Source organism: Azospirillum sp. NS33, assembly GCF_059703765.1.
The window spans coordinates 55,379-111,866 of the sequence record NZ_BAAKJB010000023.1; the positions used below are offsets into that span (position 1 = coordinate 55,379).

A 56,488-nucleotide genomic window follows, 5' to 3' on the forward strand; every position below is an offset into this window, starting at 1 on the left:
GGCCACCTTGCCCCGGAACACCCGGTAGGAGAAGGCGGTGTAGGCGAGGATGACGGGAAGCAGCACGACCACGCCCACCAGCAGGAAGAGCTGGGAGTCCGCCGGCGACGCGGCGTCCCAGATGGTCAGCGCCCGCGGCACCACGTAGGGCCACAGGCTGATGGCGAGGCCGAGGAACGACAGGGCGAACAGCGCCATCACCAGCAGGAAGGGCGCGGTCTCGCGGCGCCGGGCCAGGGTGACGAACAGGGCGGCGACCACCACCGCCGTCACCACCGGAACCGGGCTGAGGTACAGCAGGTTCGGCCGGCTGAACCAGCGGTCGGCGATGTCGGGGTGGCTCAACGGCGTCCAGACGCTGACCACCACCACGAAGCCGGCCACCGCGGCGGCCAGCGCCCGGGCGGCGGTGAAGGCTCGGTCCTGGAGCGGGCCCTCGGTGCGCATCACCAGCCAGGTGGCGCCGAGCAGGGCGTAGCCGCACACCAGGCCGATCCCGGTCATGGCGCTGAAGGGGGTGAGCCAGTCGAACGTCCCGCCGCCGTAGCGCCAACCGCCGCCGTCGACCCGCTCCAGGGGGATGCCGTCGATGTAGGCGCCCAGCAGCACGCCCTGGGCCAGCGTGGCGACCAGCGAGCCCAGGAAGAAGGAGGCATCCCACCAGGGCTGCCGCCGCCCGGCCTTGAAGCGGAACTCGAACGCGACGCCGCGGAAGATCAGGCCGAACAGCATCACCATGACCGGCAGGTAGAAGGCCGGCAGGATGGTGGCGTAGGCCAGCGGGAAGGCGCCCATCAGCGACGCCCCGCCGAGGATCAGCCAGGTCTCGTTGCCGTCCCAGACCGGCGCGACGCTGTTCATCATGGTGTCCCGTTCCCGCCGGTCGCGCGTGAACGGGAAGAGAATGCCGACGCCCAGGTCGAAGCCGTCCAGCAGCACATACATGAAGACGCCGAAGGCGATGATGGCGCTCCACACCAGGGAGAGGTCGACGGTGGCTTCGCTGGGCATGGCGGCGTTCCCTCTCAACCGGCCTTGTGGACGACGGCACGCGCCTTGTCGTGGAAATGCAGCGACCCGGTGCCGTCGCCGGGGCCCAGGCGCACCAGGCGCAGGAAGAACACCAGGAAGGCGGCGAACAGGACGGTGTAGGCGACGATGAAGAGGGCGAAGGTCCAGGCCACCGACGCGGCCGGCAGCTCCGACACCCCGTCGGCCGTGCGCTGCAGCCCGTAGACCACCCAGGGCTGGCGCCCGACCTCGGTGGTGACCCAGCCCGCCAGCACCGCGACGAAGCCCAGCGGCGACGCCAGCACCGCCAGGCGGTGGAACCAGCGGGTGTCGTGGAGCCGGCCGCGCCAGCGCAGGGCCAGGCCGGCCACGGCCATGGCGATGAACAGCAGGCCGATGCCGACCATCAGCCGGAACGACCAGAACACCACCGTCACCGGCGGACGGTCGGCGGCGGCCACCTCGCTCAGGCCGCGCACCGTGCCGTCCAGGGAATGGGTCAGGATCAGGCTGCCCAGCCCGGGGATGCCGAACTCCACGACGTTGCGCCCCGTCGCCTCGTCGGGCCACGCGAACAGCAGCAGCGGCGCGCCCGACTGGGTTTCCCAGATCGCCTCCATGGCGGCGACCTTCATCGGCTGGTGCTCCAACGTGTTGAGGCCGTGCATGTCGCCGATCACCAGCTGGGCCGGGGCCGCCACCAGCGCCATCCACATGGCCAGCGAGAACGCCCGCCGCGCGGCCGCCGGCTGGATGCCGCGCAGCGTGTGCCAGGCCGAGACGCCGGCCACCAGGAACGCCGAGGCCAGCAACGACGCCACCACCATGTGGGCGAGGCGGTAGGGGAAGGACGGGTTGAACACCGCCGCCCACCAGTCGACGGCGACGATCCGCCCGTCGACGATGGCGTGACCGGCCGGCGTCTGCATCCAGGAGTTCCCGGAGAGGATCCAGAACGCGGAGAACAGGGTGCCCAGCGCGACCAGGCAGGTCGCGAGGTAGTGGACCCGCGGCGTGACGCGCTGCCAGCCGAACAGCATGATGCCGAGGAACCCCGCCTCCAGGAAGAAGGCGGTCAGCACCTCGTAGCTGATGATCGGTCCCAGAAGGTTGCCGGTGAAGGCGGAGAAGCGGCTCCAGTTGGTGCCGAGCTGGTAGCTCAGCACCAATCCCGACACCACGCCGACGCCGAAGGCCAGGGCGAACACCTTGGTCCAGAACCGCAGCAGCCGGTGCGCCTCGGGATCGCCACGGCGCAGCCAGTCCCCCTCCAGCACCACCAGGAACAGGCCGAGGCCGATGGTGAGGGTCGGGAACAGGATGTGGAAGCCGATGGTGAAGGCGAACTGCAGACGGCTCAGGATCAGCACGTCGAGGTCCATGCCGCGCTCCCCGGAAGCGTGCGGTGGTGGTGTCCGGTCGAACGCCGGCCGTAGGAGGGCAAGTTGGGTTCCGGCGGCGCCCCGCCAATCGGGGAGACGGCATAGGCCGCGCGACAAAGCGCCGCGATGCATATTGCGATTAACATTCATTCTCATTAAGATCGCATGGCCGGGTATGCGACGGCCGGACGCGGGGGCTCCCCGGCGGCCGTGGGCGACAGGGAACCGCGACGCAAGAATGGCCGATTCCGATGATCTCTCCCGGGTGTTCGCCCGCTACCGGCCGCAGCTGCTGCGCTATTTCGCGGGCCGGCTGGCCGGCCGCGGGGTGTCGGAGGACCTCGCCCAGGAGGCGTGGATCCGCTTCGCCCGCAACGGCACCGCCGCGCTCGCCGCACCCTGGCCCTACATGCTCAAGATCGCGCGCAGCCTGGTGATCGATCAGGAACGGGTTCACCGCCGCCGGCTCGGCGCGCACGCCGTCGCGGAGATCCTGGATCTGCCCGACGAGCAGCCCAGCCAGGCGAAGGCTCTGGAGGACCGCGACCAGCTCGCCTGCCTGGCCGACATCCTGCGCGAGCTGCCGGACCGCCAGCGCCGGGCCGTGGTGGCGTCGCGGATCGAGCAGCGCCCGCACGCCGAGATCGCCCGCGACCTGGGGGTGTCCGTGCGGACGGTCGAAATGGACATCCGCCGGGCCATTGAATATTGTGGGGTCCGCCTCCGCAAGAAGAACCGGGCCTGACCGGCGTGTCCGCGCCCCCCGCGCGATGGCCGGTCCGGGCCCACCGCACGACGACGCCTCCCGCCGCCCGGTCCACCTCAGGGGAAGGAGAGACGGTGCACCAGGAGCACGATTCTCTGCAAAGAGACGCGGCCGCCTGGATCGCACGCCTGACCTCGGGCGAGGCAACCCTGGAGGATGCCGAGGCGCTGCGGCGGTGGCGGGCGACCAGCCCCGGCCACGACCGCGCCTTCCGGGACGCCGCCCGCCTGTGGTCGCGCCTCGGCCCGGCCCTGGCGCCGGCCGCGCGGCCCGCCCGCTCCCGCCGCGCCGTGCTGACGGGACTGGGCCTGTCCGCCGCCGCCGCCGCCGCCGGCCTGGTCCTGTCCGAGGTCGGCGCGCTGCCGCCGATGGCGGCGATGGCCGCGGACTTCGCGACCGGCGTCGGCGAACAGAAGGACATCGCGCTGGCCGACGGCTCGTCGATCCGCCTCGGCGGCGCCTCGGCCCTGTCGCTGGACGGCGGCGGCGGCCGGCGGCTCACGCTGCTGGCCGGCGCGGCCGTCTTCACCGTCGCCGACGGCGGCGGGCAGCCCTTCGTGGTGTCCGCCGGACGCGGCGACACCGCGGCGGCGGCGGGCACCTTCGCGGTCGCCCTCGGCATCGGCGACGTCCTCGTCGAATGCCTGGACGGGCGGGCGCGCGTCGCCTGCGGCGACGGGCGCTGGCTGGCGCCGGGCGAGGCGCTGCGCTACACGCCGGACGGGCTGGGGCCGGTCGTCGCGGCCGCACCCGACACCGCCGCCCAATGGCGCAACGGCCTGCTGGTGTTCCGCGACCGCCCCCTCGCCGAGGTGGTCGCCGATCTCAACCGCTACCGCAAGGGCAAGGTGATCGTCGCCGGCGGTGCGCTCGACGCCCGGCGGGTGTCCGGCGTCTTCCACCTGAGCCATCCCGACGAGATCCTGGCCCATCTGGAGGACACGCTGCACACCCGCCGCATCGACCTGCCCGGCGGCATCGTCATCCTGCGCTGACCGCGGGGGCCGGCCGGTGCCGCGGCCCAAGAAAATTTTCGTGTTGCCGCGCGCCCGTCGTCTTTTCCCATGAGACTCGCGCCACCGGGCGCGGCACCGACAAGGGGGACGGCGATGGCGGAGACGGTTCGGGGGATGGCGGGCGTGCTGGCGGCGGCGGTGGCGGCGGCCATCGCGGTGGCGCCCGCCGCGGTGGTGGCGCAGCAGACCGTCCGGTTCGCGATCCCCGCGGGCTCCGTCGACGACGCGCTGCTGCGGTTCGGCACCGCCAGCGGGATGCAGGTGTTCTACGACAGCGCCACCACCAGCGGCCTGCGCACCGCCGGGGTTGCGGGGGACCTCGCCCCCGCCACCGCTCTCGACCGGCTGCTGGCGGGCACCGGCCTCGCCCACCGCTTCACCGGCCCCAACAGCGTCACCATCGCCCGCGCCGCGCCAGCCGGGGCGACGGGCGGGGCGGCGGACGGCGCGCTGAGGCTCGGGCCGGTCCGCATCACCGCCGACCGCGGCGACGGACGCGGCGCCGTGGACGGCTACGTCGCGGCCACCAGCGTCGCCGGCACGAAGACCGACACCCCGCTCCTGGAGACGCCGCGCTCGATCGAGGTCGTCGGCGCCGACGAGATCGACCGGCGCGCGCCCGCCACCGTGGCCGAGGCGGTCCGCTACGCCGCCGGCGTCGCCACCGGCGGCTTCGGCTACGACCCCCGGTTCGACCAGATCTCCGTGCGCGGCTTCGGGCTCACCACCTTCGGTGACTTCAAGGACGGGCTGCGCCAGATGAGCAGCAGCTACGGCACCTTCCGCACCGATCCCTACGCCCTGGAACGGATCGACATCGTCAAGGGGCCGGCCTCGGCCCTCTATGGGCAGTCCACCCCGGGCGGGCTGATCGACCGCGTGTCCAAGCGGCCGTCGTCCACGCCGCTGCACGAGGTGATGGGCCGCATCGACGGCACCGGCCGCTACCAGGCCGGCGTCGACCAGGGCGGCGTGCTGGACGCCGACGGGCGCTGGCTCTACCGGGTGGTCGGTCTGGGGCGCCTGGGCGAGGGCAGCTACGACGTCGCGGACGAACGCTTCCTGGTGGCACCGTCCCTCACCTACGCCCCCGACGGCGACACCACGGTGACCGTCCTCGCCTCGGTCCAGCACGACGAGACCGACGGCAACGTCGCCGCCCTGAACCGCAACGGAGAGGTTTACGCGATCCGCGCCAGCGACCCCGACTACGACACCCAGGAGGTCCGCCAGTACCAGCTCGGCGTCGAGATCGCCCACCGCGTCGGCGCGGCCTGGACGCTGCGCAACGCCTCCCGCCTCGGCTACGTCGACACCACCGCCAAATACCTGACCGGCAGCGTCGCCGGCGGCGGCTGGAAGAGCGATGGAGACGGCCGGCCCTACTACGCCCGCGGCCGCTACGCCCTGAGCGACGCGATGCTGACGGCGCAGACCGACCTCAGCGCGCTGGGCGAGGTCGCCACCGGCCCGCTCGCCCACCGGGTGCTGGTCGGCGTCGATTACCAGGCCAGCCTCACGGAGTTCCTCACCGGCAGCGCCGCGGCAACGCGCGAGTACGACCTCTACCTGGACGACCCCGCCTACGGCCGCGGCGGTGACCGCCCCGCCTACAGCTCCGGTCGCGACACCGACATCCGCCAGGCCGGCGTCTACCTCCAGGACCAGATCGAGGTCCTGGAGCGGTGGCACGCCACGCTGGGGGTGCGCCGCGACTGGGTCGCCCGCACCCAGGAGGACCACGCCACCGGCGCCACCACGGCCGACCAGGAGGATCGCAAGACCACCTACAACGCCGGCCTGCTCTACCGCAGCGCGCTCGGCCTGTCCCCCTACGTCAGCTACGCCACATCGTTCCAGCCCACCGCCTACGTCGACATCGCCGGCGCGCCGCTGCGGCCGTCGACCGGCGAACAGGTGGAGGTCGGGCTGAAGTACCAGCCCGCCGGGTTCGACGGCCTGTTCACGCTGGCGGCGTACCACCTCACGGAGCGGAACGTCCCCAAATACGTCGGGTACAACGGCACGGTCGGCAGCTACTACCAGTCCATCGGCGAGGTGACGACCCGCGGCGTCGAGGCGCAGGCCCGGATGACCCTGGCGGAAGGGCTGGACCTGATCGCCTCCTACACCGTCAACGACGCGGAGATCACCGATGACGCGACCGCCGCCAACATCGGCAACACGCCCATGGTGACGCCGCGCCACGCCGCCTCGCTGTGGGTCGACTACCGCTTCACGACGGCCGCCCTGGCGGGCCTGCAGATCGGCGGTGGCGCCCGCCACGTCGGCGAGACCTACACGTCCAACGCCAACACGGCGAAGAACCCCTCGGCCACCCTGTTCGACGCGGCCCTGCGCTACGACCTCGGCGCGCTGGGCCACCGCCTGGACGGTCTCAGCGTCGCCCTCAACGTCAGCAACCTGGAGGACGAGACGGTGACGACCTGCAACAACGGCTACTGCTACCTCGGCGAGGGGCGGGTGGTCTCCGGCACCCTGCGCTACCGGTGGTGAGCGCCGCCGGGCGGCCCGGCCGGCGCGCCGTGCTGGCCGGCGCCGTCGCGCTGGCCTGGGCCGGCCCCGCGCTGGCCGCGGCAGACCACGGCGCCGCCACGCCCTACACCGTGCCCGGCTCCCGGTGGGCCGACCTCCCGCCGGCCGACGGCGGCCCGCCCTGGCGCGTCTTCGTGCTGGCCCCGGATGGCGCGCCGCCGGCCGGCGGCTGGCCGGTGCTCTGGCTCAGCGACGGCAACGCCGCCTTTCCGCTGGCCGCGGGCAGCCTGCGCGTCCAGGCCGCGCACCCGCGGGGCAGCAACGTCGCCGACGGGGTGGTCGTCGCCATCGGCTACCCCGGCGACGCCCCCTACGACCCGTTGCGGCGCTCCTGGGACCTCAGCCCGCCACCCGGCCGCACCTATCCGCCCTTCACCACGGGCGGGCCGCCGGTGGCGACCGGTGGCGCCGACCGGTTCCTGGCCTTCATCGCCGGCACGGCGATGCCCTGGCTCGCCGCGCGCGTTCCCGTCGCCGCCGGCCGCCACACCCTGTTCGGCCACTCCTTCGGCGGGCTGTTCACCCTCTACGCCCTGTTCACCCGGCCCGACCTGTTCCGCACCTGGGTGGCGGCCAGCCCCTCCATCTTCTGGGAGGACGGCGCGATCCTCGCCCACGAGGCGCGGCGGGTCCCCGGCACCGGCGGCGTCCTGCACCTGTCGGCGGGCGAATGGGAGGGCGACCGGCTGGCGCCCTTCCAGGTCGGCCGCGACGACGCCGACGCCCTGCTGGAGCGCAAGCGGACGACGCGGACCGTGGCCAACGCGCGGGCCATGGCGGCCCGCCTGGACGGGGCACCGGACGGACTCCGCGCCCGGTTCGAGGTGTTCGCGGGGGAGACCCACATGTCGGCGCTGCCGGTGGCGGTCAACCGGGCGGTGCGGATCGCCTTCGCGCCGCCGGCGTGACCGCGGCCCCGCCCTAGCTCTTGGCCAGGCGGTCGAAGGCCTGGAGGCGCGCCAGCAGGGCCGGCATCTCGCCGATCGGCACCATGTTGGGGCCGTCGCTGGGGGCGCTGTCGGGGTCCTGGTGGGTTTCCATGAAGACCGCGGCGACGCCCACCGCGATGGCCGCCCGGGCGAGCACCGGCACGAACTCCCGCTGGCCGCCCGAGGACGTCCCCTGGCCGCCCGGCTGCTGGACGGAATGGGTGGCGTCGAACACCACCGGGAAGCCGGTCTCGGCCATGATCGGCAGGGAGCGCAGGTCCGAGACCAGCGTGTTGTAGCCGAAGCTGGCGCCGCGCTCGCACAGCAGCACGTTCTCGTTGCCGGCCTGCACCAGCTTGGCCGCCACGTTCTTCATGTCCCAGGGGGCCAGGAACTGCCCCTTCTTGACGTTGACCACCCGCCCCGTGCGCGCCGCCGCCACCAGGAGGTCGGTCTGACGGCACAGGAAGGCGGGGATCTGCAGCACGTCGACCACCTCGGCCACGGCGGCGCACTGGTCGATCTCGTGGACGTCGGTCAGCACCGGGCAGCCGAACCGCTCCTTGATCTCGGCGAAGACCGGCAGCGCGCCGTCCAGGCCGATGCCGCGGGCGGCGGCGATGGAGGTGCGGTTGGCCTTGTCGAAGGACGACTTGTAGATGAGGCCGATGCCAAGGGCGCCGCACATCTCCGACAGCGCACCGGCCATCTCCAGGGCGTGCTCCCGGCTCTCCATCTGGCACGGGCCGGCGATCAGCACGAACGGCCGGTCGTTGGCGACGGACAGGGGGCCGATCCGGACGGTGCGGGGGGTGGGCATGCGGCGCTCCTGGCGGGATGGCGGACGGGTCCTTCCATCCCAGAAAACGGGGCCGACGGTCAACCGCCGTGACGCGTTGGCCGTCATGCCGCGCGGAGTGGGCGCGGCTTACACCCGCCACGGCCGGTCGAGGAAGCCGCCATGGGCCTCCACATGGGCGGCCAGGCCCAGGGAGTGGCGGCGGACCAGCGCCTCCGCGCGCTCGCCCTCGCCGCGCTCGATCGCCCGCAGGATGGCCCGGTGGTCGGCCATGGAGCTGCGCAGCCGGTCCTCGTGGGCCAGCGCCAGCCGGCGGATGGGCTGGACGTGGAAGGCCAGGCGGTCGGTGATGCGGTCGATCAGGGGGCTGCGGCTCAACCGGATCATCGCCTCGTGAAAGCGGTTGTTGGCGTCCCGGTAGCCCGCCCCCGGGCTCGCGCCGTGGTGCCCCGCCAGGGTGGCGTGCAGCGCCGCGACGTCGTCCACCGTGCCGCACTCGGCGATGCGCCGGGCCGCCAGCCCCTCGATCGCCGCCCACACCGTGATCATCTCGACGATCTCGCGCCGGGTGCGGCGCACGACGAAGACGCCGCGGTAGGGGATGCTGCGGACGATCCCCTCCGTCTCCAGGAAGGCCATGGCCTTGCGGATGGGGGTGCGGCTGATCCCCAGTTCGCGGGCGAGCCCGGTTTCCTCCAGCCGCACCGCGTCGGGCCGGGCGTAGATGTCCATGCGGGCGATCGCCCATTTCAGCGCGTCGTAGACCCGCGTGCTGGCGGACGGCGGTGCGGGCGGCTCGACGGGGCCGGCGGCGCCGGCAAAGGGGGTCGGGGCCATGGCGGCGGCGCCTCCTCGGCTGGCCGGCCGGAACGGGACCGGCCGTCGCGGGCGGCCCCCGGCGCGGGGCCGCCCGGGGGCGGGCTTCATCACGCCGTCGCGGCGCTCTTGCGGCGGCTGCGGGCGATGGCGATGGCGTTGCGGATGAAGGGCAGCGCCACCAGCAGCACGGCGAACAGGATGAACACGGCCGACAGCGGCCGGGTCACGAAGGTGGTGATGTCGCCCTGGGACGTGATCATCGCCTGGCGGAAGGTCTTTTCCGCCAGCGGCCCCAGCACCAGCGCCAGGACCAGCGGCGCCATCGGGTAGTTCAGCTTGCGCAGGAAATACGCGCCGACGCCGAACAGCAGGATCAGCCAGACGTCGTGCATCACCGTCGTCGGGGCGAAGCCGCCGACCACGCACAGCATGAAGATGATCGGGGCCAGGATCGTGAAGGGCATGCGCAGCACCCACACGAACACCGGGATGAAGGCGATGTTGAGCAGCAGGGTGGCGACGTTGGCGGTGTAGAGGCTGGAGATCAGGCCCCACACGAACTCCTTCTCCTGGATGAACAGCATCGGTCCCGGCGTCAGGCCCCAGATGATCATGCCACCCAGCAGGATCGCGGTGGTGGGGGACCCGGGGATGCCCAGCGTCAGCATGGGCAGCAGCGCGCCGGTGCTGGCGGCGTTGTTGGCGCATTCCGGCGCCACCACCCCGTCCACCTCGCCGGTCCCATAGGCCTTGGGGTTGCGCGAGAAGGTGCGGGCGAAGCCGTAGGCCATGAAGGACGCCGGGGTCGCGCCGGCCGCCGGCAGCATGCCGACGAAATAGCCCATCAGCGAGCCCATCGCCATGGTGCCGGTGGACCGCTTCAGCGACTTGACGCTTTGCCAGATCCGCGAGGCGTTGGTCTTGGCCTGCATCATCTCGACCTTGCCCTTGCTGACCTCGAAGGTCCACAGGATCTCGCCGATGCCGTAGATGCCGATGGCCAGGACGATGAACCCGATGCCGGCGTAGAATCCCGGCAGGTCGAAGAAGATCATCCGCGGCATGCCGCTGATGTGGTCGAGCCCCACCGTGCTGAAGACGAGGCCGAGCAGGATGGCGAAGATGGTCTTGGGGATGTCGTCGCCGCCCAGGCCGATGAAGGTGGCGAAGGCGACCAGCATCAGGGCGAAGGATTCCGCCGGGCCGAACTTCAGGGCGAACATGGCCAGCGGCGGCGCGAACAGGGTGAACAGGATCACCGACACGGTGCCGCCCACGAACGACCCCACGGCGGCGGCGACGAGCGCCCGGTCGGCCAGGCCCTTCATGGCCAGCGGCCGGCCGTCGAAGGTCGTCGCGACCGCCGTGGAGGCGCCGGGGATGCCCAGCAGGATGGAACTGATGGCGCCGCCGTACATGGCGCCGTAGTAGATCGCCGCGAGGAAGATCATCGCGGTTTCCGGCGGCACCAGGAAGGTCACCGGCAACAGGATGGCGACGCCGTTCACGGAGCCCAGCCCCGGCAGCGCCCCGATCACCAGGCCGGCCCCGCAGCCGACGATGATCATTGCAAGGTTCAAGGGCTGCAGCGAGACCGCGAAGCCCTCCATGAGTAGACTGACTACGTCCATTGGCCCGGTCCTCTGGGTCACGGATTGCATGCCGCACCGCGCGCACGGGCGGCCGTTCGGTCGGGCACACGGGCCCGCTGCCGACGGACCGCGGCGGCGGCTCGGGTTTCGATGTGGCGGCCGGCCTCAGGCCCCGCCGGGACGGCCGGCCCCGGGGGGCCGGCCGGCGCGCCGTCAGTAGACGAGCGCGAAGAGGGGATAGAACAGCGGCTCCGTGATCCCCTTGGGCAAGGTCACCTTCATGGTGATCTCGAAGAAGAGGAACAGGAAGACCGGCACCGCGGCGGCGATCAGGCCCGTCGTGATCCAGGAATGACGGCCGACGTACCGCATGTAGAAGATGAAGAACAGCGGTATCGCGGCGTACATGCCGATCACATGGATCGACAGGATCATGACGAACAGGGACCCGGCCGTGATCGCGAACAGCTTGAAGGTGTCCGCGTCCATGAACGGTTCCTCCGACCGGGATTCGGGCGTCACCCCCCTCAATCCCCGGACAAAGATGACGGCGCTGACGACCAGCATTCCCGCCGACAGCCAGAAGGGCACCGCCCCGCCGGCCGGACCACCGGTCCGGCCGTTCCAGCCGATGGGAAGTTCCGCCGCCTTGACCATGAGCAGCATCGAGGCGATCCCCAACACCACGGCCGTGATCAGTTCTGCCCGTCGCATGGTTATGGCCTCCTCGTCTTGCCCACGTCGCCGCTGCGTCCGTGGATCGCGGTGATCACAGTTCGCCCAGCGCCTTCAGCAGCGTCTGGTGGACGTCGACCTGCTCCTCCATGAACTGGTTGAGGTCGTCGCCGGCGAGCCAGGCGTGCTCAAGCGCCTGCTTCTTGACGTACTGCTGCCATTCCGGGGACTCGTGCACCTTCTTGAAGACCTGGATGTAGTAGTCCCGGGCCTCCTTGGGCATCTCCGGCGGGCCGACCACGAAGCGGAGCTGGTGGTAGACCAGGTCCGGGGCGCCCAGCTCGCCCATCGTCGCGACATCCGGGTAGGCCGGCAGCCGCTCCTTGGAGAACACACCGAGCGGTCGCGTCATGCCCGCCGCGTAGAAGCCGGTCTGCTCCGCCGGGTTGTTGACCGACGCCTCGATCTGCTTGCCCACCAGGTTCTTGGCGACGTCGCCGCCACCGTCGAAGGGAACGTAGGTGAGGTCGAGCCCGTACTGCTGTTCCAGCATCGCGAAGACCAGGGAATCCTCCTGGCCGGTGCCGGTGCCGCCGACCACGTAGTCGCTGCCCGCCTCCTTGGCCGACGTCACCCACGCGTCCACCGACTTGACCGGGGAATCCGAGTGCACCCAGAGGATGAACGGGTCCTCGACGAGCTTGGCGATGCCGGTGAACTTGGTCGGGTCGACGTTCAGCGTGCTCTGGCGCAGCGGCGTCGTGAAGAAGCTGTTCAGCGTCGTCATGATGACGTGGGGGTCGCCGGACTTGCTCTCGAGGTAGCGCAGCCCCTCGGCGCCCGATCCGCCGCCCTTGTTGACGGGGATGAAGGGGACGCTGGCGAAGTCGTTTTCTTCGACGATGCTTTGGACGAGGCGGGCCAACTGGTCGGCGCCGCCGCCGGGGCCGGCCATGATGACGAATTCGACCGGCTTCTGGGGCTTCCATTCCGCCGCCGCTTGGGTGGCGGTGAGCGCGGTGCACAGACCGAGAGCGGCCCCGATGGACACTCCGAGCAGTCCACGCGTCAAGGCGTGTGTCATGACGTTTCCTCCTCTGCTTGGTTCGCTGGGCGGTTGGACCTCGTGTTTGATGGTTGGGCCGGGGGGCGGGGGAACGCCGGCCGAGCCGCGGCCGATTCACACGGGGAATCGACCCAAGCGGCGCCCGATCACTGGCATGCCAAATTCGGTGTGCGGCATGCCGTGCCCAAAACGAAGCCTAAACATGGTTCGGCCACCAAGCAATACAAAAAGCGTCGTATTGCGGATTATAGACCATCAGAACAATACGGAGGGATGGGCGGCGGCGGCCCCCGCGGCCCCGGCGATGCTTGCGCCGGGAGGAGGTTGTCTGCCGCGGTGGGGTCTTTGTCTTAGCCCTATCGGGATAGTGCTATGGTGGGAGGTCGGCCGGCCGTGTGCGCCACCCGTTCCGCGCCGCCGGCCGGGCACGGAACAGGGGCGCCGACCGTGCCGACGCCCCCTGGTTGTCCCCTGCCCGGCGGTGTCAGACCAGCCGGCTCTGCTCGATCGCCGCCTTGATGAAGGAGGTGAACAAGGGGTGCGGGTCGAACGGTTTGGACTTCAGCTCGGGGTGGAACTGCACGCCGATGAACCAGGGGTGGTCGGCCAGCTCCACGATCTCCGGCAGCTCCCCGTCCGGCGACAGGCCGGAGAACAGGAGGCCGACCTTCTCCAGCCGGTCCTTGTAGTAGACGTTGACCTCGTAGCGGTGGCGGTGCCGCTCCGAGATGTCGGCGGTGCCGTAGACCTCGGCGACCTTGGATCCCGCCACCAGCTTGGCGGGATAGGCGCCCAGCCGCATGGTGCCGCCGAGATCGCCGACCTCGGGGCGCTTTTCCAGGGCGTTGCCGCGCATCCACTCGGTCATCAGGCCGACCACCGGATTGCCCGGCCGGCCGAGCTCGGTGGAGCCGGCGTCGACGATGCCGGCGAGGTTGCGGGCCGCCTCGATCACCGCCATCTGCATGCCGAAGCAGATGCCGAAATAGGGCACGTCGCGCTCGCGCGCGAACTGGGCGGCGCGGATCTTGCCTTCGGTGCCGCGCGACCCGAAGCCGCCCGGCACCAGGATGCCGTGGACCCCTTCCAGGCGCTGCACCGCCCCGTCGGTCTCGAAGATCTCGGAATCGATCCAGTCCAGGCGGACCTTGACGTTGTTGGCAATGCCGCCGTGGGTCAGGGCCTCGCCCAGGGACTTGTAGCTGTCGAGCAGGCTGGTGTACTTGCCGACCACGGCGATGGTGACCTCGCCGTTGGGGCGGCGCACCCGTTCGACGATGTCGGTCCAGCGGCTCAGGTCCGGCTCGCCGGCGGTCGGCAGGCCGAAGTACTCCAGCACCTGGGTGTCGAAGCCTTCCTCGTGATAGCTGACCGGCACCTGGTAGATGGTGTCGACGTCCAGGGCGGCGATCACCCGCTCCGGCCGGATGTTGCAGAACAGCGCGATCTTGCGCCGCTCGCCGTCGGGGATCGGCCGGTCGGCGCGGCACAGCAGGATGTTGGCCTGGATGCCGACCGACAGCAGCTCCTTCACCGAATGCTGGGTCGGCTTGGTCTTGAGCTCGCCCGCCGTGGGGATGTAGGGCAGCAGCGTCAGATGGACGAACAGCGCGCGCTCGGGCCCGACCTCGTTGCCGAACTGGCGGATGCCCTCCAGGAAGGGCAGCGACTCGATGTCGCCGACGGTGCCGCCGATCTCGCACAGGATGAAGTCCTCGTCGCCGACCTCGGCGCCGATGAACTCCTTGATCTGGTCGGTGACGTGGGGAATCACCTGGACCGTGCCACCGAGATAGTCGCCGCGGCGCTCCTTCTCGATCACCGTCTTGTAGATGCGGCCGGTGGTGACGTTGTCGCCGCGCCGCGCCGACACCCCGGTGAAGCGCTCGTAATGGCCGAGGTCGAGGTCGGTTTCCGCGCCGTCGTCGGTCACGAACACCTCGCCGTGCTGGTACGGGCTCATGGTGCCGGGGTCGACGTTGAGATAGGGGTCGAGCTTGCGCAGGCGGACCTTGTAGCCGCGCGCCTGCAAGAGAGCCCCCAGCGCCGCCGAGGCCAGGCCCTTGCCCAGCGAGGAGACGACACCGCCCGTGATGAAGATGTACCGAGTCATGACCGTCCACAGACCTTAAGCGCCGGAATCCGTCCCCGAAGCGGGACTCCTGGTCCCTGCAAACGAAAGAGGCGGCATCGGGGGCGCCGCCTCTTGTCCTGTCGTCCGCCCGGGCCGGGCGGGGCGGCGCCGCTGCGGCGCCGGCCCATCACTGGGCGACCGGCGGGGCCGGCACCGCCGGGGCCACGGGCCGTTCCACCGGGGTGGTCGGCAGATCGTCGATGATCGAGGTCGGCGTCCCCGTGCGGCCGCCCAGGATCGCCAGCAGGATGCTGGTGGCCATGAAGCAGGCGGCGAGGATCGCGGTGGTCCGGGTCAAGAGGTTCGCGGTGCCGCGGGCGGTCATCATGCCGCCCATGGTGCCGCCGCCGATGCCCAGTCCGCCGCCTTCCGACCGCTGGATCAGGATGACGCCGACCATCGCCACGGCGATGAGCAGGTGTATGACGAGAACCACCGACTCCATGAACCCGCTTCCTTCCAGACCTGGTTCCGTGCGAACCGACCAAATGCCCAAACCGAGCGCGCGCCGCGGGCCGTGTCAGGGGCCCGGGGCGCGCGTGCCCCGTCGTTTTAGCGCGCCACGCCCGGAGACGCTAGCGGCAACTCGCGGCGATCGCCCAGAAATCGTCGGCCTGCAGGGACGCGCCGCCGACCAGCGCGCCGTCGACGTCGGGCACCGCCATCAGCTCCGCCGCGTTCGCCGGCTTGACCGAGCCGCCGTACAGGATGCGCACCCCCTCGGCGTCGGCCAGCCGCGAGCGCAGCGCCCCCCGGATGAACCCGTGCATGGCCGCCACGTCGGCCGGCGTCGCGGTCTTGCCCGTGCCGATGGCCCAGACCGGCTCGTAGGCCACCACAGTGTTGACCGCGGTGGCGCCCTCCGGCAGGGACCCGGCGATCTGCCGGCCGACCACCTCCTCGGCCCTCCCGGCCCCGCGCTCCTCCTCCGTCTCGCCGACGCAGACGATGGCCACCAGGCCGGCGGCATGGGCCGCGGCGGCCTTGGCGGCGACCGCGGCGTCGCCCTCGCCGTGGTCCTGGCGGCGCTCGGAGTGGCCGACGATGACGTAGCGGCATCCGGCGTCGACCAGCATGGCCGGGGCGACGTCGCCGGTGTGGGCGCCCTTGCCGTGCGGCGAGCAGTCCTGGCCGCCCAGCGCCAGCGTGCTGTCGGCGATCGCCTCGCCGACCGGGAACAGCAGCGGGAAGGGCGGGCAGACCAGCATGTCAAAGGCCACGCTGCCGGCCCCCTTGAGCCGCCCGGCGAGATCGGAGGCGAGGTCGAGCCCGACGGCCTTCAGGCCGTTCATCTTCCAGTTTCCGGCGATCAGCTTGCGGCGAGCGGCCATGGCTAGGGTGTCCTCCGGCGGCGATTGTCGTTCGATTCGTCGATGTCTAGCAGGAGCCCGGAGGTTTTTCCACTGCCCGACCGGGTGGCCCCGCGCGGCCGCGGGCGATCGCGCGGCGGGCGATTTCCGCACTGCGAACACCGCCACCCCGTGCTAGGGTCGCCGCGCCGCCCCGCTGCGGCGCCGTTCCCCGGAAGGTCGCCGAACCATGCGCCGCCTCATCCTGCGCCCCCGCCCGCTGCTGCTCGGGCTCGCCCTCCTGCTGGCGGCCTGCCAGCCGCGCGAGCGGGTCGCCGCCCTGCCCGCCCCGGCGCCGCCGATGCGGGCCGCGCCGGGGCTGGACCCGGTGGCCGGGGACTGGTCGGCGGACCGGGCGCTGGCGCTGCACGCCCAGCCGTCGACCGCGTCGGCGGTGGTCGCCCGGATCGGCGCGGGCCAGCCGCTGCAGGTGATGGGCCGGGCCCACGGCACCGACTGGGTCGCCGTCTCCACCGCCGCGGGCATGGCCTACGTGCGCCTCCACCTGCTGCGCCTGCGCGGCGAGCCGCGCCCCGCGGGCGCCGGTCCCGTGTTCATGCCGAAGCCCACCGACAACGCCGGCCCCGCCGTCAAGGCCGCACCGCGCGGCCGCATCGACGCGGCGCCCCTGCCGGCGTCCTGACGCCGCGCCCCCTCTGCCTCCCGTCCACTGCCGCCGGTGGCATGACGGCGGGACGGCGGGGGATACTTCATTCGCATAAAATGTTAAGCTGGGGGAAACGATCGGGCGCAATGCGGCCCGCGGGAGCGGCCGCCATGCGCGCCGCCACGCACGCCGCGCTTGAGGGGAGGAATAACAATGCAAATCAAGGTCCTGGCACTGGTGCTGGCCGGCGGCAAAGGGACCCGCCTCCATCCCCTGACGGTGGAGCGGGCGAAGCCGGCGGTGCCGTTCGGGGGCAAGTACCGGATCATCGACTTCGTGCTGTCGAACCTGGTGAACTCCGGCATCTACTCGATCTACGTGATGACGCAGTTCAAGAGCCAGTCGCTGATCCAGCATCTGCGCGACGGCTGGCAGTTCGGCGGCATGCTGAACAGCCAGTTCATCGTCCCCGTTCCGGCGCAGATGCGCACCGCCGGCGAGGAATGGTACCGCGGCACCGCCGACGCGGTGTACCAGAACGCCAACCTGATCGAGCAGTCGGAACCCGACCTGGTCCTGCTGTTCGGCGCCGACCACGTCTACCGGATGAACGTGCGCTCGATGATCGAGCACCATCTGGAGCGCCGGGCCGAGGTGACGATCTCCGCCCTTCCCGTGGACAAGAAGTTCGCCAAGGACTTCGGCGTCCTCCAGGTCGAGCCGGACGGGCGCATCACCGGGTTCATCGAGAAGCAGGCCGACGCCCCGACCATCCCCGGCCGGCCCGATCAGGTCCTGGCCTCGATGGGCAACTACATCTTCTCCCGCGACCATCTTCTGAAGATGGTCTACCAGGACGCCGAACGGGCCGACAGCAGCCACGATTTCGGCAAGGACATCCTGCCCAGCCTGGTCGGCAGCTCGGCCATGTACGCCTACGATTTCGCCACCAACCGCATCCCCGGCCAGTTGCCCAACCAGCCCGCCTATTGGCGCGACGTCGGCACGCTCGACGCGTACTACGAGGCCAACATGGACATGCGGGCGATCGACCCGCCCATCGACATCTACAACCGCGCCTGGCCGCTGCGCACCGCCGGCTATTCCGACCCGCCCGCCAAGTTCGCCTTCGACGACGAAGGGCGGCGGGGCTCCGCCGTCGATTCGATGCTGGCGGGCGGCACCATCATCTCCGGCGCCACCGTGCGACGCTCCGTCCTGGGGCGCTACGTGCGGGTGCATTCCTTCGCCACGGTGGAGGACTGCGTGGTGTTCGACAACGTGGAGATCGGCCGCGATTGCCGGGTCCGCCGCGCCATCATCGAGAAGAACGTCGTGCTGCCGCCGGGCACCGTCGTCGGCTACGACGAGGCCGCGGACCGCACGCGCTTCCATGTGTCGGACAGCGGCATCGTGGTCGTCTCGGGCCGCCGCTCGCCGGTCAACCTCACTGTGATCAATGTGTGATCGCCCCGTGCGAAACGTGGACGTTCACCATCGTTGCGCACGGCGCGCAAGAAGATGACGAACTTGGCCGTTGTCCGGTGCGCCTCGGCACCCCACATCGCCTGAGAAAGGCACGGCGGCGACGCCGGGGGTCGCGGGGCCTGGGTTCCGGCGCGCCCCCGTTGGGTGGCGCATCCCATGGCCTTTCCCCACCCGACGACGCCCCGGGCCGCCCGCCCGGTGGGGTCGTCGCCCTCGTCCGTTCCAGCCCGCGCCGGTTGCGCCGCGTGCGGCTGCCAATTTCCAACAGGGTGATGTTGCCATGACCGCCGAGGAACAACTGTCCGGGCTGCGCCTCCTCCTGGTCGAGGACGAGGCGATGGTCGCGATGATGCTGGAGGACATGCTGGGCGACCTCGGCTGCGAGGTCGTCGGCCCGGCCGCCAGCGTCGCACAGGCCCTCGAACTCGCGGGCGCCAGTGCCCTCGACGCTGCGATTCTCGACGTCAACGTCGGCGGCGAGCCCATCTATCCCGTCGCCGAGCGCCTGGCCGAGCGCGGCGTGCCCTTCGTGTTCACCACCGGCTACGGCGCCGCCGACATCGACCAGCGCTTCGCCGCCGCTCCCGCCCTGCAGAAGCCCTTCAGCCCGCCCAACCTCTATGACGCCCTGGCCGGCGTGATCGGCCGACGCGCCGGCTGACGGCGCCGGCCGGTCAGCGCCGCCGCCGCCGCATCCACAGCCCCACCCCCGCGCCCAGCGCCACGCCGATGGCCAGGGGGTAGTAGCGGGTGGCCGTCTTCTTCAAGGCGTGGGCGATGCGCCGTTCGCGGCGCGCCTGGCTCTCCGGGTTGAAGAGGTGCAGGTCGAGAATCGCCTCCTCGCAGTCGCCCAGCTCCCGGACCTCCACGGGGCGCAGGCTGCGCCCGCGGTCGCGCCGGAACCCCTCGATGGTGGCGATCAGCGACCCCTTGTCCTCGAGCGCGGCCGCCAACGCGTCGGCGTCGACGTCCAGGTGTTCGCCCAGCAGGCGGTTGCGGAAGGCCACGATGGCGCGGCGCACCGCCGCCTCGTCCCGCTGGCCGGCGGCGTCGACGGCCACGTCGCACTCCGTGTCGAAGCCCATGGAGCGGTTGTTGAGGTTGGAGGAGCCGAGCCGCAGGAGCCGGTCGTCGATGGCCATGACCTTGGCGTGCACATAGATGGGCGTGCCGGCGGCGTTCACGGGGTAGTAGATGCGGAAGCGGTCATGCCGGTCGGCGCGGCGCAGCGCCTGCACCACCTGGCTGCGCCCGGCGTCCATGCTCCACCGCTCCAGCCAGCCTTCGGCGTGCTGCGGGTTGATGACCACCACCTCCGGCCCGTCGGTCTCGCCGAGGCGCCGTTCCAGCACCGCGGAGATGGCGCGCGACGAGAGGTACTGGCTCTCCAGGTAGATGGTGCGGCGCGCCGCGGACAGGGCCGCCACGTAGAGCCGCTCGATCTCGTTGACCAGCGGGTGGCCGTCATAGTCCGGCAGGGTCCGGGCGATCGCCACGTCGACGTCGCGCAGGGCCACCGGCACCCCCTCCGGCCAGGGCACGGCGCGCGGCGGAAGCGCTGGAAGCCGGCGCCCGCCGGCCCGCCGCCAGCGCCAGCGGGCCATCTCCCCCAACGCCTGCGCCGCCTCGCCGTCGACCATGGCGGCGACATCGTGGAACGGGCCGTACGGCGTGCCGTCCGGCTCGCAGCGGCAGGGGTCGTCCTCCCGGTGGTCGCGGGTGTCCCAGCGGTCGCGGGTCATGTCGATGCCGCCGCAGAACGCCAGCCCCTCGTCGATCACCATGATCTTCTGATGGTGGCAGGCGTCGATCGGGTGCTCGCTGTCCAGGCGGAAATGGATGCGGCTGAAGGTGAGCAGCTTCATCGCCAGCAGCGGGAGGAACTCCCGGGCGATGGTCTTCAGCATCGCCATGTCCCATTTCAGCATGTAGGCGCGCAGCCCCGGGCGGTTCTGCACCAGGTCCTGGATGAAGCGGCCGAGGGTGTCGGGCTGGCTGGCGGCGGGGTTGTCGGGCTCCAGGCGGATGCGCAGGTCGAAATCCCAGCCGACCATCATCAATCGGTGCCGCGCCGCCCGCATCGCCTGCTTGGCGGCGGCGAAATAATCGGCGGCGTCGACGATCAGGGCGACCCGGTCGGCCCGGGCGATGCGCCAGCAGGTGTCGCCCGGCACCAGGATCGGCGCGTCTGCGGCGCCCGGCGCGGTGTGGCCCCCGGCCGCGGCGGGCGACGCGGTGCGGTCTTCAGACATGCCCATGCTCCTCCAAAGCCGACTCCCGAACGGTGCGAAGACTCAACCGGAAGCGTGGCCGCGTGTTCCATGACGATCCCGTGACGGACCGGCAAAGGGCCGGCCACGGGGCACGCCGCCGTGCTCCAGGGAACCCGGCGCGCCCGCGCGCGTTCCAGTGCGTCCATGGAACATCACATCGTCACCCTCGTCGCGCTGATCGCGGTGTCCGGCGTCGCCGCCCAGTGGCTGGCGTGGAAGACCGGCATGCCCGCCATCGTCGTGCTGCTGGCGGTCGGCGTGCTCGCCGGGCCGGGCCTCGGCCTGCTCGACCCGTCCGACAGCTTCGGCGCGCTGATGCGACCGCTCATCGGCCTGGCCGTGGCCATCGTGGTGTTCGAAGGCGGCCTCAACCTCAATCTCAGCGAGTTGCGGGCCGCCGGCACCGGGGTGCTGCGCCTGATCGCCGTCGCCCTGCCGCTGAGCTGGCTGCTCGGCACGCTGACCGGCCACTACGTCGCCGGCCTGGCCTGGCCGGTGGCGACGCTGTTCGGCGCCATCCTGGTGGTGACCGGGCCGACCGTCATCATCCCGCTGCTGCGCCAGGCCCGGCTGCACCCCCGTCCGGCCGCCTACCTCAAGTGGGAAGGCATCGTCAACGACCCGATCGGCGCGGTCCTGGCGGTGCTGGTGCTGGAGTTCCTGCTGCTGTCGGGCAGCATGAGCGGCGAGCGCGCGGCGGTGGTGTTGGGCTGGGACGTCGCGGAGGGGACGCTGCTGGCGCTGGCGCTCGGCACCGGCGTGCCCTTTGCGATCCGCTGGGCCTTCCACCGCGGCCACGCCCCGGAGATCCTCAAGACGCCGATCCTGCTGGCCTGCGTGCTCGGCATCTACACCGCGGCCAACGCCCTGCAGTCGGAGGCCGGACTGATCGGCACCACGGTGTTCGGCGTGGTCCTCGGCAACATCGGCCTGGTCGGCCTGACGGAGCTGCGGCGCTTCAAGGAATCGCTGACCGTCTTCCTGGTCTCCGGCCTGTTCATCGTGCTGGCCGCCGATCTCGACCCCGCCGTGTTCGGCGAGCTGTCCTGGCCCATCGCCGCCGCCACCGCGGTCATCCTGTTCGCGGTCCGCCCGGCCGCCATCCTGCTGTCCACCGTGGGCGACCGCATGCCGTGGCGCGAGCGCCTGTTGGTCGCCTGGGTGGCGCCGCGCGGCATCGTCGCCGCCGCGATCGCCGGCATCGCCTCGTCCGACCTCGCCGAGCAGGGCTATCCCGACGCGGAGCTGATCCTGCCCATGGTGTTCGCGGTGATCGCGTCGACCGTCGTGCTGCACGGGCTGAGCGTCGGGCCGCTGGCCCGCGGCCTCGGCCTGGCCGCGGGCAAGCACGCGGGGATGATGATCGTCGGCGCCTCGGCCTGGAGCGTCGCCCTGGCCGCCACCCTGCGCGACCAGGGGGTGACGGTGATGGTCGCCGACCGCTCCTGGGCGGCGCTCGGCCCGGCGCGGCGGCAGCGCCTGCGGACCTTCGCCGGCGAGGTTCTGTCGGAGCACGACACCGAGGAGCTGGACCTCCTGGAGGTCGACCAGGTGCTGGCGACGACCCGCGACGACGCCTACAACGCCCTGGTCTGCACCCGCTTCGCGCCGGAGCTGGGGCATGAGCAGGTGCACCAGATCGCGCCGACCTCGGGCGGCATCGAGACGGGCGAGACCGCCAGCCGGGAATGGCGGGGCAAGGTGCTGGGTGCCGCCACCCTCCACCACGACACCTTGGACCGCCGCCTCGGCGAGGGCTGGCGTTTCGAGGTCGTGCCGTTCACCGGCCACGCGCCGCGCTCCGACGCGGAGGGCTGGAACCTGGCGGTGGTGGCCGACGGCTCCGCGACCCTGCTGTCGCCGGAGCAGCACCTGCCGCTGCCCCACAAGGGCGTGCTCGTGCGCTTCGTGCCTCCCGGCGAAGCCGCGGCCGCCGCGGCGGAGAGCGAAGCCGCCTAGCGGATGCCGGCGCGCATGAAGCTCTGCACGAACTGGCGCTGGAACAGCAGGAAGGCGAGCAGCAGCGGGGCCGAGGTCATCAGCGTCGCCGCGGTGATCACGGACCAGTCGATGCCCTGGTCGGTCGAGGCGAAGACCGACAGCCCCACCGTCAGGGGCCGCGTCTCCACCGAGTTGGTGACGATGAGCGGCCACAGGAAGTTGTTCCAGTGGTGGCTCACCGACACCAGGCCATAGGCAACGTACACCGGGCGGGCAAGAGGAACGTACACCCGCCACAGCACGGTGAGGGGGCCGGCCCCTTCCACGCGCGCCGCGTCGTCCAACTCGCGCGGGACGGTCTTGAAGGTCTGCCGCAGCAGGAAGATCCCGAAGGCCGAGGCCATGTAGGGCAGGCCGACGGCGGCGATGGTGTCGACCAGCCCGAGGGCGTGCATGGTGCGGTAGTTCTCCACCACCATGACGTCGGGCATGATCATGAGCTGGACCAGCACCAGGGCGAAGGCCACGTCGCGGCCGGCAAACGCGAAGCGTGCGAAGGCGTAGGCGGCCAGGGTGCACAGCACGAACTGGCCGATCAGGATCGCCGTGACCAGGATGAAGGTGTTGAGGAGGTAGCGGGCGAAGGGCGCCGCCTCCCAGGCCCGGGCGAAGTTCTCCAAGGTCAGCGGCGCCAATGGCTCGAAGCGCACGGAATAGGCACCGGGGTGGAACGCCGTCCACACCGCGTAGAGCAGCGGCAGCACCCACAGCAGCCCCAGCAGCCAGGCCGCCGCCGTCTCCAGCACAGTCCCCGCCACGGTCGCCAGGCGGTCGGTCATCGGTAGTGCACCTTGCGGTCGAGGAAAAGGAACTGGCCGATGGCGAACACGACGAGGATCACCAGCAGCACCGCGGTCAGCGCCGCGGCGTAGGCGCTGTCCCAATAGCGGAACCCCACCTCGTAGACGTAGAAGAGGAGCAGCGCGGTGGCGTTGTCGGGCCCGCCGCGGGTCATGACGATGACGTGGTCGACCAGGCGGAACGCGTTGACCACCGCGTTGACCAGCACGAACAGGGTGGTCGGCATCAGCAGCGGGAAGGTCACGCGGCGGAAGAAGGTCCAGCGCCCCGCGCCCTCCAGCGCGCCGGCCTCGCGCAGCGCCGGTGGGATCGCCTGCAGGGCGGCGAGGTAGAAGATCATGAAGAACCCCGCCTCCTTCCACACCGTCACCGCCATCAGCGCCGGCAGGGCGGTGTCGCGGTTGCCCAGCCAGTTGCGGTCGGGCAGGCCGAACAGGCCGCCGATCTGGTCCAGGAGGCCGTAGCCCGGCGTGTAGAAGAACAGCCAGATGTTGGCCACGGCGATCATGGGCAGCACCGTGGGCGTGAAGTACGCCACCCGCAGCGCCGTGCGTCCGCACAGCCGCCCGTTGACCCACAGCGCCATCACCAGGGCCAGCGCGATGGACAGCGGCACCGTGCCCAGGGCGAACACCGCGTTGTTGGCCAGGCTCTGCCAGAACACCGGATCGTCGGCCATGGTGGCGTACTGGTCCAGGCCGACGAAGCGCGCCGGCCGCCCGCCGCGCGGCGTGGTGTGCAGGGAATGCCACAGGGTGGCCAGCGCCGGATAATGGGTGAAGGCCACCAGAAGCACCGCCGCGGGAAGCAGCAGCAGCCAGCCATAGACCTGGGCGAGAATGCGGTGGGGCATGGGACCGGGAGCGGCGGGGGGAAGGCCGGGCCCCCGCCCCGCCTCCCCCGCGGCCGGCGGGAGACGGGAGCGCGGGCCCACGCCGGAACGGCTCGGTTAGCGGTAGGCCTTGAGGATGCGCTCGGCCTCGGCCTGGGCGTCCTGCAGGGCGGCCTGCGGCGTCTTGGCGCCGGTCAGCGCCGCCTGGAGGCCGTCGTTCAGGGCCTTGGTGACCCGCTGGTTGTCGTGGGTCGACAGCTCGGCCCAGGCGTAGGGGAGCTGGTCGCGGGCCACGGCCGCCGCCGGGAAATCGGCGACGTACGCCGTCATGGCGGGCGTCTCCCAGGCGTCCGGACGGACCGCGACATAGCCGGTGTCGATGCCCCACTGGGCGGCGCGCTCCGGCGTGGTCATCCACTTCACGAAGGCCAGCGCGGCGTCGCGCTGCTCGGGCGTGGCGCTCTTGAAGACGTAGAGGTTGCCGCCGCCGGTCGGGCTGCCACGGCGCTTCATCTCCGGCAGCATGGCGACGCCGAAGGCGAAGGGCGCGTTCTTGCGCACGTTGGTCAGGTTGCCGGTGGTGGTCCACATCATGGCCACCTTGCCCTCGAAGAAGTCCTTGGGCGTGGTGCCCCACTCGACGATGCCCGGCGGGTGCACCTTGTGCTTGGCCGACAGGTCGACCCAGTACTGCAGGGCCTCGATCGCCGCGGGATCGTCATAGTTGGTCTCGGTGCCCGCGTCGTTCATCAGGCGCACGTCGTTCTGCGTGGTCAGCGCCTGGAACAGCCAGTAGGGGAAGCCCGACGACGGGATCTGCACGCCCCAGCGGCTGACGTTGCCCGACGCGTCGCGCTTGGTCAGCTTGGCCGCCATGGCGGTCATCTCGTCCCAGGTCTGCGGCGCCCTGTCCGGGTCGAGGCCGGCCTCCTTGAAGGCGTCCTTGTTCCAGTAGGCGACGATGGTGGAGCGCTGGAAGGGGATGCCCCAGGTCTTGCCGGCGGTGCGGCTGTTCTCCATGAACGCCGGGTAGAAGGCGTCCAGGAAGGCCTTGTCGTCCGCCGACTTCACGAGATCCTCGTAGGCGACGATCGCATCCTCGTCGATCAGCGTGTGCATGTCGGTGGACAGCACAACCGCGACCTGGGGGGCGTCCCCGCCCTTCAGGGCGGTCATCACCTTGGCGATGGTGTCCTGGTAGGAGCCGGTGTAGATCGGCTTCACGTCGATCCCGGGATTCGCCGTCTCGAAATCGGCGACGTAGCCGTCGATGATCTTGGTGATCGGGCCGCCGACCGCCACGGGGTAGTAGAAGCTGAGCGTCGTGTCGGCCGCGGCCGGCAGCGCCGCCGTCACCAGCCCGGCGGTCATCGCCGCCGCCATCCAGGACTTGCGCATCTCTCGTGTCCTCGCTCGTTGATGATCCGGTCAGGGTGTTCCGGTCAGGGTGTGGCCGCACGGCGCAGGGCGTCCTCGTCGGGACGGCGACGGCCGGTGGCGGCGTCGAAGACGTGCACGGATTCGGGCGCCCAGCCCAGGCGCACCGCGGTGCCGGCGGGGGCCGCGGCGCGGCCCGACGCGCGCACGGCCAGGGTCGGGCCGTCGCCCGCCAGCCGGCACATCACCACCGTGTCGGCACCGTGGTAGTCGGTGTCGACGACGGTGGCCGGCAGGCCGGGGCTGGCGTCGAGGCTCACGTCCTCCGGGCGGACGCCCAGGCGCACGCCGGGGCATTGCGGCAGCTCGAACACGTTCATGGGGGGCGTGCCGATGAAGCGGGCGGCGAACACCGACGCGGGGCGCGCGTACAGCTCCTCCGGCGCGCCGGCCTGCTCGACCCGCCCGCCGTTCATCAGCACCACCCGGTCGGCCATGCTCATGGCCTCGGTCTGGTCATGGGTGACGTACACCATGGTGATGCCGAGGCGGAGCTGGAGCGCGCGGATCTCGCGCCGCATCTCGTGGCGAAGCTGGGCGTCGAGGTTCGACAGCGGCTCGTCCATCAGGCACACCGGCGCCTTGGCGACGATGGCGCGACCCAGCGCCACGCGCTGCTGCTGGCCGCCCGAGAGCTGGGAGGGCCGGCGCGCCAGCAGCGCCCCCAGGCCCAGGAGGTCGGCCGCCCAGGCCAGGCGCTCCGCCCGCTCCGCCGCGGGAACCTTGCGCACCTCCAGCCCGAACAGGATGTTGTCGGCGACCGTGAGGTGGGGGAACAGGGCGTAGGACTGGAACACCATCGAAATCCGCCGGCGCGCGGGCGGCAGGCGGGAGACGTCCACCCCACCGATCAGGACGCGCCCCTCGGTCAGGGTTTCCAGACCGGCGACCAGGCGCAGCGTCGTCGACTTGCCGCACCCCGACGGCCCCAGCAGGACCAGCATCTCCCCCGGCTGCGCCGTCAGGCTGACGGCGTCGACGGCGGTGGCGCTTCCCCAGCGCTTCGTCACGGTCTCCAGGTCGATGGCATGGGCGGCGGTCATGGTGGGCGGAGGGCTTCTGCAACGGGTGCGGTCGGCGCGCACAATGGCCGAGTGCGATGACGCTCGAATGGCGCTTGCGTTGCAGTTTCGTGTCCCCCGGGCCGGTGCGTCGCCGGGACGTCACGAAGCCGTCCCCCGTCCGTCATCGGGCTGACACCGACCTGACACGCCCGCCGCCTAGGATGAGTGTCCGCAGCCACACCGTCCGAGGAGGTTCCATGCCCATCCGCCCGACCCTTGCCGCCCTGGCCGGCCTCGTCGCCGTCGCCCTGTCCGCGGTGGCCCTGCCGGCCGCCGCCGCCGACAAGGTGGTCAAGCTCACGTCGCTGGAATGGCCGCCGTTCAGCGGCGAGGCCCTGCCCGAGAAGGGCGCCGCGGTGGCGGTGGTCGAGGCGGCCTTCGCCGCCATGGGATACCGGGTCGAGGTGGACTTCTTCCCGTGGAACCGGGCCGTCGCGATGGTGCGCGAGGGCGGCGCCCACCAGGGCTATTTCCCGGAGTACGACGGCGCCGCGGTGCGCGCCGACTTCACCCTGTCGGAGCCGCTGGGCTCCAGCCCGCTGGGCTTCGCCGACCGCGCCGCCGCCCCGGTGGCCTGGTCGACCCTCGACGACCTCAAGGACAAGCGCATCGGCGTGGTCGACGGCTACCTCAACACCGAATCCTTCGATGCCCGGGTCGCCGCCGGCACCCTGGCCGCCGACCCGGCCAACAGCGACGCCACCAACCTGAAGAAGCTGCTGGCCGGACGCATCGACCTGGCGGTCATCGACCGCGCCGTGATGGACGACCTGCTGCGCACGACGCCGGAACTCAAGGGCAAGGCCGCGGAGCTGCGCTTCAATCCGACCATCCTGGAGGACAAGACGCTGCACATCGCCTTCCGCAAGGACGCCGCCGGGGCGGACATGGCCAAGGTCTTCGCCGAAGGGCTGGCCAAGATCGACGCCCGCTCCATCCTCGCCACCGCGCTGAAGCGCTGACCGCCATGACGGCGGGCGCGGAGGCCGACCGACCGCGGTTCCGTGCCCGCGACATCCGCGTTCCGGTGCCCGGCCTCACCGCGGCCACCACCTGCGGCGCCGTGATGGAGCGCTTCCTGGCCCACCCGGACCTGCCGTGCCTGGCCGTCGTCGACGACGGCGGGCGGCCGGTGGGCGTGGTCGAGCGCGAGCGTCTGTTGTCCACCTTCGCCGACCGCATCAAGTCGGAGCTGTACCGTCGGCGCCCCGTCACCGCGGTGGCCGAGCCGGCGTTCCTCGCCGTCGACGCCGCGACCAGCCTGGACGAGGTCAGCGCGGTCATCGCCGGCGACCACCCGCGGGCGCTGGCCAACGGATTCATCGTCACCGACGGCGGGCGCTACATCGGCATCGGCACGGGCATCGCGCTGCTGTCGGCGGTCGTCGACCTGACCCGGGAGCGGGCCGGCCAGCTGGCCGCGGCCGGCGTGCGGGCGACCGCCGCCAACCGCGCCAAATCCGCGTTCCTGGCGGCGATGAGCCACGAGATCCGCACCCCGCTGCACGGCGTCATCGGCAGCCTGGAGCTGCTGCGCCACGCCGACGACCCGGCCGAGCGCGACGAGCTGGTGGCGTCGGCCACGGCGGCGGCGCAGACGCTGCTGCGCATCATCGGCGACGTGCTGGACTTCTCCAAGATCGAGTCCGACCGCATCACCCTGGAGATCGCCGAACTCGACCCGGCGGCGCTGGTGCGGGAGACCGCCGGGCTGTTCGCCGCGGAGGCCCGGCGCCGCGGCGTCGCCCTGCAGGTCCACGTCGGCACCGGCATCCCCCGCGCCATCCGCGGCGACGCGCTGCGGCTGCGCCAGATCGCCATGAACCTCGTCGGCAACGCCGTGAAATTCACCGGGCGCGGCACCATCGCCGTCTCGCTGACCCGGGTCTGGCGCGACACGCAACGGCCGTGGCTCCGCCTCGCCGTGGCCGACACCGGACCCGGCTTCGCCGCCGACGCGGCCGCCACCCTGTTCGACGCGTTCGTCCAGGAGAACGGCGCCACCGCCCGGCGCTACGGAGGCTCCGGCCTCGGCCTGGCCATCGCCAGCCGGCTGGTGGCCCTCATGGGCGGCACCATCGCCGCCGACGGCGCCCCCGGCAAGGGCGCCACATTCTGGTGCGACATCCCGGCCGACATCCCGGCCGAGATTCCCGCCGCCATTCCCCCCGATGAGGCCCGGCCCGCCGCCGACGACCGGCCCGGGCTGGACGGCCTGGGCGTCCTGCTATTGGATGGCGGGCGCGGCGACGGCAACCGGAACGCCGCCCCGCTGCTCGAGGAGGCCGGCGCGCGGGTCACCCTCGCCGACGGGCTGCTCACCGGAATCGCCGCGCTGCGCCGGGCGACGGCGGCCGGCGCGTCGTTCGACGTGGTGGTGCTGGACGCCCATCTGCCCGACGGCGACCGCTTCGTGGTGGCCGAGCTGCTGGCCGGCACGGCCTCGGTCCTGCTGCTGACCGTGCCCGAGGACGAGCCCGAGCTGGCGCGTGCCGCCTACCGCCGCGGATTCGCCCTGGCGATCGCCACCCCCTGCCCGCCCACCGAGATCGTCGCCGCGGTCGCCGCGGCGGCCGGACGGGCGGGCGGCGCGCCCTCCCCCGCCGCGGTGCCGGCGCCCGCGGCGCCCGCCAGCCTCGCCCACCGCAGCGGCGGCCGGCCGGTGCTGGTCATCGACGACACGCCGATGAACCTGGCGATGGCCCGGCGCCAGCTCCACCGCCTCGGCCTCGCCTGCGAGCTCGCCGCGGACGGCGCCGAAGGGTTCCGCCTCGCCACCGCCGGCGACTACGCCCTGATCCTGGTCGACCGCGCCATGCCCGGCCTGGACGGCCCCGCCTTCGCCCGGCGCCTGCGCGCCTGGGAGGCGGAGCGTGGCCTCCGCACCCCCATCGTCGCCCTGACCGCCCACGCCCAGCCCGAGGACGTCCAGGTGAGCCGCGACGCAGGCATGGACGACCACCTGACCAAGCCGGTCACCCTCGACCGCCTCGCCGCGTCCCTCTCGCGGTGGCTGCCGCCCGGCGACGCGCCGGCGGACGGGAGCGACGCGCCGGCGGACGGGAGCGACGCGCCGGCGGACGGGAGCGACGCGCCGGTCGACCTCGCCGCCCTCGCGGCCGCCCTCGGCGGTGCCGACCGGGCGGAGATGGCCGAGATCCTGCAGGTCTTCGTCGCGACCTTCCCGCCGCTGCTGGAGCGCGTCCGTGCCGCCCTGGACAGCGGCGACCGCGACGCCCTGGAGGCTGCCGCCCACGCCGCCAAGGGCGCCGCCGGCAACGCCGCCGCCGGGGCGCTGGCGGCGACGCTGGCCGACCTGGAGGCCGACGCGCGCGGTGCGCCGGTGCACCGCCTGCGAGGCGTCGCCGCCGGGGCGGCCGCACGATTCGCCGCCGTCGCCGGGGCGGTCGCGGCGCTCCAGGATCAGGGCCGCGCGCCCGCCCCGTCGATCCACAGCTCGGCCACCCCGTCGTAGAGCGGGCGCAGGTCGTTGAGATGGGTCAGCAGGCGCGCCGTGAGCACGGTTCCCGCGGGCACCAGCAGGTGGCCGTCGGGTCCGTCCACGGCACGGGCCAGCCGGGCGTTGGCGGGCACGTCGTCCAGCACCGTCCGCACGCCGCCCGCGCCGCCCGGTGCCTCCGCGGCACCGCGGGCCGGGGGCGGCGGTGCGCCCCGCCGGGCCGGGGTGCGGTCGGCCGACAGGAAGATGGTCGTCGGCAACGGAACGTCGGCGTAGACCTCGGCGGAACGCACGGTTCGGTCGCGGGTCAGCAGGCGGTCCAGCCGATCCGCCACCACGTCCAGCGACGTCGGCTTGCCGAGGAAGGCGTTGACGTCGAGCGCCATGGCCGTGGTCACCAGACGCATGTCGCTGTGTCCGGTCAGCATCGCCACGGGGGTGGCGCGGTCGGCCCCGGCCGACCCGTCGCGGATGCGCTTGAGCGCCTGGAGCCCGTTCAGGCCGGGCATGTGGAAGTCGAGGAACAGGCAGTCGACCCGCCCGACGCAGCGCAGCGCGGTCAGCGCGTCGGCGCCGTCGGCGGCCTGGCGGATGCGGGTGACGCCCAGCTTGCGCAGCATGTGCACGACGATGGACCGGCTGAAGTCCTCGTCGTCCGCCACCAGGATCTCGAGGTCGGAGTGGTTCAGGTGCATGACACACGCCGTACCCCCGGCAACGTTACAGTTTCAATCACAGGCTGCGCGAAGCCGCCGGGCAAGACCTGACCCGCAATCTTCACAGGAGCGCCGCACGAGCGTCACGGACACCCGTATGATGGTGGGCGCTCAAATCATTCGAAACGGCAGGGGACCGCGTGATGCTGACGCTTTACCGGCGGAGTCTGGCCGTCAGGGTCGTGGCGCCGATCGCATTGCTGCTGGCGCTGGCGGTGGCCGCCGCGGTGACCACCATCGACCAGACGGATCGCGCCGCGGCGCGCGCCGCGCTGGGGGAGCGGGCACGCATGACCACCACGGCGCTGGCGGGCGGCGCCGGCGAGGCGCTGTGGAACATGGACACCGCCGCCGCCGAGGCGCTGCTGGCGGCCCTCGACGCCGACCCCGACCACGTCGGCAGCACCCTTCGCGACGCCGCCGGCGCGGTCTTCGCCAGCCACGGCGCCCCGGCAGCCAACACGGGGGGCACCAACACGGGGGCCGGCACCGGAGAGCGCGACGACGGCACGGTCACCCACCGCGTCGACATCACCCGCGCCGGCACCGCCGAGCGCCTCGGCGTGCTCGAGGTGCGGCTGTCCGACACCCGGATGCGGCAGGCCCAGGCGGAGCGCACCGCCAAGGTCGCCGGCTTCGGCGCGCTGTCCCTGCTGCTGGTGGTGGGTGCGCTGATCGCCATCATCCGCACCGTCACCCGGCCCATCGTCACCATGACCGCCACCATGGCCCGCCTGGCGTCGGGCGACCATGCGGTCGAGATTCCGGCCCTGGAACGCGCCGACGAGGTCGGCCGGATGGCCGCGGCGGTCGGCACCTTCAAGGCCCATGCGATCGAGAAGGAACGGCTGGAGGCCGAGCAGGAGCGCCTGCGCGTCGCCGCCGAGGACGAGCGCCGGCAGGCGCTGGCCACGGTGGCCCAGCGCTTCGACGCCGACGTCGGCTCGGTGCTCGGCGCCGTCGACGGCACCACCCAGGACATGTCGCGCTGCGCCGGCGGCGTCGCCGACAGCGCCGGCGACAACGTCAACCTCAGCCACGGCGCCGCGGCCACCGCCGAGCGGGTCAGCGCCAGCGTGCAGACCGTCGCGGCGGCGGTGGAACAGCTCGCCGCGTCGATCCGCGAGATCTCCTCCCAGGCCCAGAGCGCCAACAGCGTCGCCGACGACGCCGCCCGCAAGGCCGGCACCGCGGTCACCCAGATGGCCCGGCTGGTGGATGACGCCAATCGGGTCGGCGACGTGGTGACCCTGATCTCGCAGATCGCCAGCCAGACCAACCTGCTGGCGCTGAACGCGACGATCGAGGCGGCCCGAGCGGGCGAAGCCGGAAAAGGCTTCGCGGTGGTCGCCCAGGAGGTCAAGAACCTGGCCAACCAGACCGGCAAGGCGACCGAGGAGATCGTCAGCCTGGTTTCCGCCATCCAGGCCTCCACCGGCGGCGCGTCGGGCGAGATCGACGGGATCGCGCGGATCGTCAGCACCATCAGCGAGATCAGCGCCTCCATCGCGGCGGCGGTGGAGCAGCAGAACGTCGCCACCAGCGAGATCAGCTCGGCCGTGCAGCAGGCCGCCGCCGGAACCGAGCAGCTCCGCCACGACGTCCAGTCCGTGGCCGGGGCGGCGCAGCGCAACGGCGACGCGGCGGGCCGGCTGCTCGACAGCCTCGGCACGCTGACCGGGCGTTTCGACAGCCTGAAGGTCGAAGTCGACCGCTTCGTCTCCCGGCTCGACGCCGCCTGATCGCCTCCCGCGCTTGACGGCGTGCCGGCCCGCCCTTTCTGGTAATGTGGGCGATGGTCGACGGGGAGGATGCGATGCGGTTCGGGCCGGTTCCGGTCAGCGAAGCGGCGGGGGCCATCCTGGCCCATTCCGTGCGCAAGGGATGCCTGATCCTCAAGAAGGGCCGCCGCCTCAGCGCCGGGGACGCCGGGGATCTGGCGGCGGCGGGCTTCGCCTGGGTGGTCGTCGCCCGGCCCGACGCCGACGACGTGGAGGAGGACGCCGCCGCCGCGCGCGTCGCCGACGCCCTTCTCGGGCCGCACCTGTCGGCCGCCGCCCCCTTCACCGGCCGGGTCAACCTGTTCGCCGAAGCGGCCGGGCTGGTGGTGGCCGACGCCGCACGGATCGACCGGCTGAACCGGGTGGACGAGGCGGTGACGGTCGCCACCCTGGCCGCTTACGCCCCGGTGCGGCCCGGCCAGATGGTGGCGACGGTCAAGATCATCCCCTTCGCCGCCCCGCGCGGTGCGGTGGAGCGGATCGTCGACGACCTCGCCGGGGGCGGGCCGCCGCTGCGCGTCGCCCCCTTCCGCCCGCTGCGCGCCGGGCTGGTGCAGACCCGCTTCTGGGGCGTGAAGGAGTCGATCCTCGACAAGACCGTGGGGGTCACCGCCACCCGCCTGGCCGAGTTCGGCGGCACCCTGGCCTGCGAGCTCCGCTGCGACCACGACGAGGCCGCGGTGGCCGGGGCGCTGACGGACCTGCGCCGCCGCGGCGTCGACCTGCTGCTGCTGGCCGGCGCCTCGGCGATCACCGACCGGCGCGACGTGCTGCCGGCGGCGGTGGAGCGGGCCGGCGGCACGGTCGAGCATTTCGGGATGCCGGTCGACCCCGGCAACCTGCTGCTGCTGGCGGCCCTGGACGGCGTGCCGGTGCTGGGCCTGCCGGGCTGCGCACGCTCGCCCCGCCTCAACGGCTTCGACTGGGTGCTGCGGCGCCTCGCCGCCGGCGTTCCGGTGCGGCGCGACGACCTCATGGGCATGGGAGTCGGCGGGCTGCTGGCGGAGATCCCGACCCGGCCGGCGCCGCGCGCCGGCGGTGGCCGGCCCGAGGGCGACGCCCCGCCCCGCGCCCCGCGCGTCGCCGCCCTGGTGCTGGCGGCCGGCCGCTCGACCCGCATGGGCGGGCCCAACAAGCTGCTGGCCGACCTGCACGGCAGCCCCCTGGTGGCGCGCACCGTCGACGCCGCCCTGGCCTCGCGGGCGCGCCCCGTGGTGGTGGTCACCGGGCACGACCGGGCGGCGGTGGAGGCCGCGCTGGCCGGGCGGCCGGTCGCCTTCGCCGACAACCGCGACCACGCCGCCGGGCTGAGCGCCTCCCTGCGCGCCGGACTCGCCGCGCTGCCCGGCGACGTCGACGGGGCGCTGGTGTGCCTCGGCGACATGCCGACCGTGCCGGCCGCCGTCCTCGACCGGCTGATCGCGGCCTTCGCCCCCCAGGAGGGCCGCGGCATCTGTGTGCCGACGACGGGGGGCAAGCGCGGCAACCCCGTGCTGTGGAGCCGGGGCTTCTTCGCCGACATGGCCGCGGTGACCGGCGACACCGGGGCGCGGCACCTGATCGGCGCCAACGCCGACCAGCTCTGCGAGGTCGAGGTGGGCGACGACGCCGTGCTGCGCGACGTCGACACGCCGGACGCCCTGAGCGCCGTCCGGGCGGGCGGCCTCACTCCGGTTCGGGAGTGATGCCGGCGTTCTTCAGGGCGCGGGAGAGGTCGAGGACGACCGTGCTGATGGACGGAAAGTCGAGGGCCAGCGTCGACGATTCCACGACGTAGCGGACCACCACCGCGAGTTGGCGGATTGTGCCGCGCTCCGGCAGCTCGGAACAGCTCACGTCCATCTTCACCCGGTCGCCGGAGTCCAGCCCCAGCTCCCCCCGGTAGCCCTCGAGCAGCAGGCCGCGGGCCGACCAGTTGACGGTGCGGTAGCGCTGTCCGCCGAGGTCGACGGTGAACGCGGGGGCGACGTAGCGGATGGCGCGCCGCCGCTCATGAACACCGTCGGGCAGCCGCGCGCCGACGTCCCGCTCCGCCAGTTTGCGGGCGGCCGCGGCCTTGGTGCGGGCGTCGACCCCGTCGGCGGTGGTCATCAGGGCGGCCTGGACGCGGCGTTCCACGGCGCGCCGGAAGTCATCGTCGACGCCGTAGCGGATCGCCTTCCCGAAATGCTGCTTGGCCTGGGCGAGGATCTCGTTGCGCCCCTTCTCGTCGCCGGCATGGCCACGGCGTTCGGCCAGGCCCACCAGGGTGTCGACGCTGCGGGCGAAGGCCTCCCGCTGGATGGTCTTCAGACTCTCGCGGAATTCGGTGGCCCGCTGGGGCGGGAACTCGCGCGCCTTCAGCACCTCGCCGATGGCCTGCGCCAAGGCCTCCACCGCTTCGGGATCGTCCCCCTCGGCCTGACGGCGCAACTGCGCAACGGCCGACTCCGCCTTGCGCAGCAGTGCATCTTCAAGCTTCTTGCGCGTTTCCGCGTCCATCATCGCTGCCATAGGTCCCCATACCCGGCCGATGACTGCCATCGTCACGCAACGCTGTTAACGAATGCTGAATTCATTGTTACACGTTGAAGTTCGCTTCGATTGTTTTTGCGGCAATTGCCTAAACGTGTCTTCGACAGGGGCTTCGCTGCGCCGCCAACGGCCCCGCCGTCAGTGGGAGAACAGCACCGGTGCGGTCATCTGGCGCAGAATGTGGCGGGTGTTGGCGCCGCGGCCGAACAGGCCGAAGGGGCCGCTGCCGTAGCCACCGAATCCACCCATGACCAGCAGGTCGGCGCTTTCGTCCGAGAGGCGCGACAGAACCGCGTCCATCGGCATCATGTCCTCCACCACCATCCGCTCCTGGGTCGCGGTGATGCCGTGGAAGGCCAGGTGCTCGACGATGTCGACCGGCGGCACCGTCCCGGCGTCGGCCTCGCCGCGGTGGCCGTGCAGGGCCAGCACCAGAACCGACTTGGCGTGGGCCATCAGCGGGATCGCGTCGTTGACGGCGCGCGCCGCCTCGCGGCTGGCGTTCCAGGCGATGACCACGCGCTGGCCCAGCGTCGGATAGTGGCCGGCGTAGGGCACCACCAGCACCGGCCGCCCGGCGTGCAGGATCACCTCCTCGGCCAGTTGGGCGGGCACCCGGGCCGGCGCGTCGGCGTCGTGCTGGCCCAGCACCACCAGGTCGCAGTAGCGCGCGCAGATCACCGTCTCGCCGATGACATGGCCGTACTCGCCATGGCCGAGCTGCCACCACCGGGCGGTCACCTCCGCCGCGTCGGTCTTGACGGTGAAGGCGCCGCGCGCGTTCTCCGCCGCCTCGACCAGGCGGTCGCTGGCGCGCCGCGCCACCAGGCCGGGGCCGGACGTCTCGCTCTGGGCGAACAGACCGGTGAGGCGCCCGCCCAGGCTCTGGGCCAGCCGCACCGCCACGTCGAGGCGCTCGGCGCAGCGCTCGCCGTCGTCGAGTTGCACCAGGATGTTCTTGTAGCTCATGGCGTCGCCCTCCCCTGCCGTCGTCTCATTGTCTGGTCGTCTGGTGGTTGCCCAACCCCTCTCAGGCGCAGCCGCGGGCGCGCGCCACCTTGGACGCGGTCGGCCGTTCCAGCGCCTCGCTGACGAAGGCCCCGGCGGCGACCAGGCGGTCGAGGTCGACCCCGGTCTCGATGCCGAGCCCGTTCAGCATGTACAGCACGTCCTCGCTGGCGACGTTGCCCGAGGCCCCCGCGGCGTAGGGGCAGCCGCCCAACCCCGCGACCGAGCTGTCGACCACCGCCACCCCCGTCTCCAGCGCCGCCAGGATGTTGGCCAGCGCCTGACCGTAGGTGTCATGGAAATGCACGGCCAGCCGCTCCACCGGCACCCGGCTGGCGACCGCGGCGATCATGGCCTGGGCCTTGGCCGGGGTGCCGGTGCCGATGGTGTCGCCCAGCGACACCTCATAGCAGCCCATCTCGAAGAGCGTGCCCGCCACCTCGGCCACCGCGCCAGGGGCGATCTCGCCCTCGTAGGGGCAGCCCAGCACGCACGAGACGTAGCCGCGCACCGGCACGCCCTCGGCCCGCGCCCGCTCCATCACCGGGGCGAAGCGCTCCAGGCTCTCGGCGATGGAGCAGTTGATGTTCTTGCGCGAGAAGCTCTCCGACGCCGCGCCGAACACGGCGACCTCGTCGGCCTTGGCGGCCAGCGCCCCCTCCAGACCCTTCAGGTTGGGGGTCAGCGCGGCGTAGCGCACGCCCGGCCGGCGGCGGATCGCCGCCATGACCTCGCCGCTGTCGGCCATCTGCGGCACCCATTTGGCGGAGACGAAGCTGCCCGTCTCGATCACCGGCAGGCCGGTGGCGGACAGCCGGTCGACCAGCCCGACCTTCACCGCGGTCGGCACCAGCGCCTTTTCGTTCTGCAGACCGTCGCGGGGGCCCACCTCCACCATGCGGACCTTCGCCGGAACGCGCATGTCAGCTCTCCTCCTCGATCTCGATCACCAGCAATTCGACGCCCTCGGCGACCTGGTCGCCGGCGGCGACGTTCACCGCCCCAACCATACCCCGTCCCGGGGCGGTGATGGTGTGCTCCATCTTCATGGCTTCCAGCAGAAGAAGGGGGGCGCCGCGCTCCACCGCCTGGCCCGGCTCCACCAGCACCCGGACCACGGTGCCCGGCATCGGCGCCGTGAGCCGGCCGGAGCCGCCCTCGGCCTCGGCGGCGCGGGCCGACGGATCATCCAGGGTGAGGCGCCACACCGCCCCGTCGCTGAGGATGGTCAGGTCGTGGCCCTGCGCCACCACGGTGGCGCGCACCCGCGCACCGTCGACCACCGCCGACAGGTGCCCGTCGTCGAACCGCACCGCGCGCACCTCCAAGGGGGCCGCGGCCTCCGCCAGCTCCACCGCGTAGCCGTCGGCGCGGAAATGCAGCGCCACCGCCCGCACCGCCTCGCCGTCCTTGAAGCGCAGGTCGTGGTGGTTGTCGTCGTTGAGGCGCCAGCCGTTCACCAGGCGCCACGGCGAGAACGGGTCGCCCGGCGCCCGCGGCGCGGTGGCGGAGCGGGCGAGCAGCACCGCCAGCGCCGCCAGCACCAGCCCGTGCGGCGGCACCGGTTGCCGCGGCGGCAGCAGGTCGGCGCGGTGGCGCTCGATGAAGCCGGTGTCGACGGCCCCGGCGCGGAACGCGGGGTGGCCGGCGATGGCGCCGAGGAACGCCACGTTGGTGGTCACCCCCACCACCTCGTACGCGGCCAGCGCCGTGCGCAGGCGGCGCAGCGCGGCCTCGCGGGTCTCGTCCCAGACGATCAGCTTGGCGATCATCGGGTCGTAGTAGATGGAGACCTCGTCGCCCTCGCGCACGCCGGTGTCGACGCGCACATGGGCCGACTCCGCCGGCGGGCGCAGGTGGACCAGCCGGCCGGTGGCCGGCAGGAAGTCGCGCTGCGGGTCCTCGGCGTAGAGCCGCGCCTCGAAGGCGTGGCCGGTCCGGGCGAGCTGGTCCTGGTCCAGCGGCAGCCGCTCTCCGGCGGCGACGCGGAGCTGCCACTCCACCAGGTCCAGCCCGGTGATCATCTCCGTCACCGGATGCTCGACCTGGAGCCGGGTGTTCATCTCGATGAAGTGGAAGCCGCCGTCCTCGTAGAGGAATTCCACCGTGCCGGCGCCGACGTAGCCGACCGCCTGGGCGGCGGCCACCGCCGCGCTCCCCATGCGGGCGCGCAGGTCGTCGGGCAGGCCGGGGGCCGGCGCCTCCTCGATCACCTTCTGGTGGCGGCGCTGCAGCGAGCAGTCGCGCTCGAACAGGTAGACGCACCGGCCATGGGCGTCGGCAAAGACCTGGATCTCGACGTGGCGCGGCCGGGTCAGGTACTTCTCCAGCAGCACGCTGTCGTCGCCGAAGGCGTTCAGCGCCTCGCGCTTGGCGCCGGCCACCGCGTCGGCGAAGCCGGCGGGATCGCGCACCACCCGCATGCCCTTGCCGCCGCCACCGGCCGAGGCCTTGACCAGCAGCGGCCAGCCGATGCGCTCCGCCTCCGCGGCCAGCGTCTCCAGGTCCTGGGCGGCGCCGTGGTAGCCGGGCACCAGCGGCACGTCGGCGCCGGCCATGACGCGCTTCGATTCCGCCTTGGACCCCATGACCCGGATCGCCTCGGCGGGCGGCCCGATGAAGACCACGCCGGCGGCGGCGCAGGCCTCGGCGAAGCCGGCGTTCTCCGACAGGAAGCCGTACCCGGGGTGGATGGCCTGGGCGCCGGTGCGCCGGGCGACCTCGAGCACGCGCTCGCCGCGCAGGTAGCTGTCGGCCGCCGGCGCCGGGCCGATGCACACGGCCTCGTCGGCCAGCTCGACGTGGCGGGCCCCGGCGTCGGCCTCGGAATGGACGGCCACGGTGCGGATGCCCAGACGGCGGGCGGTCCCGATCACGCGGCAGGCGATCTCGCCGCGGTTGGCGATGAGGATCTTGTCGAACATGCCGGTCAGCTCCGCCACGTGGGCTCTCGTTTCTCCAGAAAGGCGCCCAGCCCCTCGCGCCCCTCGTCGGAGGCGCGGATGGCGGCGATGCGCCCGGCGGTGTCGGCGATCAGCGCGTCGTCGACGGGCCGGCCGGCCACGGCGGCGATCAGCTCCTTGGCCGCGGCCTGGGCGGCCGGGCCGCCGTCCCCCAGGCGCTTGAGCATGCGGTCGCGGGCCTCGCCCAGCCCGTCGGGCTCGGCCAGCTCGTGCACCAGGCCAAGGCGCCTGGCCTCGGCCGCGGTGAAGCGCTCGGCGGTCAGGACATAGCGCCGGCAGGCCCGCCCGCCGATGGCCGCCGCCACGTAGGGGCTGATGACCGCGGGGATCAGCCCGAGCTTGACCTCCGACAGGCAGAAGCTGGCGGCGGTGGAGGCGATGGCGACGTCGCAGCACGCGACCAGCCCGACGCCGCCGCCGTAGGCGGCGCCCTGGACCACCGCCAGGGTCGGCTTGGGGCAGCGGTCGATGGCCCGCATCAGCCCGCCCAGCGCCAGCGCGTCACGCCGGTTCTCGGCGTCCGAATAGCCGGCCATCCGCGTCATCCAGCCGAGGTCGGCGCCGGCGGAGAAGCTGGCGCCGGCCGCCTCCAGCACCACGAAGCGCACCGCCGGATCGGCGCCGGCGCCGGTGAAGGCGCGGGTGAGGTCGGCGATCAGGGCGTCGTCGAAGGCGTTGTGCCGCTCCGGCCGGTTGAGGCGGATGGTGGCGACCCCGGCGTCGCGGGTGACGAGGATGTGGTCGGTCATGGCGTGGCTCACATGCGGAAGACGCCGAAGGGCGTCTTGGCGACGGGGGCGTTGAGGGACGCCGACAGGCCGAGGCCGAGGACCATGCGGGTGTCGGCCGGGTCGACGATGCCGTCGTCCCACAACCGGGCCGAGGCGTAGTAGGGATGGCCCTGGGTCTCGTATTGCTGGCGGATCGGCGCCTTGAACGCCTCCTCCTCCTCCGGCGCCCACACCGTGCCCTGGGCCTCGAAATTGTCCCGCTTGACCTGGGCCAGCACGCCCGCGGCCTGCTCGCCGCCCATCACCGAGATGCGGCCGTTGGGCCACATCCACAGGAAGCGCGGGGAATAGGCGCGCCCGCACATGCCGTAGTTGCCGGCCCCGAAGGAGCCGCCGACGATCATGGTGAACTTGGGCACCTGGGCGCAGGCCACCGCCGTCACCAGCTTCGCCCCGTCCTTGGCGATGCCGCCGGCCTCGTATTTCCGGCCGACCATGAAGCCGGTGATGTTCTGCAGGAACACCAGCGGGATGCCGCGCTGGCAGCACAGCTCCACGAAGTGGGCGCCCTTCAGCGCGCTCTCGGAGAACAGGATGCCGTTGTTGGCGATGATGCCCACGGGATAGCCGAAGACGTGGGCGAAGCCGGTGACCAGCGTCGCGCCGTAGAGCGGCTTGAACTCGTCGAAGCGCGAGCCGTCGACGACGCGGGCGATCACCTCGCGGATGTCGAAGGGCTTGCGCGGGTCGGCCGGGATGATCCCGTAGAGCTCGCGCGGGTCGTAGAGCGGCTCCTCCGGGGTGCGGATGTCGAGGCCGACCGCCTTGACCCGGTTCAAGGTGCCGACGATGCGCCGGGCGATGGCCAGCGCGTGGCCGTCGTTCATGGCGTAGTGGTCGGTCACCCCGGACGTGCGGGAATGGACGTCGGCGCCGCCCAGGTCCTCGGCCGACACCACCTCGCCGGTGGCCGCCTTCACCAGCGGCGGGCCGCCCAGGAAGATGGTGCCCTGGTTGCGCACGATGACGGCCTCGTCCGACATGGCCGGGACATAGGCGCCGCCCGCCGTGCAGCTTCCCATGACCACGGCGATCTGCGGGATGCCCTTGGCCGACATGGTGGCCTGGTTGAAGAAGATGCGGCCGAAATGGTCGCGGTCGGGAAACACCTCGTCCTGGTTGGGCAGGTTGGCACCGCCGCTGTCGACCAGATAGACGCAGGGCAGGTTGTTCTGCTCGGCGATCTCCTGGGCGCGCAGGTGCTTCTTGACGGTCAGCGGGAAGTAGGTGCCGCCCTTCACGGTGGCGTCGTTGACCACCACCATGGCCTCGCGCCCGGCGATGGAGCCGATGCCGGTGATGATCCCGGCGGCCGGCACGGAGTCGTCGTAGACGCCGTGGGCGGCCAGCTGCGACAGCTCCAGGAACGGCGACCCGACGTCGAGGAGCTGGCGGATGCGCTCGCGCGGCAGCAGCTTGCCGCGGGCCAGGTGCTTGTCGCGGGCCTTCTCGCCGCCGCCCCGCTTGATCCGCGCCACGGTGGCGCGCAGGTCGGCGACCAGCCCGGCCATGGCCTCGGCGTTCGCCTGGAACTCGGGCGAGCGCACGCTGACGGCGCTCTTGAGGACGGTCATGCCCCTGCTCTCCTGGTTTTCCTACGACACCAGCGCGCGGCCGATGACCAGGCGCTGGATGTCGCTTGTGCCTTCGTAGATCTGGCAGACCCGCACGTCGCGGTAGATCCGCTCCACGGGGAAATCGTTGAGATAGCCGTAGCCGCCGTGCACCTGGATCGCGTCGGAGCACACCCGCTCCGCCATCTCCGACGCGAACAGCTTGGCCATGGACGCCTCCTTCAGGCACGGCTCGCCGCCGTCGCGCAGCGCGGCGGCGTGCAGCACCAGCTGGTGCGCCGCCTCGACCCGCGTCGCCATGTCGGCCAGCCGGAACGAGACCGCCTGGTGCGTGGCGATGGCCACGCCGAAGCTCTGGCGTTCCTGGGCGTAGCGCACGGCGTGGTCCAGCGCGGCGCGGGCCATGCCGACCGCCTGGGCGGCGATGCCGATGCGCCCGCCCTCCAGGTTGGCCAGCGCGATGCGGTAGCCCGCCCCTTCGTCGCCCAGCATCAGCGACGCGGGGATGCGCACCTCGTCCAGCACGATCTGGCAGGTGTCGGAGCTGTTCTGGCCCAGCTTGTCCTCGACCCGAGAGACCTGGAAGCCCGGGGTGTCGGTGGGCACCAGGAAGGCGGTGATGCCCTTCTTGCCGCGCTCGGGATCCGTCACGGCGAAGACCACGGCGAGGTCGGCGTGCTTGCCCGAAGTGATGAACTGCTTGGTGCCGCTGAGCACCCAGTGGTTGCCGTCGCGCCGCGCCCGGGTCTTGATGGCGGCGGCGTCGGAGCCGGCCTGGGGTTCGGTCAGGCAGAAGCAGCCGAGCTTGGTGCCGCGCGCCATCGGGCGCAGCCACTCCTCCTTCTGCTCGGCCGAGCCGAACCTCAGGATCGGCATGCAGCCGACGGAGTTGTGGACGCTCATGATGGTGGAGATCGCGCCGTCGCCCCCGGCGATCTCCTCGATGGCCAGCGCGTAGGAGACGTAGTCGGTGCCGGCCCCCTCCCACTCCTCCGGCACCACCATGCCCATCAGGCCGAGGCGCCCCATCTCCGCGATCTCCGCGTGCGGGAAGGCGTGGGTGCGGTCGCGCTCCGCCGCGCTCGGCGCCAGCCGCTCACGGGCGAAGGCGCGCGCCATGTCGCGCACCATGGTCTGCTCGTCGGTGAGGCGCATGCGGTCCCCTTTCCACTCCAATCCTCTTGCCGTGCCCTGGCCGCCCTACACCCGCTCCACCGCCATGGCGGTGGCCTCGCCGCCGCCGATGCACAGCGAGGCCACGCCGCGCTTCAGCCCGTAGGTCTCCAGGGCCGCCAGCAGGGTCACCAGGATGCGCGCACCCGACGCGCCGATGGGGTGGCCCAGCGCGCAGGCGCCGCCGTGCACATTGACCTTCTCGTGGGGCAGGTCGAGGTCGCGCATCGCCGCCATGGCGACCACGGCGAAGGCCTCGTTGACCTCGAAAAGGTCGACGTCGCGCGCACTCCACCCCGTCCTCTCCAGCAGTTTGCGCATGGCGAAGACCGGGGCCGTGGTGAACAGGGCCGGGGCGTGGGCGTGGGTGGCGTGGCCCTTGATCTCGGCCAGCACGGCGAGGCCGCGGCGCTCCGCCTCAGAGCGGCGCATCAGCACCAGCGCCGCCGCCCCGTCGGAGATGGAGGAGGAGTTGGCGGCGGTCACCGTGCCGTCCTTGGCGAAGGCCGGCTTGAGGCCGGGGATCTTTTCCGGCTGCGCCTTCAGCGGCTGCTCGTCCGTGGCGACCACCGTGGCACCCTTGCGGCCGGGCACGGTGACCGGCACGATCTCGCCGGCGAAGGTGCCGTTCTCGGTGGCCCGCCGCGCCCGGGCCAGGCTCTCGATGGCGTAGGCGTCCTGCTCCTCCCGGGTGAACCGGTAGGCCCCGGCACACTCCTCGGCGAAGGTGCCCATCAGGCGGCCCTTGTCGTAGGCGTCCTCCAGCCCGTCCAGGAACATGTGGTCGAGCACCCGGCCGTGGCCCATGCGGTAGCCGCCGCGGGCGCGGTCCAGCAAGTAGGGGGCGTTGGTCATGCTTTCCATGCCGCCGGCGACCATCACGCCGGCGCTGCCGGCGGTGATCAGGTCGTGGGCGAACATGGCGGCCTTCATGCCCGAGCCGCACATCTTGTTGACGGTGGTGCAGCCCGTGCCCTGGGGCAGGCCGGCGCCCAGCGCCGCCTGGCGGGCCGGCGCCTGGCCCTGGCCGGCGGGCAGCACGCAGCCCATCACCACCTCCTCGATCTCCTCGGGGCGCACCCGGGCGCGCTCCACGGCGGCCCGGATGGCCGCCGCGCCGAGGTCGGCGGCGGTCAGGTTCTGCAGATCGCCCTGGAAGCCGCCCATGGGCGTGCGGGCGGCACCGACGATGACGACGGGATCGGACATGGTGGGGGCGTCCTTACTTGGTCTCGTTGAACAGTTCGCGGCCGATCAGCATGCGGCGGATCTCGCTGGTCCCGGCGCCGATCTCGTAGAGCTTGGCGTCACGCAGCAGGCGGCCGGTCGGGTATTCGTTGATGTAGCCATTGCCGCCCAGGCATTGAATGGCCTCCAGGGCCATCCAGGTCGCCTTCTCGGCGGCGTAGAGGATCACCCCGGCGGCGTCCTTGCGGGTGGTCTCGCCGCGGTCGCAGGCCTTGGCGACGGCGTACACGTACGCCTTGCAGGCGTTCATGGTGGTGTACATGTCGGCCAGCTTGCCCTGCATGAGCTGGAACTCGCCGATCGCCTGGCCGAACTGCTTGCGGTCGTGGACGTAGGGGACGACCACGTCCATGCAGGCCTGCATGATGCCGATGGGGCCGGCGGCGAGCACCGCGCGCTCGTAGTCGAGGCCGGACATCAGCACGTTGACGCCCTTGCCGACGGCGCCCAGCACGTTCTCCTCCGGCACCTCGCAGTCCTCGAACACCAGCTCGCCGGTGTTGGAGCCGCGCATGCCCAGCTTGTCCAGCTTCTGGGCCACCGAGAAGCCCGTCATCCCCTTCTCGATCAGGAAGGCGGTGATGCCGCGCGGCCCGGCCTCCGGGTCGGTCTTGGCGTAGACCACCAGGGTGTCGGCCTCCGGCCCGTTGGTGATCCACATCTTGGTGCCGTTGAGGACGTAGCGGTCGCCGGTCTTCACCGCCTTCAGGCGCATGGAGACGACGTCGGAGCCGGCGCCCGGCTCCGACATGGCCAGGGCGCCGACGTGCTCGCCGGAGATCAGCTTGGGCAGGTGTTTCTGCTTCTGCGCCGCGCTGCCGTTGCGGCGGATCTGGTTGACGCACAGGTTGGAGTGGGCGCCGTAGCTGAGCCCCACCGAGGCCGAGGCGCGCGACACCTCCTCCATGGCCACCACGTGCTCCAGGTAGCCCATGCCGGCGCCGCCGTACTCCTCCTCCACGGTGACGCCGAGGATGCCGAGGTCGCCCATCTTGCGCCAGAGGTCGGCGGGGAAATCGTTCTCCCGGTCGATGTCGGCGGCGCGCGGCGCGATCTCGTCGGCGGCGAAGGCGGCGACCGAGGAGCGCAGCATGTCGGCGGTCTCGCCGAGGTCGAAGTTCAGCGACGGGTACTGGTTGGACAGCATGGCACGGGGCCTCCCCATGATCGGAATTCTTGGCCCCGGAGGTCCGGGGCGACGCGGGCCATACGCTACCGTATGGCCGGGCGTGGAGCAACAGGACTTCCGCTCCCCGCACGGGGGAGCGGCGAGGCTCACCCCATGTTGATGATGATCGTCTTCTTGTGGGTGAAGTGCTCCAGCATCGACTCCAGCGAGGCTTCCTTGCCGAGGCCGGACGTCTTGACGCCGCCGTAGCTGAGGTTGGGCTGCACCACCAGGTTCTGGTTCACCTGCACGAAGCCGGCCTCCAGCCGGGTCACGGCGTCCAGCGCCAGCTTCAGGTCGTTGGTCCACACGGTGGCGGCCAGGCCGTACTCGCTGTCGTTGGCGGCGGCGATGACCTCCTCGTAGTCGGTCCAGCGGATGACGCAGCACACCGGGCCGAAGATCTCCTCGCGCGCGATGCGGTCGTCGTTGGTAACACCGGTGAAGATCACCGGCCGCACGAACAGGCCCTTGCTCAGCGCCTCGTCGACCGGCAGGCGGGAGCACTCGTGCGCCGTGATGCCCTTCCCTTCCTTGCCCAGAGCGATGTAGCTCTGCACCCGCTCGATCTGCTGGGGCGAGATGATGGTGCCGATGTCGGTCGCCTCGTCCAGAGGATCGCCCATCGTCATGGCGTTCACCTTGGCCTTCAGCTTTTCCACGAAGGCGTCATGGATGCTGTCGTGGACGAAGAGACGCGACGACGCGGTGCAGCTCTGCCCCTGGCGGGTGAAGCGCATGCCGGCGACGGCGCCGCCCACCGCCTTCTCCAGGTCGGCGTCGCCGCACACGATCATCGGGCTCTTGCCGCCCAGTTCCAGGGTGACCGGGATCAGCTTCTCCGCGGCCGTCCTGTAGACGATCCGGCCGGTCTCGACCGAGCCGGTGAAGGTCACCTTCTTCACGTCCTTGTGCGCCACCAGCGGTGCACCGCACTCCGGCCCGTAGCCGGCGAGGATGTTGACGAGGCCGGGCGGCAGGATCGTGTTCATGATCTGCACGACCCGCAGCACGGTCAGCGGCGCCTCCTCGGCCGACTTCACCACCACGGCGTTGCCGGCCACCAGCGCCGGGGCGATCTTCATCGCCATCAGCAGCAGCGGCACGTTCCACGGGATGATGGAACCGACGACGCCGACCGGCTCACGCTGAGTCATGGTCAGCATGGTGGGGTTGAAGGGCACGGTCTCGCCCTTCAGCTCCGATCCCAGCCCGCCGAAGAACACGAACATGTCGGCCAGCACCGACGCCTCGACACGGGATTCCGTGCGCAACGCCTTGCCGGTCTCCAGGGCGACCAGCCGGCCCAGCTCCTCGACCCGCTCGGCCAGCGCGTGGCCGCAGGCGGCGATCAGCCGGCCGCGCTCGCGGGCCGGCCGCCGGGCCCAGGCCTTCTGGGCCGCCTTTGCCGCGGCGACGGCGGCGTCGACGTCGGCGGCCTCGCTGAAGGGGGCCTGCGCCACCTCTGCGCCGGTGGCCGGGTTGACCACGGGGAAGGTGCGGCCCGAGGCGGCGCCGCGCATCTCCCCGGCCACGAGGTTCAGTCCGGACAGGCTGCGGGCCAGCGCGAAGGGGTCGAGCTGGATGGCGGTGTCGGCGGTCATGGTGTGCGTCCTTGAAGTCGTTCGTGTCTTTTTATGGCTCAGGCGCGGGCGTCTTCGATGACCTTGCCGTCGTTGGGCAGGTCACCGGGGGCGACGAACTCCACCGCCCCCTTCAATTTGGTGATGGATGCCAGCGTGTCACGCACCGCCACGGCCAGACCGTCGCCACCGCCGCCGGCCGCCTCGCACCGCAGGGTCATGGTGTCGCCGGCGTCGAGCCGGCCGACCACCAGGCGGGCGCGGGCGATCTCCGGGTGGCGGCGCACCACCTCGGCCACCTGGCCGGGGTGGACGAACATGCCCTTGATCTTGGTGGTCTGGTCGGCCCGGCCCATCCAGCCCTTGAGGCGCATGTTGGTGCGCCCGCAGGCGCTCCGGCCCGCCCGCACCGCCGACAGGTCGCCGGTGGCGAAGCGGACCAGCGGGTAGGCGCGGTTGAAGGTGGTGACCACCACCTCCCCGACCTCGCCGTCGGGCACCGGGTCGCCGGTGCCGGGGCGGACGATCTCGACGATCACCCCCTCGTCCACCACCAGCCCATCGCGCGCCTGGGTCTCGTAGGCGACGATGCCGAGATCGGCGGTGCCGTAGCTCTGGTAGACGTCGACACCGCGGCTCTCATAGAAGGCGCGGGCGTCGGGCAGGAAGGGGCCGCCGGTGACGTGGGCGACGGCGACCGACGACGCGTCCAGCGCCAGGGCGTCGGCCTTCTCCAGGATCAGCTTCAGGAAGTCGGGCGTGCCGATGTAGCCGCGCGGGCGCAGCGCCGCGGCGACCTGGGCCTGCATCTCGGTGTTGCCGGTGCCGGCGGGGATGACCGCGCAGCCGATGGCGTGCGCCCCCGTCTCGAACATGGACCCGGCCGGGGTGAGGTGGTAGGCGAAGCAGTTCTGCACCAGGTCGCCGCGGCGGAAGCCCGACGCGTACAGGGCGCGCGCCGTGCGCCACGGGTCGGTGCCGTGCGCCTCGGGGTCGTGGATCGGGCCGGGCGAGGCGAACACCCGGGCGAGGCTGCCGATGGCGACCGCCACCAGGCCGCCGAACGGCGGCGCCTCCTTCTGCAGCGCGATCAGGTCGGATTTGCGGGTGACCGGCAACGCCGCCAGGGCGGCGCGGTCGCGCACCGCCGCCGGGTCGACCGCGGCCAGCAGGCCGGCGAAATAGGGCGCGTCGGCCTTGGCGTGGGCGAGCTGCCCCGGCAGGGCCGCGAACAGCGCCGCCTCCCGCTCGCCGGGGTCGCGCGTCTCGAGGGTGTCGTAGAAGTCGCCCATGGTAGTCCCCGTCCATCCCTTTCTTCTCCCCCCCGCCGGCGCCGCCGGGGACGGGATCGAACGCTCAGATCCACCGCTTGCGGCGCTTGAAGCTCTTCAGGTTCTTGAAGCTCTTGCGCTCCCCGCTGCCGCCGCCGAGGTAGAACTCCTTCACGTCCTCGTTGTTGGCCAGCTCGTCGGCGGTGCCGTCCAGCACGACCTTGCCGTTCTCCATGATGTAACCGCGCACCGCGGCCTGCAGGGCCATGCGGGCGTTCTGCTCGACCAGGAGGATGGTGACGCCGAGGTCGCGGTTGATCTGCTGGATGATCGAGAAGACCTCCTTCACCATCAGCGGCGACAGGCCCATCGACGGCTCGTCCATCAGGATCAGCTTGGGCCGCGCCATCATCGCCCGGCCGATGGCCAGCATCTGCTGCTCGCCGCCCGAGAGGTAGCCGGCCAGGCCGGTGCGCTCCTTGAGGCGCGGGAAGTAGTGGTAGACCATCTCGATGTCGCTCTTCACGCCGCCGTCGGAGCGGGTGAAGGCGCCCAGGCGCAGGTTTTCCTGGCAGGTCATGTCGCCGATGATGCGGCGGCCCTCCATGACCTGGAAGATGCCGCGCCCGACGATGCGGTCCGGGTCGATGCCGTTGATGCGCTCGCCGGCGAAGGTGATGTCGCCGCGCGTGACCTCGCCGTCCTCGGTCTTGAGGAGGCCCGAGATGGCCTTCAGCGTGGTTGATTTCCCCGCTCCGTTGGCCCCCAGCAGGGCCACGATCTCGCCCTCCGGGACCTCCAGGGAGAGGCCGCGGAGCACCAGGATGACGTCGTTGTAGACGACCTCGATGTTGTTGACGCTCAACAGCGGGGCCTTGGCCGGCGTCGTGGTGGGCGCGGAGGACGGGGCGGTGGCGGTGGCGGCTTCGATCATGCGGCACCTGGTGTGCTGAACGGAAATGGGGTGGAACCGGGGCCGGCCGGCGCGCCGGCCGGCCCCGTCCCGGGCGGGTCTTACCAGCCCAGCCACTCGGCCTTGCGCGGGACCTCAATGGTGGCGATCTTCTCCAGCGCCGTGGCGCCGCTGCCCATCAGCTCGGCGACGGAGCCGCCGGTGGCACCCGTGACCCGGGCCCGGTACAGGTTGACCAGGTTGGTGCCGCGGTGGTCGGACTTGGTCCAGCTCGACGGCACGCACACGCCGTCCAGCCCGGCCGGCACCCAGTCGGCCTTCTGGTACATGCCCTGCTTGATGGTCGGGCCGTCGACGCCGCCGTTCTTGGCGGCCCACTCCATCGCCTCTTTCATGTAGAAGGCCGAGCAGATGCCGGAGAGGTAGTGCACCGGCCGGTACGCCTCGCCCGACGGGTCGGACATCTTGGAGATGGCCTGGACGGTCTTCATGCCGGGCACCCCGCCGTCCCACACGCTGGCGGTGCGCACCGGGAACACCACGCCGTCGGCCGCCTCGCCCGCCGCCTTCATGGCGTTCTCGTCCATGCCCCAGACGTTGCCCAGGAACTGCACGTCGGCGCCCACCGTGTCGCAGGCCTTGAGCACCGAGATGTTCGAGCCCGCGGTGTTGCCGAGGTAGGCGTAGTTGGCGCCGGAGTCCTTCAAGGTCAGGCACTGGGCGGTGTAGTCGCCGGGCGTCAGCGCGAACGTCACCGCCGGCAGGACCTCGAAGCCCAGCTCCTTGGCCAGCGCCTCGCCGGCTGCCTTGGGCGCGTTCGGGTAGGGATGGTTGGCGCCCATGTGGACGTATTTGGGCGCGCCCTGGCCGCCCTTCTGCTTCCAGTCCTCGGCCGCCCACATCAGCATGGCGCGCAGGCTGTCGGAATAGGACGGGCCGTAGAAGAAGTTGTAGGGCGCGCCCTTGCCATGGCCGGCCTCGCCGGTCGGGTCGGTGAGGTGGCCGGAGTAGGAGCCGGAGTAGTAGGGGATCTCGTCCTTGGCGACGAAGGCGGTCAGCGCCTCGGTGTCGGCGGTGCCCCAGCCCTGGATCGCCGCGACCTTGTCGCCGCCGCCGGCCCACTTCTTGTATTGGCTGATGGCGCGCGGCGCCTGGTAGGAGTAGTCGACCGTCTCGACGTCCAGGGTCTTGCCGTCGACGCCGCCCTGGCTGTTGATGTAGGCCAGCGCGTCGGCGACGCCCTGGCCGAAGGGCTGGCCGACGTCGGAGGTGGCGCCGGAGTAATCGGCGAGGTGGCCGACCGGGATCTCCTGGGCCAGCGCCGCGGTGGAGAGGGTGAGCATGGCGGCGCCGGCCAGCAGCGCGGACTTCCTGATGGTCATGATCTCGTTTCCTCCGGGTGATGCCTCGTGATGGGCATTGGGTGTGGCGGTGTCAGTGCGAGAAGGGGTAGAGCTTCCAGTAGGCCTTGATCTGCTTCCAGCGGTGGGCCAGCCCGTCGGGCTCGAACACCAGGAAGAGGATGATGACGACGCCGATGGCCATCTCGCGCAGGAAGGCCACGGAGTCCTTGAGGTTGAGGGCACGGTCGACGGCGGTGCCCGACAGCAGGTCGGTCAGCGCCTGCATGATCTCCGGCAGCAGCACCATGAAGGCGGTGCCCATCAGCGAGCCCATGATCGAGCCGAGCCCGCCGATGATGATCATGCCGAGGAACTGGATCGAGAAGAGGATGGTGAACCCCTCCACCGACACGAACTGGAGGTAGTGCGCGTACAGCGCCCCGCCGATCCCGGCGTAGAAGGCCGAGATGCCGAAGGACATGGTGCGGTACTTGGTCAGGTTGATGCCCATGATCTCGGCGGAGAGGTAGTGGTCGCGCACCGCCACCAGGGCGCGGCCGTCGCGCGAGCGCATCAGGTTGGTGGCCAGCAGGTACATCACCACCACGTAGGCCAGCACCACGTAGAAGTAGGACTGGTCGGTGTCGAAGGCGTGGCCGAACAGCGAGAAGCTCTCGGCGATGGTGCCGGCCACGCCGCCCGTGAACCAGCCGGCCCGGGCGAAGAAGTCCTGCAGGATGTACTGGGCCGCCAGGGTGGCGATGGCGAGGTAGAGGCCCTTGAGGCGGGCCGCCGGGATGCCGAAGACGAGGCCCACCGCCGTGGTCAGCACCCCGGCCAGCGGGATCGCCAGGGCCACCGGGACACCGTACGTGTTGGAGAGCCAGGCCGAGGCGAAGGCGCCGAATCCGAAGAAGGCGGCGTGGCCGATCGAGATCTGCCCGGTGAAGCCGACCAGGATGTTGAGGCCGAGCGCCGCGATGCCGAGATAGCCGATCTGGATCAGCAGGTTCAGCCAGTACGCGTCGAACGCCAGCGGGGCGGCCAGCAGGACCAGAACGCCGAGGATGACCGCGTTGCGGCTGGTCACCGTCGGGAAGATGGTGGTGTCCTTGGCGTAGCTGGTCTTGAAGTCGCCGCAGGGGATGAGGGTGGTGGTCGCCATGGGTGTCGCCTCCTCACACGCGCTCGATGTCTTTGGTGCCGAAGAGGCCGTACGGCTTGATCATCAGGATGATGATGAGGACGTAGAAGGGGGCGACCTCGTACATGTTGCCCCAGTTCAGCCATTGGCTGTCGACGAAGTGGGCGACGTTCTCCAGCAGGCCGACGATCAGCCCGCCGATCACCGCGCCGACGATGCTGTCCAGCCCGCCGAGGATGACCGCCGGGAACACCTTGATGCCGAAGAAGGACAGCGCCGAGGACACGCCGTTGACGACGCCGACGGTGACCCCGGCCACCGCCGACACCATGGCCGAGATGGCCCAGCTCATGGCGAACATCTGGCGCACCGAGATGCCCAGGGACTGCGCCACCTGCTGGTCCCAGGCGGTGGCCCGCATGGCCAGGCCCAGCTTGGAGTATTTGAAGAACCAGCCGAAGCCGGCCATGATCAGCAGCGAGATCACCAGGCTGGCCACGTACACCGTCTGCACCTCGAGGCCCAGCACGCTCATGGTCTGGCTCTCGAAGATCGGCGGGAACGGCTTGGCGAAGACGCCGAACATCCACTTCATCAGGGACTGGAAGACGATGGACAGGCCGATCGTCACCATGATGACGGAGATGATCGGCTCGCCGATCATCGGCCGCAGCACCACCACCTGCAGCAGCACCCCGAACGCCAGCATGAAGACCAGCGTGATCGGGAAGCCCATCCAGAAGGGAAGCTCCCACGAGGTCAGCAGCCACCAGCAGGTCCACGCGCCGATCAGCAGGAACTCGCCCTGGGCGAAGTTGACGATGCGGCTGGCCTTGTAGATCAGGACGAACGACATGGCGACGACGCCGTAGAGGGCGCCGACGATCACGCCGTTGACGAGCAGTTGGAACAGGAGTTCGAAGTTCATCGGGTCTGGCTCCCAGCCGCCGGGTCAGGCCGCCACCGGGCGCTGGGCGCGCGCCGGCGGGGGTTCGGGGGCGCGAAGGTCGACGACCTTCAAGGTGGTGCGGATGCGCTGCTTGGTGCCGTCCTGGAAGGTGATCGTCGTGTCGACGTCGATCGCCGGCCGTTCGGAGTAGATGGCGTCGATGATGTCGCCGTACTTCTCGGCGATGACGCCGCGCCGCACCTTGCGGGTGCGCGTCAGCTCGCCGTCGTCGGCGTCCAGCTCCTTGTAGAGCAGCAGGAACTTGGAAACGCGCTGGAACTCCGGCAGGGTGGCGTTGACCCTCTCCACCTCGCCGCGCAGCAGCTCGTAGACCTGCGGCCGGGCCGCCAGGTCCGAGTAGGTGGTGAAGGCGATGCGGTTGCGCTCGGCCCATTTGGCGACGATGGGGAAGCGGATGCACACCATGGCGGCGAGGTAGTCGCGGCCGTCGCCGAGGATCACCGCCTCCGCCACGTAGGGGCTGAACTTCAGCTTGTTCTCGATGTACTGCGGGCTGAAGCGGTCGCCGCGGGCGGTGGTGGCGATGTCCTTGATGCGGTCGATGATGGTGAGATGGCCCTTGGCGTCGAAGAAGCCGGCGTCGCCCGTGTGCATCCAGCCCTGGCGCAGGTCGGCCGCCGTCGACGCCTCGTTGCGGTAGTAGCCGGCGAACATGTTGGGATGGCGGGTGACGATCTCGCCGATGCCGTTCTGGTCGGGGTTCTCGACCTTCACCTCGATGCCCGCGTCGAACGGCACGCCGACCGTGTCGAAGTCGACGTCGCCGGCGCGGTGCACGGTGTAGGCGCCCATGGTCTCGGTCTGGCCGTAGATCTGGCGCAGCGGCACGCCCAGCGCCTGGAAGAACTTGAAGGTGTCGGGGCCGAGCGCGGCGCCGCCGGTGGCCGCCGACGTGAGGTTGGTGAAGCCCAGGCGGTCGCGCAGCGCCCGGAACAGGATCTGGTCGGCCAGCCAGGAGCGGCGCCCCTGCGCCAGCGCCTCGAGCCCCAGCTTCATGCCCAGCTCGTACATCCGCTGCTTGAGGGGTGAGGCGTCCATGATGCGGGCGCGCACGTCGGCGGCGATCGACTCCCACAGGCGCGGCGCGAACAGCACGAAGGACGGCCCGATCTCGCGGAAGTCGTTCATCATCGTCTCGGCCTCCTCGACGAAGTTCACGCGCATCCGCGACACCATGGCCATGCCCACGGCGTACACCTGCTCCATGATCCACGACAGCGGCAGCACCGAGACGTACTCGTCCTGCGGGCCCTTGGGATCGACGCTGAGGTAGCTGGCGCAGTGGCGGATCAGCCGGCCCGCCGGCAGCATCGCCAGCTTGGGGTTGGCGGTGGTGCCCGACGTGGTGCACAGGATCGCCACGTCCTCGCCCTTGCCGTCCGCCACCCGGGCGTCGTAGAGGCCGGGCTCGCGGCGGTGCCGCTCCTCGCCCAGGCGGACCAGCGCGGCGGCCTCCATCAGCCGGGGATCGTCGTATTTGCGCATGCCGCGGGGGTCGGAATAGATGATGTGGGTGAGCGTGGGCAGGCGGTCGGCGAGGTTCAGCAGCTTGTCCACCTGCTCCTCGTCCTCGGCGATGACGACGGACACCGCGGCGTGGGTGATGAGGTAGGCCACCTCCTCGTCCATGGCGTCGCGGTAGATGCCCAGGCTCATGGCGCCGATGGCGTGGGACGCGAACTCGCCCATCACCCAGTCCGGGCGGTTGTCGCCGATCAGCGCCACCACGTCGCCGCGCTGCACCCCCAGCTCCAGCAGGCCCAGGGCGAAGGCGCGGGTGCGCGCCTCCACCTGGCGCCAGGTGAGCGGGCGCCAGATGCCGAAATCCTTCTCGCGCATCGCCACCTCGCCGCCGTGCTCGCGGGCGTGCAGGGCCAGCAGCTTGGGCAGGGTGTCGTGGCGGTCGAGGTCGGGAAGGGCGGGACCGGGAGTGCTCATCACGCGACCTCCTGCCGGGCCGGCTCGGCGTCGTCCTCGCCCAGGTAGGCGGAGCGCACGCGGGCATCGGCGAGCACCGCGTCCGGCACCCCCTCGGCGATCTTGCGCCCGAAATCGAGCACCATGACGCGGTGCGAGATGTCCATGACGACGCCCATGTCGTGCTCGATCATCACCACCGTCATGCCCCACTCCTCGTTGAGGTCGACGATGTAGCGGGCCATGTCCTCCTTCTCCTCCAGGTTCATGCCGGCCATCGGCTCGTCCAGCAGGATGAGGTCGGGCTTCAGCGCCACCGCGCGGGCCAGCTCGACCCGCTTGCGCAGGCCGTAGGAGAGGGTGCCGGCGGTCGCTTTGCGGACGTGCTGGATCTCCAGGAAGTCGATGATCTCCTCGACCTCGCGGCGGTGCGCCAGCTCCTCCTTGCGGGCCCCGGTGAACCAGTAGAGGGCGCCGGTCAGGAAGTTGTTCTTCAGCAGGTGGTGGCGGCCGACCATGATGTTGTCGAGCACCGTCATGTGGCCGAACAGCGCCAGGTTCTGGAAGGTGCGGCCGATGCCGAGCGCCGCCCGGTGGTTGGGCGTCATGTCCGTGACGTCGCGGCCCTGGAACAGCACCCGCCCCTCGGTCGGGTGGTAGCGCCCGGAGATGCAGTTGACCATCGAGGTCTTGCCCGCCCCGTTCGGGCCGATGATCGAGAACAGCTCGCCGCGGTTGATCGCGAAGCTGACCTCGGTCAGCGCCCGCACCCCGCCGAAACGCAGCGAGACGTTGCGCGCCTCGAAGATCGGTCCGGCGTCGGTGGCGGCGTGGACCGGGGTGCCGGCGGCCTCCCCGGACCGGTCCGGTGGCGTTGCGACGGGTGCGCCCGACATGTCGTCTCCCTCTTGTCGTGCCTGGTTCGTGCTTGTCGTTGCGGCCGGTCCGGCGGCCGTCCGGTTGGCGCCGAGGTCCACAATGTGAACCGTTCGTCAGGCCAACACACCGTCAGTATAGCGGTTATCCGGGCGCTTTCAACACTGATATTCCGTGGCCGCATGCAAATTCGGCTGATTTTTCATTCGGCGGTCCATATTATGGACCATCTGCTGCGCCAACGGATGAGTTGACGATGCCCGACCCCCGCGCCGCCGGCGCCGGCACCCAGAGTCTGGAGCGCGCCATCACCCTGCTGCGGTCGGTCGCCGCCCAGGGCCAGACCGGCGCCCGGCTGGCCGACCTGATGGCGGTGTCCGGCCTGTCCAAGGCGACCGCCCACCGCATCCTGGCCGCCCTGGTGCGCGACGGGCTGATGGAGCAGGACGCGGGGACGCGGCGCTACCACCTGGGGCCGCAGCTGGCCGCGCTGGGGCGGGTGGCGGCGGCGCGCGGCCGCGCCACCGCGCCGCCGGAGGCCAGCGCGTCCGCCTACTCCCGCGCCGAATACCGCGGCAAGGAGGTGGCGGTGGCGACCCTGCTGTGCGACCGCCATGTGCGGGGCCGCGGCGGGCGGGCCGCCCTGCTGCACGAGAGCGTGGCCGGCCAGACCACCGAGCTGAGCTTCGCCCGGCTGGCCCGCGAGTCGCGGCGCCTTGCCACGGTGCTGGCGGGTCTCGGCGTCGCCAAGGGCGACCGCGTGGCGGTGCTGCTCCCCAAGGGGCCGGAGCTGCTGATCACCGCGGTGGCGGCGTGGCGGCTGGGGGCGGTCTACATGCCGCTGTTCAGCAGCTTCGATCCGCCGGCGGTGGCGGTGCGCCTCGCCGCCGGTGGCGCCCGGGTTGTCGTGACCCGCGACAGCCTGCGCCACAAGATCCCGGCGGACCCGGCCGGGCGGCGCGCGGTCATCACGGTGGAGAGCGAGGAGGCCTTCGCGCCCGGCGGCGGCGGCGACGCCGTGCCCTTCTGGTCGGCGCTGCACGACGCGGCGCCGCTGGACGGCGTCGCCGGCTACGGCGTCGACGACCCCTTCGCGCTGATCTACACGCCCGAGACCGACCGGGCGCCGCTGGGCATCCCGGTCAGCGTCTGGGCGCTGGCCGGGGTCGAGCAGTACATGCGGGTCGGGCTCGACCTGCGCGACGACGACATCTACTGGAACATGGCCGATCCCGGCTGGGCCTACGGCGTCTTCTACGGCCTGATGGGCCCGCTGCTGCTGGGGCGCACGACGATCTTCTGCGACGGCCCCTACGACGCCCGCCAGAGCTACCGGGTGCTGACCAAGTACGGCGTCACCAACCTCACCGCCGCGCCGTCCCAGGTGCGCGCGCTGCGCGACGCCGACCCCGCCGCGGTCCCCGCGCAGCTGGCGTTGCGCGTGCTCTCCACGGTCGGCGAGCCGCTGTCGGCGGATC

46 protein-coding genes (2 of these 46 cut by a window edge) are annotated in these 56,488 nt (G+C 71.7%); 13 read left to right on the plus strand and 33 right to left on the minus strand.

Annotated elements, in window-relative coordinates:
- Both cydB and AC6H2I_RS19855 read right to left on the minus strand, forming a co-directional pair.
- Positions 1-1,011, minus strand: partial view of a cytochrome d ubiquinol oxidase subunit II gene (cydB, locus tag AC6H2I_RS19850; RefSeq protein WP_497502426.1) — the 5' portion only. It extends 21 nt beyond the left edge of the window; the window shows 1,011 of its 1,032 coding nt (coding positions 1-1,011); its start codon is at positions 1,009-1,011; the stop codon falls past the left edge of the window.
- A 14-nt stretch (positions 1,012-1,025) separates the two neighbouring features.
- Positions 1,026-2,393 (minus strand): cytochrome ubiquinol oxidase subunit I, encoded by a 1,368-nt coding sequence (locus AC6H2I_RS19855; RefSeq protein WP_497502427.1) that lies wholly within the window; start codon positions 2,391-2,393, stop codon positions 1,026-1,028.
- Between the two features lie 238 nt (positions 2,394-2,631).
- Here AC6H2I_RS19855 and AC6H2I_RS19860 point away from each other — a divergent pair, with 238 nt between their 5' ends.
- From AC6H2I_RS19860 to AC6H2I_RS19875, 4 genes are all read left to right on the plus strand, one after another.
- Complete coding sequence (locus tag AC6H2I_RS19860; protein ID WP_497502428.1) at positions 2,632-3,138, plus strand: RNA polymerase sigma factor; 507 nt, start codon at positions 2,632-2,634, stop codon at positions 3,136-3,138.
- Positions 3,139-3,233: 95 nt separating this feature from the next.
- Positions 3,234-4,154, plus strand: coding sequence for a FecR family protein (locus AC6H2I_RS19865; RefSeq protein WP_497502429.1), 921 nt, complete (start codon positions 3,234-3,236; stop codon positions 4,152-4,154).
- 114 nt (positions 4,155-4,268) lie between these two features.
- Positions 4,269-6,692: a TonB-dependent siderophore receptor gene (locus tag AC6H2I_RS19870; RefSeq protein ID WP_497502430.1), complete on the plus strand. Its 2,424-nt coding sequence runs from the start codon at positions 4,269-4,271 to the stop codon at positions 6,690-6,692.
- Positions 6,689-7,639 carry an alpha/beta hydrolase gene (locus tag AC6H2I_RS19875; RefSeq protein ID WP_497502431.1) on the plus strand — a complete coding sequence of 317 codons (951 nt, stop codon included), beginning with the start codon at positions 6,689-6,691 and terminating at the stop codon, positions 7,637-7,639. The genes AC6H2I_RS19870 and AC6H2I_RS19875 overlap by 4 nt, the downstream gene beginning before the upstream one ends.
- Before the next feature lie 13 nt (positions 7,640-7,652).
- On the opposite strand, the gene kdsA is transcribed toward AC6H2I_RS19875, so the two are convergent.
- The 8 genes from kdsA to tpiA all read right to left on the minus strand — a co-directional run bounded on the left by kdsA (position 7,653) and on the right by tpiA (position 16,076).
- Positions 7,653-8,480, minus strand: coding sequence for a 3-deoxy-8-phosphooctulonate synthase (gene kdsA / locus AC6H2I_RS19880; RefSeq protein WP_497502432.1), 828 nt, complete (start codon positions 8,478-8,480; stop codon positions 7,653-7,655).
- Between the two features lie 108 nt (positions 8,481-8,588).
- Entirely contained in the window at positions 8,589-9,296 is a 708-nt protein-coding gene (locus AC6H2I_RS19885) for a GntR family transcriptional regulator (RefSeq protein WP_497502433.1), read from the minus strand.
- A gap of 89 nt (positions 9,297-9,385) precedes the next feature.
- Positions 9,386-10,909, minus strand: coding sequence for a tripartite tricarboxylate transporter permease (locus AC6H2I_RS19890; protein ID WP_497502434.1), 1,524 nt, complete (start codon positions 10,907-10,909; stop codon positions 9,386-9,388).
- A gap of 174 nt (positions 10,910-11,083) precedes the next feature.
- On the minus strand, positions 11,084-11,584 hold the full coding sequence (locus tag AC6H2I_RS19895) for a tripartite tricarboxylate transporter TctB family protein (protein WP_497502435.1): 501 nt from the start codon (positions 11,582-11,584) through the stop codon (positions 11,084-11,086).
- A 55-nt stretch (positions 11,585-11,639) separates the two neighbouring features.
- Positions 11,640-12,629 (minus strand): Bug family tripartite tricarboxylate transporter substrate binding protein, encoded by a 990-nt coding sequence (locus AC6H2I_RS19900; protein ID WP_497502436.1) that lies wholly within the window; start codon positions 12,627-12,629, stop codon positions 11,640-11,642.
- Between the two features lie 466 nt (positions 12,630-13,095).
- Positions 13,096-14,724, minus strand: coding sequence for a CTP synthase (gene pyrG / locus AC6H2I_RS19905; protein WP_497502437.1), 1,629 nt, complete (start codon positions 14,722-14,724; stop codon positions 13,096-13,098).
- Positions 14,725-14,872: 148 nt separating this feature from the next.
- Complete coding sequence (gene secG, locus AC6H2I_RS19910; protein ID WP_497502438.1) at positions 14,873-15,190, minus strand: preprotein translocase subunit SecG; 318 nt, start codon at positions 15,188-15,190, stop codon at positions 14,873-14,875.
- A gap of 130 nt (positions 15,191-15,320) precedes the next feature.
- Positions 15,321-16,076 carry a triose-phosphate isomerase gene (gene tpiA, locus AC6H2I_RS19915; protein WP_497502439.1) on the minus strand — a complete coding sequence of 252 codons (756 nt, stop codon included), beginning with the start codon at positions 16,074-16,076 and terminating at the stop codon, positions 15,321-15,323.
- Between the two features lie 208 nt (positions 16,077-16,284).
- On the opposite strand from tpiA, the gene AC6H2I_RS19920 reads away from it, so the two are divergent.
- From AC6H2I_RS19920 to AC6H2I_RS19930, 3 genes are all read left to right on the plus strand, one after another.
- Positions 16,285-16,737 carry an SH3 domain-containing protein gene (locus AC6H2I_RS19920; RefSeq protein WP_497502440.1) on the plus strand — a complete coding sequence of 151 codons (453 nt, stop codon included), beginning with the start codon at positions 16,285-16,287 and terminating at the stop codon, positions 16,735-16,737.
- 177 nt (positions 16,738-16,914) lie between these two features.
- Positions 16,915-18,168, plus strand: a complete 1,254-nt coding sequence (glgC, locus tag AC6H2I_RS19925) for a glucose-1-phosphate adenylyltransferase (protein WP_497502441.1) — start codon at positions 16,915-16,917, stop codon at positions 18,166-18,168.
- 301 nt (positions 18,169-18,469) lie between these two features.
- Positions 18,470-18,850 carry a response regulator gene (locus AC6H2I_RS19930; RefSeq protein WP_497502442.1) on the plus strand — a complete coding sequence of 127 codons (381 nt, stop codon included), beginning with the start codon at positions 18,470-18,472 and terminating at the stop codon, positions 18,848-18,850.
- Between the two features lie 13 nt (positions 18,851-18,863).
- Here the strand turns inward: AC6H2I_RS19930 and AC6H2I_RS19935 are convergent, their stop codons facing one another.
- A complete protein-coding gene (locus AC6H2I_RS19935) occupies positions 18,864-20,441 on the minus strand; it encodes a phospholipase D-like domain-containing protein (RefSeq protein WP_497502443.1) in 1,578 nt (525 codons plus the stop codon).
- Positions 20,442-20,606: 165 nt separating this feature from the next.
- Between AC6H2I_RS19935 and AC6H2I_RS19940 the strand changes: the two genes are divergently transcribed.
- The gene (locus AC6H2I_RS19940) at positions 20,607-22,421 is read left to right on the plus strand and encodes a cation:proton antiporter (protein WP_497502444.1); all 1,815 of its coding nucleotides are present in this window, start codon (positions 20,607-20,609) and stop codon (positions 22,419-22,421) included.
- Here AC6H2I_RS19940 and AC6H2I_RS19945 read toward each other — a convergent pair.
- The 4 genes from AC6H2I_RS19945 to AC6H2I_RS19960 form a co-directional block, all read right to left on the minus strand.
- Positions 22,418-23,242, minus strand: coding sequence for a carbohydrate ABC transporter permease (locus AC6H2I_RS19945; protein ID WP_497502445.1), 825 nt, complete (start codon positions 23,240-23,242; stop codon positions 22,418-22,420). The genes AC6H2I_RS19940 and AC6H2I_RS19945 overlap by 4 nt on opposite strands.
- Positions 23,239-24,117, minus strand: a complete 879-nt coding sequence (locus AC6H2I_RS19950; protein ID WP_497502446.1) for a carbohydrate ABC transporter permease — start codon at positions 24,115-24,117, stop codon at positions 23,239-23,241. Before AC6H2I_RS19950 ends, AC6H2I_RS19945 begins: the two co-directional genes overlap by 4 nt.
- Positions 24,118-24,213: 96 nt before the next feature.
- Positions 24,214-25,494, minus strand: coding sequence for an ABC transporter substrate-binding protein (locus AC6H2I_RS19955; RefSeq protein ID WP_497502447.1), 1,281 nt, complete (start codon positions 25,492-25,494; stop codon positions 24,214-24,216).
- A 44-nt stretch (positions 25,495-25,538) separates the two neighbouring features.
- Entirely contained in the window at positions 25,539-26,576 is a 1,038-nt protein-coding gene (locus AC6H2I_RS19960) for an ABC transporter ATP-binding protein (RefSeq protein ID WP_497502448.1), read from the minus strand.
- Between the two features lie 218 nt (positions 26,577-26,794).
- On the opposite strand from AC6H2I_RS19960, the gene AC6H2I_RS19965 reads away from it, so the two are divergent.
- Together AC6H2I_RS19965 and AC6H2I_RS19970 are read left to right on the plus strand one after the other, a co-directional pair.
- The gene (locus tag AC6H2I_RS19965; protein WP_497502449.1) at positions 26,795-27,559 is read left to right on the plus strand and encodes a substrate-binding periplasmic protein; all 765 of its coding nucleotides are present in this window, start codon (positions 26,795-26,797) and stop codon (positions 27,557-27,559) included.
- A 5-nt stretch (positions 27,560-27,564) separates the two neighbouring features.
- Positions 27,565-30,072 carry a response regulator gene (locus AC6H2I_RS19970; protein ID WP_497502450.1) on the plus strand — a complete coding sequence of 836 codons (2,508 nt, stop codon included), beginning with the start codon at positions 27,565-27,567 and terminating at the stop codon, positions 30,070-30,072.
- Here AC6H2I_RS19970 and AC6H2I_RS19975 read toward each other — a convergent pair.
- A complete protein-coding gene (locus AC6H2I_RS19975; protein ID WP_497502451.1) occupies positions 30,021-30,752 on the minus strand; it encodes a response regulator in 732 nt (243 codons plus the stop codon). The genes AC6H2I_RS19970 and AC6H2I_RS19975 overlap by 52 nt on opposite strands.
- Positions 30,753-30,916: 164 nt before the next feature.
- On the opposite strand from AC6H2I_RS19975, the gene AC6H2I_RS19980 reads away from it, so the two are divergent.
- Together AC6H2I_RS19980 and AC6H2I_RS19985 are read left to right on the plus strand one after the other, a co-directional pair.
- A complete protein-coding gene (locus tag AC6H2I_RS19980) occupies positions 30,917-32,515 on the plus strand; it encodes a methyl-accepting chemotaxis protein (RefSeq protein WP_497502452.1) in 1,599 nt (532 codons plus the stop codon).
- Between the two features lie 74 nt (positions 32,516-32,589).
- On the plus strand, positions 32,590-34,239 hold the full coding sequence (locus AC6H2I_RS19985) for an NTP transferase domain-containing protein (RefSeq protein ID WP_497502453.1): 1,650 nt from the start codon (positions 32,590-32,592) through the stop codon (positions 34,237-34,239).
- Here the strand turns inward: AC6H2I_RS19985 and AC6H2I_RS19990 are convergent.
- From AC6H2I_RS19990 to AC6H2I_RS20070, 17 genes are all read right to left on the minus strand, one after another.
- A complete protein-coding gene (locus tag AC6H2I_RS19990; protein ID WP_497502454.1) occupies positions 34,220-35,038 on the minus strand; it encodes a hypothetical protein in 819 nt (272 codons plus the stop codon). The genes AC6H2I_RS19985 and AC6H2I_RS19990 overlap by 20 nt on opposite strands.
- Positions 35,039-35,206: 168 nt before the next feature.
- Positions 35,207-36,037: a universal stress protein gene (locus tag AC6H2I_RS19995; RefSeq protein WP_497502455.1), complete on the minus strand. Its 831-nt coding sequence runs from the start codon at positions 36,035-36,037 to the stop codon at positions 35,207-35,209.
- Positions 36,038-36,098: 61 nt separating this feature from the next.
- Positions 36,099-36,998 carry a hydroxymethylglutaryl-CoA lyase gene (locus AC6H2I_RS20000; RefSeq protein ID WP_497502456.1) on the minus strand — a complete coding sequence of 300 codons (900 nt, stop codon included), beginning with the start codon at positions 36,996-36,998 and terminating at the stop codon, positions 36,099-36,101.
- A 1-nt stretch (position 36,999) separates the two neighbouring features.
- The gene (locus AC6H2I_RS20005; RefSeq protein ID WP_497502482.1) at positions 37,000-39,000 is read right to left on the minus strand and encodes an acetyl/propionyl/methylcrotonyl-CoA carboxylase subunit alpha; all 2,001 of its coding nucleotides are present in this window, start codon (positions 38,998-39,000) and stop codon (positions 37,000-37,002) included.
- A 5-nt stretch (positions 39,001-39,005) separates the two neighbouring features.
- A complete protein-coding gene (locus AC6H2I_RS20010; RefSeq protein WP_497502457.1) occupies positions 39,006-39,788 on the minus strand; it encodes an enoyl-CoA hydratase/isomerase family protein in 783 nt (260 codons plus the stop codon).
- Between the two features lie 8 nt (positions 39,789-39,796).
- A complete protein-coding gene (locus tag AC6H2I_RS20015; protein WP_497502458.1) occupies positions 39,797-41,404 on the minus strand; it encodes a carboxyl transferase domain-containing protein in 1,608 nt (535 codons plus the stop codon).
- Positions 41,405-41,425: 21 nt separating this feature from the next.
- Positions 41,426-42,559, minus strand: coding sequence for an acyl-CoA dehydrogenase (locus tag AC6H2I_RS20020; RefSeq protein WP_497502460.1), 1,134 nt, complete (start codon positions 42,557-42,559; stop codon positions 41,426-41,428).
- 45 nt (positions 42,560-42,604) lie between these two features.
- Entirely contained in the window at positions 42,605-43,786 is a 1,182-nt protein-coding gene (locus AC6H2I_RS20025) for an acetyl-CoA C-acetyltransferase (protein WP_497502461.1), read from the minus strand.
- 13 nt (positions 43,787-43,799) lie between these two features.
- Positions 43,800-44,972, minus strand: a complete 1,173-nt coding sequence (locus AC6H2I_RS20030; RefSeq protein WP_497502483.1) for an isovaleryl-CoA dehydrogenase — start codon at positions 44,970-44,972, stop codon at positions 43,800-43,802.
- Positions 44,973-45,100: 128 nt separating this feature from the next.
- The gene (locus AC6H2I_RS20035; protein WP_497502462.1) at positions 45,101-46,597 is read right to left on the minus strand and encodes an aldehyde dehydrogenase family protein; all 1,497 of its coding nucleotides are present in this window, start codon (positions 46,595-46,597) and stop codon (positions 45,101-45,103) included.
- Positions 46,598-46,635: 38 nt separating this feature from the next.
- The gene (locus AC6H2I_RS20040; RefSeq protein ID WP_497502463.1) at positions 46,636-47,868 is read right to left on the minus strand and encodes a phenylacetate--CoA ligase family protein; all 1,233 of its coding nucleotides are present in this window, start codon (positions 47,866-47,868) and stop codon (positions 46,636-46,638) included.
- A gap of 64 nt (positions 47,869-47,932) precedes the next feature.
- The gene (locus tag AC6H2I_RS20045) at positions 47,933-48,781 is read right to left on the minus strand and encodes an ABC transporter ATP-binding protein (protein WP_497502464.1); all 849 of its coding nucleotides are present in this window, start codon (positions 48,779-48,781) and stop codon (positions 47,933-47,935) included.
- An 80-nt stretch (positions 48,782-48,861) separates the two neighbouring features.
- Positions 48,862-50,142, minus strand: coding sequence for an ABC transporter substrate-binding protein (locus AC6H2I_RS20050; RefSeq protein WP_497502465.1), 1,281 nt, complete (start codon positions 50,140-50,142; stop codon positions 48,862-48,864).
- A 52-nt stretch (positions 50,143-50,194) separates the two neighbouring features.
- Complete coding sequence (locus tag AC6H2I_RS20055; RefSeq protein WP_497502466.1) at positions 50,195-51,268, minus strand: branched-chain amino acid ABC transporter permease; 1,074 nt, start codon at positions 51,266-51,268, stop codon at positions 50,195-50,197.
- Positions 51,269-51,281: 13 nt separating this feature from the next.
- Positions 51,282-52,175: a branched-chain amino acid ABC transporter permease gene (locus AC6H2I_RS20060; RefSeq protein WP_497502467.1), complete on the minus strand. Its 894-nt coding sequence runs from the start codon at positions 52,173-52,175 to the stop codon at positions 51,282-51,284.
- A 24-nt stretch (positions 52,176-52,199) separates the two neighbouring features.
- Complete coding sequence (locus AC6H2I_RS20065) at positions 52,200-54,155, minus strand: long-chain fatty acid--CoA ligase (protein ID WP_497502468.1); 1,956 nt, start codon at positions 54,153-54,155, stop codon at positions 52,200-52,202.
- On the minus strand, positions 54,155-55,030 hold the full coding sequence (locus AC6H2I_RS20070; RefSeq protein ID WP_497502469.1) for an ABC transporter ATP-binding protein: 876 nt from the start codon (positions 55,028-55,030) through the stop codon (positions 54,155-54,157). The genes AC6H2I_RS20065 and AC6H2I_RS20070 overlap by 1 nt, the downstream gene beginning before the upstream one ends.
- Before the next feature lie 236 nt (positions 55,031-55,266).
- On the opposite strand from AC6H2I_RS20070, the gene AC6H2I_RS20075 reads away from it, so the two are divergent.
- On the plus strand, positions 55,267-56,488 hold the 5' portion of the coding sequence (locus AC6H2I_RS20075) for an AMP-binding protein (protein ID WP_497502470.1). Its footprint extends 401 nt past the window's final position; the window shows 1,222 of its 1,623 coding nt (coding positions 1-1,222); it begins with the start codon at positions 55,267-55,269; the stop codon falls past the right edge of the window.

Coding starts and splice junctions, on each gene's coding strand:
- AC6H2I_RS19855 (WP_497502427.1), bottom strand. CDS start 2,393: ATGGACCTCGACGTGCTGATCCTGAGCCGTCTGCAGTTCGCCTTCACC.
- AC6H2I_RS19860 (WP_497502428.1), top strand. CDS start 2,632: ATGGCCGATTCCGATGATCTCTCCCGGGTGTTCGCCCGCTACCGGCCG.
- AC6H2I_RS19870 (WP_497502430.1), top strand. CDS start 4,269: ATGGCGGAGACGGTTCGGGGGATGGCGGGCGTGCTGGCGGCGGCGGTG.
- kdsA (WP_497502432.1), bottom strand. CDS start 8,480: ATGCCCACCCCCCGCACCGTCCGGATCGGCCCCCTGTCCGTCGCCAAC.
- AC6H2I_RS19885 (WP_497502433.1), bottom strand. CDS start 9,296: ATGGCCCCGACCCCCTTTGCCGGCGCCGCCGGCCCCGTCGAGCCGCCC.
- AC6H2I_RS19890 (WP_497502434.1), bottom strand. CDS start 10,909: ATGGACGTAGTCAGTCTACTCATGGAGGGCTTCGCGGTCTCGCTGCAG.
- AC6H2I_RS19895 (WP_497502435.1), bottom strand. CDS start 11,584: ATGCGACGGGCAGAACTGATCACGGCCGTGGTGTTGGGGATCGCCTCG.
- AC6H2I_RS19900 (WP_497502436.1), bottom strand. CDS start 12,629: ATGACACACGCCTTGACGCGTGGACTGCTCGGAGTGTCCATCGGGGCC.
- pyrG (WP_497502437.1), bottom strand. CDS start 14,724: ATGACTCGGTACATCTTCATCACGGGCGGTGTCGTCTCCTCGCTGGGC.
- secG (WP_497502438.1), bottom strand. CDS start 15,190: ATGGAGTCGGTGGTTCTCGTCATACACCTGCTCATCGCCGTGGCGATG.
- tpiA (WP_497502439.1), bottom strand. CDS start 16,076: ATGGCCGCTCGCCGCAAGCTGATCGCCGGAAACTGGAAGATGAACGGC.
- AC6H2I_RS19920 (WP_497502440.1), top strand. CDS start 16,285: ATGCGCCGCCTCATCCTGCGCCCCCGCCCGCTGCTGCTCGGGCTCGCC.
- glgC (WP_497502441.1), top strand. CDS start 16,915: ATGCAAATCAAGGTCCTGGCACTGGTGCTGGCCGGCGGCAAAGGGACC.
- AC6H2I_RS19930 (WP_497502442.1), top strand. CDS start 18,470: ATGACCGCCGAGGAACAACTGTCCGGGCTGCGCCTCCTCCTGGTCGAG.
- AC6H2I_RS19935 (WP_497502443.1), bottom strand. CDS start 20,441: ATGTCTGAAGACCGCACCGCGTCGCCCGCCGCGGCCGGGGGCCACACC.
- AC6H2I_RS19940 (WP_497502444.1), top strand. CDS start 20,607: ATGGAACATCACATCGTCACCCTCGTCGCGCTGATCGCGGTGTCCGGC.
- AC6H2I_RS19945 (WP_497502445.1), bottom strand. CDS start 23,242: ATGACCGACCGCCTGGCGACCGTGGCGGGGACTGTGCTGGAGACGGCG.
- AC6H2I_RS19950 (WP_497502446.1), bottom strand. CDS start 24,117: ATGCCCCACCGCATTCTCGCCCAGGTCTATGGCTGGCTGCTGCTGCTT.
- AC6H2I_RS19955 (WP_497502447.1), bottom strand. CDS start 25,494: ATGCGCAAGTCCTGGATGGCGGCGGCGATGACCGCCGGGCTGGTGACG.
- AC6H2I_RS19960 (WP_497502448.1), bottom strand. CDS start 26,576: ATGACCGCCGCCCATGCCATCGACCTGGAGACCGTGACGAAGCGCTGG.
- AC6H2I_RS19965 (WP_497502449.1), top strand. CDS start 26,795: ATGCCCATCCGCCCGACCCTTGCCGCCCTGGCCGGCCTCGTCGCCGTC.
- AC6H2I_RS19970 (WP_497502450.1), top strand. CDS start 27,565: ATGACGGCGGGCGCGGAGGCCGACCGACCGCGGTTCCGTGCCCGCGAC.
- AC6H2I_RS19975 (WP_497502451.1), bottom strand. CDS start 30,752: ATGCACCTGAACCACTCCGACCTCGAGATCCTGGTGGCGGACGACGAG.
- AC6H2I_RS19980 (WP_497502452.1), top strand. CDS start 30,917: ATGCTGACGCTTTACCGGCGGAGTCTGGCCGTCAGGGTCGTGGCGCCG.
- AC6H2I_RS19985 (WP_497502453.1), top strand. CDS start 32,590: ATGCGGTTCGGGCCGGTTCCGGTCAGCGAAGCGGCGGGGGCCATCCTG.
- AC6H2I_RS19990 (WP_497502454.1), bottom strand. CDS start 35,038: ATGATGGACGCGGAAACGCGCAAGAAGCTTGAAGATGCACTGCTGCGC.
- AC6H2I_RS19995 (WP_497502455.1), bottom strand. CDS start 36,037: ATGAGCTACAAGAACATCCTGGTGCAACTCGACGACGGCGAGCGCTGC.
- AC6H2I_RS20000 (WP_497502456.1), bottom strand. CDS start 36,998: ATGCGCGTTCCGGCGAAGGTCCGCATGGTGGAGGTGGGCCCCCGCGAC.
- AC6H2I_RS20005 (WP_497502482.1), bottom strand. CDS start 39,000: ATGTTCGACAAGATCCTCATCGCCAACCGCGGCGAGATCGCCTGCCGC.
- AC6H2I_RS20010 (WP_497502457.1), bottom strand. CDS start 39,788: ATGACCGACCACATCCTCGTCACCCGCGACGCCGGGGTCGCCACCATC.
- AC6H2I_RS20015 (WP_497502458.1), bottom strand. CDS start 41,404: ATGACCGTCCTCAAGAGCGCCGTCAGCGTGCGCTCGCCCGAGTTCCAG.
- AC6H2I_RS20020 (WP_497502460.1), bottom strand. CDS start 42,559: ATGCGCCTCACCGACGAGCAGACCATGGTGCGCGACATGGCGCGCGCC.
- AC6H2I_RS20025 (WP_497502461.1), bottom strand. CDS start 43,786: ATGTCCGATCCCGTCGTCATCGTCGGTGCCGCCCGCACGCCCATGGGC.
- AC6H2I_RS20030 (WP_497502483.1), bottom strand. CDS start 44,972: ATGCTGTCCAACCAGTACCCGTCGCTGAACTTCGACCTCGGCGAGACC.
- AC6H2I_RS20035 (WP_497502462.1), bottom strand. CDS start 46,597: ATGACCGCCGACACCGCCATCCAGCTCGACCCCTTCGCGCTGGCCCGC.
- AC6H2I_RS20040 (WP_497502463.1), bottom strand. CDS start 47,868: ATGGGCGACTTCTACGACACCCTCGAGACGCGCGACCCCGGCGAGCGG.
- AC6H2I_RS20045 (WP_497502464.1), bottom strand. CDS start 48,781: ATGATCGAAGCCGCCACCGCCACCGCCCCGTCCTCCGCGCCCACCACG.
- AC6H2I_RS20050 (WP_497502465.1), bottom strand. CDS start 50,142: ATGACCATCAGGAAGTCCGCGCTGCTGGCCGGCGCCGCCATGCTCACC.
- AC6H2I_RS20055 (WP_497502466.1), bottom strand. CDS start 51,268: ATGGCGACCACCACCCTCATCCCCTGCGGCGACTTCAAGACCAGCTAC.
- AC6H2I_RS20060 (WP_497502467.1), bottom strand. CDS start 52,175: ATGAACTTCGAACTCCTGTTCCAACTGCTCGTCAACGGCGTGATCGTC.
- AC6H2I_RS20065 (WP_497502468.1), bottom strand. CDS start 54,155: ATGAGCACTCCCGGTCCCGCCCTTCCCGACCTCGACCGCCACGACACC.
- AC6H2I_RS20070 (WP_497502469.1), bottom strand. CDS start 55,030: ATGTCGGGCGCACCCGTCGCAACGCCACCGGACCGGTCCGGGGAGGCC.